The organism is Aeromonas eucrenophila (genome assembly GCF_000819865.1).
Classification (GTDB): Bacteria; Pseudomonadota; Gammaproteobacteria; order Enterobacterales; family Aeromonadaceae; genus Aeromonas; species Aeromonas eucrenophila.
In genome coordinates this window covers 1-42694 of record NZ_CDDF01000004.1, presented here as the reverse complement: position 1 = coordinate 42694, position 42694 = coordinate 1, and the positions used below count along the sequence as shown (strand labels likewise).

General features: G+C 60.3%; 40 protein-coding genes. 21 read left to right on the top strand and 19 right to left on the bottom strand.

The window, feature by feature from the left end:
• Positions 1-168: 168 nt before the first annotated feature.
• Positions 169-975 (top strand): tRNA cyclic N6-threonylcarbamoyladenosine(37) synthase TcdA, encoded by an 807-nt coding sequence (gene tcdA / locus BN1124_RS04065; RefSeq protein WP_042639442.1) that lies wholly within the window; start codon positions 169-171, stop codon positions 973-975.
• 82 nt (positions 976-1057) lie between these two features.
• Here tcdA and BN1124_RS04060 read toward each other — a convergent pair whose 3' ends face one another.
• Both BN1124_RS04060 and BN1124_RS04055 read right to left on the bottom strand, forming a co-directional pair.
• Positions 1058-1495, bottom strand: a complete 438-nt coding sequence (locus tag BN1124_RS04060; protein ID WP_042639436.1) for a SufE family protein — start codon at positions 1493-1495, stop codon at positions 1058-1060.
• Positions 1496-1509: 14 nt separating this feature from the next.
• Complete coding sequence (locus BN1124_RS04055; protein WP_042639434.1) at positions 1510-2730, bottom strand: aminotransferase class V-fold PLP-dependent enzyme; 1221 nt, start codon at positions 2728-2730, stop codon at positions 1510-1512.
• Between the two features lie 153 nt (positions 2731-2883).
• On the opposite strand from BN1124_RS04055, the gene rep reads away from it, so the two are divergent.
• Entirely contained in the window at positions 2884-4896 is a 2013-nt protein-coding gene (gene rep / locus BN1124_RS04050; protein WP_042639432.1) for a DNA helicase Rep, read from the top strand.
• Between the two features lie 27 nt (positions 4897-4923).
• Here the strand turns inward: rep and BN1124_RS04045 are convergent, their stop codons facing one another.
• The 5 genes from BN1124_RS04045 to BN1124_RS04025 form a co-directional block, all read right to left on the bottom strand.
• Positions 4924-7194 carry a putative bifunctional diguanylate cyclase/phosphodiesterase gene (locus tag BN1124_RS04045; protein ID WP_042639430.1) on the bottom strand — a complete coding sequence of 757 codons (2271 nt, stop codon included), beginning with the start codon at positions 7192-7194 and terminating at the stop codon, positions 4924-4926.
• An 84-nt stretch (positions 7195-7278) separates the two neighbouring features.
• A complete protein-coding gene (locus tag BN1124_RS04040) occupies positions 7279-7731 on the bottom strand; it encodes a c-type cytochrome (RefSeq protein ID WP_042639428.1) in 453 nt (150 codons plus the stop codon).
• Positions 7732-8027: 296 nt separating this feature from the next.
• Complete coding sequence (gene tdh / locus BN1124_RS04035; protein WP_042639426.1) at positions 8028-9053, bottom strand: L-threonine 3-dehydrogenase; 1026 nt, start codon at positions 9051-9053, stop codon at positions 8028-8030.
• An 85-nt stretch (positions 9054-9138) separates the two neighbouring features.
• Positions 9139-10329: a glycine C-acetyltransferase gene (locus tag BN1124_RS04030; RefSeq protein WP_042639424.1), complete on the bottom strand. Its 1191-nt coding sequence runs from the start codon at positions 10327-10329 to the stop codon at positions 9139-9141.
• A gap of 382 nt (positions 10330-10711) precedes the next feature.
• Positions 10712-11356, bottom strand: coding sequence for a TetR/AcrR family transcriptional regulator (locus BN1124_RS04025; protein ID WP_042639421.1), 645 nt, complete (start codon positions 11354-11356; stop codon positions 10712-10714).
• Between the two features lie 146 nt (positions 11357-11502).
• Between BN1124_RS04025 and rfaD the strand changes: the two genes are divergently transcribed.
• The 4 genes from rfaD (at position 11503) to BN1124_RS20660 (ending at position 16584) form a co-directional block, all read left to right on the top strand.
• Positions 11503-12462 carry an ADP-glyceromanno-heptose 6-epimerase gene (gene rfaD, locus BN1124_RS04020; protein ID WP_042639419.1) on the top strand — a complete coding sequence of 320 codons (960 nt, stop codon included), beginning with the start codon at positions 11503-11505 and terminating at the stop codon, positions 12460-12462.
• 49 nt (positions 12463-12511) lie between these two features.
• A complete protein-coding gene (locus BN1124_RS04015) occupies positions 12512-14272 on the top strand; it encodes a bifunctional glycosyltransferase family 4 protein/polysaccharide deacetylase (RefSeq protein WP_042639417.1) in 1761 nt (586 codons plus the stop codon).
• 4 nt (positions 14273-14276) lie between these two features.
• A complete protein-coding gene (locus BN1124_RS04010) occupies positions 14277-15569 on the top strand; it encodes an O-antigen ligase family protein (RefSeq protein WP_231553593.1) in 1293 nt (430 codons plus the stop codon).
• Positions 15570-15663: 94 nt separating this feature from the next.
• Positions 15664-16584: a glycosyltransferase family 2 protein gene (locus BN1124_RS20660; protein ID WP_082041416.1), complete on the top strand. Its 921-nt coding sequence runs from the start codon at positions 15664-15666 to the stop codon at positions 16582-16584.
• 335 nt (positions 16585-16919) lie between these two features.
• Here BN1124_RS20660 and BN1124_RS04005 read toward each other — a convergent pair whose 3' ends face one another.
• From BN1124_RS04005 to BN1124_RS03990, 4 genes are all read right to left on the bottom strand, one after another.
• Positions 16920-17936, bottom strand: a complete 1017-nt coding sequence (locus BN1124_RS04005) for a glycosyltransferase family 9 protein (protein ID WP_042639440.1) — start codon at positions 17934-17936, stop codon at positions 16920-16922.
• 222 nt (positions 17937-18158) lie between these two features.
• Complete coding sequence (locus tag BN1124_RS04000; protein ID WP_042639413.1) at positions 18159-19415, bottom strand: PTS ascorbate transporter subunit IIC; 1257 nt, start codon at positions 19413-19415, stop codon at positions 18159-18161.
• A 51-nt stretch (positions 19416-19466) separates the two neighbouring features.
• Positions 19467-19754 carry a PTS sugar transporter subunit IIB gene (locus BN1124_RS03995; protein WP_042639411.1) on the bottom strand — a complete coding sequence of 96 codons (288 nt, stop codon included), beginning with the start codon at positions 19752-19754 and terminating at the stop codon, positions 19467-19469.
• A gap of 34 nt (positions 19755-19788) precedes the next feature.
• On the bottom strand, positions 19789-20232 hold the full coding sequence (locus BN1124_RS03990; RefSeq protein ID WP_042639409.1) for a PTS sugar transporter subunit IIA: 444 nt from the start codon (positions 20230-20232) through the stop codon (positions 19789-19791).
• Positions 20233-20484: 252 nt separating this feature from the next.
• Between BN1124_RS03990 and BN1124_RS03985 the strand changes: the two genes are divergently transcribed.
• The 4 genes from BN1124_RS03985 (at position 20485) to BN1124_RS03975 (ending at position 23235) form a co-directional block, all read left to right on the top strand.
• Positions 20485-21507 carry a LacI family DNA-binding transcriptional regulator gene (locus BN1124_RS03985; protein WP_042639407.1) on the top strand — a complete coding sequence of 341 codons (1023 nt, stop codon included), beginning with the start codon at positions 20485-20487 and terminating at the stop codon, positions 21505-21507.
• Positions 21508-21537: 30 nt separating this feature from the next.
• Positions 21538-22518, top strand: a complete 981-nt coding sequence (acuI, locus tag BN1124_RS03980; RefSeq protein WP_042639405.1) for an acrylyl-CoA reductase (NADPH) — start codon at positions 21538-21540, stop codon at positions 22516-22518.
• A gap of 72 nt (positions 22519-22590) precedes the next feature.
• A complete protein-coding gene (locus BN1124_RS21740) occupies positions 22591-22713 on the top strand; it encodes a hypothetical protein (RefSeq protein WP_269429039.1) in 123 nt (40 codons plus the stop codon).
• Positions 22714-22896: 183 nt separating this feature from the next.
• Positions 22897-23235: a DUF2799 domain-containing protein gene (locus tag BN1124_RS03975; RefSeq protein WP_042639403.1), complete on the top strand. Its 339-nt coding sequence runs from the start codon at positions 22897-22899 to the stop codon at positions 23233-23235.
• 52 nt (positions 23236-23287) lie between these two features.
• Here the strand turns inward: BN1124_RS03975 and BN1124_RS21160 are convergent, their stop codons facing one another.
• Positions 23288-23458 carry a hypothetical protein gene (locus BN1124_RS21160; RefSeq protein WP_152599285.1) on the bottom strand — a complete coding sequence of 57 codons (171 nt, stop codon included), beginning with the start codon at positions 23456-23458 and terminating at the stop codon, positions 23288-23290.
• Between the two features lie 75 nt (positions 23459-23533).
• Entirely contained in the window at positions 23534-23965 is a 432-nt protein-coding gene (locus tag BN1124_RS03970) for a flagellar basal body-associated FliL family protein (RefSeq protein ID WP_042639401.1), read from the bottom strand.
• A 145-nt stretch (positions 23966-24110) separates the two neighbouring features.
• Between BN1124_RS03970 and BN1124_RS03965 the strand changes: the two genes are divergently transcribed.
• Complete coding sequence (locus BN1124_RS03965) at positions 24111-24662, top strand: chorismate--pyruvate lyase family protein (protein WP_042639399.1); 552 nt, start codon at positions 24111-24113, stop codon at positions 24660-24662.
• Positions 24659-25522: a 4-hydroxybenzoate octaprenyltransferase gene (gene ubiA / locus BN1124_RS03960; RefSeq protein WP_042639397.1), complete on the top strand. Its 864-nt coding sequence runs from the start codon at positions 24659-24661 to the stop codon at positions 25520-25522. The genes BN1124_RS03965 and ubiA overlap by 4 nt, the downstream gene beginning before the upstream one ends.
• A gap of 158 nt (positions 25523-25680) precedes the next feature.
• Here the strand turns inward: ubiA and plsB are convergent, their stop codons facing one another.
• Complete coding sequence (gene plsB, locus BN1124_RS03955) at positions 25681-28104, bottom strand: glycerol-3-phosphate 1-O-acyltransferase PlsB (RefSeq protein WP_042639395.1); 2424 nt, start codon at positions 28102-28104, stop codon at positions 25681-25683.
• 203 nt (positions 28105-28307) lie between these two features.
• Here plsB and lexA point away from each other — a divergent pair, with 203 nt between their 5' ends.
• The 4 genes from lexA to dinF all read left to right on the top strand — a co-directional run bounded on the left by lexA (position 28308) and on the right by dinF (position 31900).
• Entirely contained in the window at positions 28308-28934 is a 627-nt protein-coding gene (lexA, locus tag BN1124_RS03950) for a transcriptional repressor LexA (protein WP_042639393.1), read from the top strand.
• 437 nt (positions 28935-29371) lie between these two features.
• On the top strand, positions 29372-29662 hold the full coding sequence (locus BN1124_RS03945; protein WP_042639391.1) for a hypothetical protein: 291 nt from the start codon (positions 29372-29374) through the stop codon (positions 29660-29662).
• A gap of 218 nt (positions 29663-29880) precedes the next feature.
• Positions 29881-30507, top strand: a complete 627-nt coding sequence (locus BN1124_RS03940; protein WP_042639389.1) for an SCO family protein — start codon at positions 29881-29883, stop codon at positions 30505-30507.
• A 22-nt stretch (positions 30508-30529) separates the two neighbouring features.
• Positions 30530-31900 (top strand): MATE family efflux transporter DinF, encoded by a 1371-nt coding sequence (gene dinF, locus BN1124_RS03935; RefSeq protein ID WP_042639387.1) that lies wholly within the window; start codon positions 30530-30532, stop codon positions 31898-31900.
• A gap of 91 nt (positions 31901-31991) precedes the next feature.
• On the opposite strand, the gene trmL is transcribed toward dinF, so the two are convergent.
• From trmL to BN1124_RS03920, 3 genes are all read right to left on the bottom strand, one after another.
• The gene (trmL, locus tag BN1124_RS03930; protein WP_042639385.1) at positions 31992-32456 is read right to left on the bottom strand and encodes a tRNA (uridine(34)/cytosine(34)/5-carboxymethylaminomethyluridine(34)-2'-O)-methyltransferase TrmL; all 465 of its coding nucleotides are present in this window, start codon (positions 32454-32456) and stop codon (positions 31992-31994) included.
• A gap of 69 nt (positions 32457-32525) precedes the next feature.
• Complete coding sequence (locus tag BN1124_RS03925) at positions 32526-33875, bottom strand: ATP-binding protein (protein WP_042639383.1); 1350 nt, start codon at positions 33873-33875, stop codon at positions 32526-32528.
• 2 nt (positions 33876-33877) lie between these two features.
• Positions 33878-34573, bottom strand: coding sequence for a response regulator (locus tag BN1124_RS03920; RefSeq protein ID WP_042639381.1), 696 nt, complete (start codon positions 34571-34573; stop codon positions 33878-33880).
• 86 nt (positions 34574-34659) lie between these two features.
• On the opposite strand from BN1124_RS03920, the gene fieF reads away from it, so the two are divergent.
• The 4 genes from fieF to BN1124_RS21500 all read left to right on the top strand — a co-directional run bounded on the left by fieF (position 34660) and on the right by BN1124_RS21500 (position 38102).
• Positions 34660-35571 (top strand): cation efflux pump FieF, encoded by a 912-nt coding sequence (fieF, locus tag BN1124_RS03915; protein WP_042639379.1) that lies wholly within the window; start codon positions 34660-34662, stop codon positions 35569-35571.
• Between the two features lie 8 nt (positions 35572-35579).
• On the top strand, positions 35580-36359 hold the full coding sequence (cysE, locus tag BN1124_RS03910) for a serine O-acetyltransferase (RefSeq protein ID WP_042639377.1): 780 nt from the start codon (positions 35580-35582) through the stop codon (positions 36357-36359).
• 6 nt (positions 36360-36365) lie between these two features.
• The gene (locus tag BN1124_RS03905) at positions 36366-37646 is read left to right on the top strand and encodes a hypothetical protein (protein WP_042639375.1); all 1281 of its coding nucleotides are present in this window, start codon (positions 36366-36368) and stop codon (positions 37644-37646) included.
• A 246-nt stretch (positions 37647-37892) separates the two neighbouring features.
• Positions 37893-38102 carry a cell division protein ZapB gene (locus BN1124_RS21500; protein ID WP_033132377.1) on the top strand — a complete coding sequence of 70 codons (210 nt, stop codon included), beginning with the start codon at positions 37893-37895 and terminating at the stop codon, positions 38100-38102.
• Positions 38103-38171: 69 nt separating this feature from the next.
• Here the strand turns inward: BN1124_RS21500 and elbB are convergent, their stop codons facing one another.
• Positions 38172-38822 (bottom strand): isoprenoid biosynthesis glyoxalase ElbB, encoded by a 651-nt coding sequence (gene elbB, locus BN1124_RS03895; protein WP_042639373.1) that lies wholly within the window; start codon positions 38820-38822, stop codon positions 38172-38174.
• Between the two features lie 399 nt (positions 38823-39221).
• Here elbB and polA point away from each other — a divergent pair, with 399 nt between their 5' ends.
• Positions 39222-41984 carry a DNA polymerase I gene (gene polA / locus BN1124_RS03890; protein ID WP_042639371.1) on the top strand — a complete coding sequence of 921 codons (2763 nt, stop codon included), beginning with the start codon at positions 39222-39224 and terminating at the stop codon, positions 41982-41984.
• Positions 41985-42069: 85 nt separating this feature from the next.
• Here the strand turns inward: polA and BN1124_RS03885 are convergent, their stop codons facing one another.
• Entirely contained in the window at positions 42070-42609 is a 540-nt protein-coding gene (locus BN1124_RS03885; RefSeq protein WP_042639438.1) for a gamma carbonic anhydrase family protein, read from the bottom strand.
• Positions 42610-42694 lie beyond the last annotated feature (85 nt).

Sequence of the window (42694 nt, the reverse complement as noted above, 5' to 3'; positions counted from 1 at the left end):
CTAACAAGAAGCCCAGTCGAAAGACTGGGCTTTTTTTCGTTTTGGATATCCAAAAATTTAGCACTGGCTGCCAGTTCTTCCCCTCTTCCTGTATCCATACCACCTCATCCGATGATGTCGCGGGGCGTTGTTGCCGCTATAATGGCCGCCCTCAAGCAAGGTGGTGGTATGAAAGCAGAATATCTACAGCGATTCGGGGGCATTGCCCGTCTTTATGGCCAGAGCGCTCTCAACTCCTTTAGTCAGGCTAGGGTCTGTGTGGTCGGGATCGGCGGCGTCGGCTCCTGGGCTGCTGAGGCGCTGGCCCGTGCCGGCATCAACCAGATCACCCTGATCGACATGGACGACATCTGCATCACCAATACCAACCGCCAGATCCACGCCATGCAGGGTACAGTCGGTCGCCTCAAGACAGAGGTGATGGCCGAGCGCATCCGCGCCATCAACCCGGATTGCGAGGTGAACGAGGTGGATGACTTCGTCACCGTCGACAACCTGGCCGAGCACATCAAGAAAGAGTTCGACTATGTGGTGGATGCCATCGACTCGGTCAAGGCCAAGGTGGCGCTGATCGCCTTCTGCAAGCGCAACAAGATACCCGTGATAGTGGCGGGCGGTGCCGGCGGGCAGATGGATCCGACCCAGATCACGGTGGCCGATCTCGCCAAGACCATCCAGGATCCGCTGGCGGCCAAGGTGCGATCCGATCTGCGCCGTCTGCATCACTTCAGCAAAAACCCGGCCCGCAAGTTCGGCGTGGAGTGTGTCTTCTCAACCGAGCAGTTGAGCTACCCGGATGGCAAGGGCGGTACCTGCCAGGCCAAGGCGACCAGCGACGGCAACATGAAGATGGATTGCGCCTCCGGCTTCGGGGCTGTGACGCCGGTGACGGCAACCTTCGGACTGGTGGCTGCCTCCCGGGTATTGAAGAAGATTGCGGAGCGGGGCGCTCGGGCCGAGAAGTTCGTGGAGTAGTTTTTCTCTGGCAACACACAAACGAAAAGAGCGCCCTTGGGCGCTCTTTTCGTTTCTGGCGGTGCTCTTGTATCACGGTGCGTCAGGCAGTCGCCAGCGCCATTATGCCCTGCACTATGGATCTGAGGCCGTTGCCCCGCGATGGGCTCAGGTGTTTCTCCAGCCCCAGTTCGGCGAAATAGCCGTCAATGTCGAAGGCCTGAATGGTCTCCGCACTCTGGTGATTGAGGGCCGCCAGCACGATGACGATAAGGCCGCGCACGATGCGGGCATCGGAGTCGCAGGCGAAGTGCCAGCGGCCACCTTCGCTCTGCTCACCCTTCAACCAGGCCTGGCTCTCGCAGCCTTTCAGGCGGTGCTCTTCGGTCTGCCATTCGGCGGGCAGCGCGGGTAGCAACTTGCCGAGTTGGATGATGAGCCGATACTGGTTCTCCCAGCCCTTGGCCGCCGCAAACTGCTGTCGGATAGTATCGGCGTCAGGTTCTTGGCCGATTTGGGTGTAGGTTGCGAGCTCACTCATTTCAATCATCCGCCTTAGAAGAAGTCACTTAACTTGTGCAGGGCCGCCAGCAGGGCATCCACGTCATCCTGGTTGTTGTAGCAGGCCAGCGAGGCCCTCATGGTGCCGCCGATCCCCAAGCTCTCCATCAGCGGCATGGCGCAGTGGTGGCCTACTCGCAGCGCAATGCCCTGCATGTCGAGCAGGGTGGCCGCATCCTGGGCGTGGATCTCGTCCAGCAGGAAGGAGACGGCTCCGGCCCGTTGCTTTGGTTCACCGATAAGGCGCAGACCCGGCACCTGTCGCAGCCCCGCCACCAGATAGTCGGTTAGCGCCTGTTCATGGCGAACCAGTTCGGCTCTGTCCAGCGCAGTGATGAAGTCGATGGCGCTGGCGAGGCCGATGGCGCCGGCGATATGAGGGGTGCCCGCCTCGAACTTGAACGGCAGAGCATTGAAGCTGGTGCCCGCGAAGCTGACGCGGTCGATCATCTCGCCGCCTGCCTGCCAGGGGGGCATCCGCTCCAGCAGTTCTGTCTTGCCCCACAAGGCGCCGATCCCGGTCGGACCATAGAGCTTGTGACCGGAGAAGGCGTAGAAGTCGCAGCCGATGGCCTGCACATCCACTTCGAGGTGGGCGACGGCCTGGGCGCCGTCGATCAGGGTCAGGGCACCCACCGCCTTGGCGGCCGCCACTATCTCCTTCACCGGATTGACTGTGCCGAGGGCATTGGAGACATGGGCGACGCTGACCAATCGGGTGCGAGGTCCCAACAAGCCCTGGTAGGCGTTCATATCGAGATCGCCGTGCTTATCCAGCGGAATGACCCGGATCAGGGCACCGGTACGCTGGGCAACCAGCTGCCATGGCACTATATTGGCGTGGTGCTCCAGGGTGCTGAGCACGATCTCGTCCCCCGCCTGCAACTCGCTCTGGCCCCAGCTCTGGGCTACCAGGTTGATCGCCTCTGTGGTGCCGCGCGTCCAGATGATCTCATGGGAATGGGGTGCGTTGATAAAGCGGGCGACCGTCTCGCGGGCATCCTCGAAGGCGCGGGTGGCGCGGCCACTCAGGGCATGGGCGGCGCGGTGTACGTTGGCATTGTCGGCGCTGTAGTAGTGAGCGATCGCATCTAGCACCGCCTGGGGTTTCTGGGTGGTGGCGGCGTTGTCCAGATAGATCAGAGGGTGGCCGTTGACCTCCTGCGCCAAGGCCGGAAACTGGCTGCGCAGCTTGGCGTGCTGTTGCTGGTTCATGCTCCCCTCATCATCTTCTGGAAAAGTCGGTCATGATCCTGAAATTGGCGGCCAAACACAAGGCGAAGTGGTTGGGTCCCGCGTCCGGTTTCGGCTGCCTGCGGGATCTCTGTTACAATGCCGCCCCTCATCATAAGCCAAGAGATCCGGCCCATGAAGCTCAACCCCAATCAGAACGAAGCGGTCAAGCACGTCTCCGGCCCTTGCCTGGTGCTGGCGGGCGCCGGATCGGGCAAGACCCGCGTCATCACAAACAAGATCGCCTACCTGGTACAGCAGTGCGGTTATAACGCCCGCAATATCGCGGCTGTCACCTTCACCAACAAGGCGGCGCGGGAGATGAAGGAGCGGGTCGGCCAGACCCTGGGTCGTAAGGAGGCACGGGGGCTCATGGTCTCCACCTTCCACACTCTGGGCCTCGACATCATACGTCGTGAGCACAAGAGCCTGAATCTCAAGGCGAACTTCTCCCTGTTCGACGATACGGATCAGCTGGCCCTGCTCAAGGAGCTGACGGAAGCCGAGCTCGACAACGACAAGGACAAGCTGTCCGCCCTCATCAGCCAGATCTCCAACTGGAAGAACGACCTGATACTGCCGGCCCGCGCCATGCGCATCGCCCAGGGACCGGAAGAGGTGCTGATGGCCCAGCTCTATGAGCGTTATCACCGCCAGATGGTGGCCTATAACGCGCTGGATTTTGATGACCTCATAGTGATGCCGACCCTGTTGCTCAAGAGCAACGAGGAGGTGCGCACCCGTTGGCAGAACAAGATCCGCTACCTGCTGGTCGATGAGTATCAGGACACCAACACCAGCCAGTACGAGCTGGTGAAGCAGATTGTCGGCGAGCGGGCCCGCTTCACGGTGGTGGGGGACGATGACCAGTCTATCTACTCCTGGCGCGGCGCCAAGCCCCAGAACCTGGTGCTGCTGAACGAGGACTTCCCGAGCCTCAAGCTGATCAAGCTGGAGCAGAACTACCGCTCCAAGGGGCGCATCCTGAAGTGCGCCAACATCTTGATCGCCAACAACCCCCATGTGTTCGACAAGGCGTTGTTCTCCGAGCTCGACTACGGGGTGCCGGTCAAGGTGCTGTTCGCCAAGAACGAGGAGCACGAGGCGGAGCGGATCGCCGCCGAGCTGATGGGCCACAAGTTCATGAACCGCACCCGCTTCAAGGACTACGCCATCCTCTATCGGGGCAACCATCAGTCGCGCATCTTCGAGAAGGCGCTGATGACCAACCGCATTCCCTACCGCATCTCGGGGGGCACCTCGTTTTTCTCGCGTACCGAGATCAAGGACATCATGGCCTACCTCAAGCTGCTGGTGAACCCGGACGAGGACACCGCCTTCCTGCGGGTGGTCAACCTGCCGCGCCGGGAGATAGGCCCCACCACGCTGGAGAAGCTCGGCCAGTACGCGAACCAGCGCGGCAAGAGCCTGTTTGCCGCCAGCTTCGAGCTGGGGCTGGAGCAGTCACTGACTGGCCGTGGTCTGCACGCCCTGCAGGCCTTCACCAACTGGCTGGTGCGGCTCGGGGATCAGGCCCAGCGCGGCAACCCGGTGGAGGCGGTGCGGGACATGATCAAGGAGATCCACTACGAGGAGTGGCTCCATGAGACCTCACCCAGCCCCAAGGCCGCGGAGATGCGGATGCAGAACGTCTCCACCCTCTATCGCTGGATCACCGAGATGCTGGAGGGCAACGAGCTGGACGAGCCCATGACCCTGCCCCAGGTGGTGACCCGGCTCACCCTGCGGGACATGATGGAACGCAACGAGGGGGAGGATGACGCGGATCAGGTGCAGTTGATGACACTGCATGCCTCCAAGGGATTGGAGTTTCCTTATGTCTACATGGTGGGTATGGAGGAGGGTATGCTGCCACACCAGACCAGCATAGATGAAGATAACGTGGAGGAGGAGCGTCGCCTCGCCTACGTGGGCATCACCCGTGCCCAGACCGAGCTCACCTTCACCCTCTGCAAGGAGCGGCGCCAGTACGGGGAATCGGTGCGGCCCGAACCGAGCCGCTTCCTGTTGGAGCTGCCCCAGGATGACCTGGAGTGGGAAAACCAGAAGAAGGTGACCGCCGAGGAGCGCCAGCAGAAGGGGCAGGTCGGGGTCGCCAACCTGCGGGCCCTGTTCAAGAAGGATTGACGGAGTCCAGGAGGGCTTGAGCCGGCGTCAGTTCGCCTGGCTCAGCAATGGGGTAATGTCGGCGCCGGGCAGGGGCGGAGAGATGTGGCGCCCCTGCCCCATGGTGCAGCCGAGATCGATCAGCTTCTGCAACTGCTGCTGGTTTTCGATCCCCTCGACCACCAGGGTGAAGTCGAGATCCTGACAGATGTCCCGCATGGCGCGGATCAGCGCCAGATCCTTGGGAGAATTCAGCATCCGGTGGGTGAAGCTGTCATCCACCTTGATGTAGTCCACCGGGAAGTGGAACAGGGCATTGAGGGAAGAGAAGCCGGTGCCGAAGTCATCCAGGCTGATCTGGATGCCCTTGGCCCTGAGTTCATGCAACGAGGTGAGGGAGTCGACATTCTGCCGCGACAGCTCCCGCTCGTTGAATTCGAAGATGAAGTAACTCGGCAGTACCCCCTCTTCTTCCATGATGTTGACCAGCTGCATGACCTGCTCACGGCTGGCCAGGTGCTTGCCGGAGAGGTTGATGGCGATCTTGAAGCGGCTGCGACCCGAGACGGGCAGCCAGCTCTTCAACTGCCGGCAGGTCAGGCTGAGGATATGTCGGTCCAGCTCCTGGATGAGGCCGCACTGCTCCGCCAGCGGGATGAAGTCGAAGGCGTCCTTGAGCTCTCCCTCCTCCGTTATCCAGCGCGCCATCACCTCGAGCCCGGTCAGACGGCTGTCTTCTAGCCGGATCACCGGCTGGAAGTAGGGCACTATCCTGCCTTCCCGCAAGGCGCGGGTCAGCTTCTCCTCCGGTGAGCCGGTGTGATCCTGACAGGCCTCGGAATAGGTGACGATGCGGCTGCGACCATTGCGTTTGGCCTGGTACATGGCCAGATCGGCCTGGTGCAGCAGCTCGCTGATGTCCGCTGTCTGCTCAGAGACGCTGGCGACCCCCAGACTCACCGTGATGCTCAACTCATTGCCCTGCAACCGGAACGGGTGGGAGACCCGGCCGACCAGGCGATTGAGCACAGGGCTGACGTCCTCCTCCTGCTGACTGTTGTCCAGATAGATGACGAACTCATCCCCTCCGAGCCTCGCCACCATGTCGTTCTGCCGGATGCAGCTCTGCAGCCGCCGGCTCAACTCCTGCAGCAACTGATCGCCGGCGCCATGACCCAGGGCATCGTTGACCTGCTTGAAGTGATCCACATCGATGAAAATCAGGGTGAAACCAGCCGTCTGGTAACGGCGATAGCGGGTCATGGCGTGATGAAGGTGATTCATCAGCAGGGCCCGGTTCGGCAACTGGGTCAGGGGGTCGTGCAGCGCGTTGAATTGCAGCCGACGCTCCAGCTCCTGGTGCTGCTTGAGCTGCTTTTGCAGCCGCAGATTGGTCTGACGCAGTTGTTGCAGCCGCTGGTTGATGGACTCTTCCGAATGGATGTCGTCCAGCTGCTGCCGCACCCGCTTGAGCTCCAGCAGCAGGGTCAGTTGGTGGCGCAGGAAGTCGAGGAACAGCCGATCATCGGTCTCCAGCGGTTGGGCGGTATTGATGAGGAGGTGGGCGAAATACTGTTGTTGCTGGCGCAGGGGCAGGCTGTACCAATACTGCCCCGCCTCGTATCGCTCGACCCCGTTGGTGCTGTGGCAGAGCGCCCTGATGAAGTCGTCGCCATAGGAGAGTTGCGCCGGGTAGAGCTTCTCCAGGCGCTGGCTGTCGAGCCGGATCAGCAGCATGTCGCTGACTGCCAGCATCTGGCGCAACACGGCCTCCAGCTGGGAGAGCAGAGCATGCTGGGGCAGGCTGTGAGCCAATCGCATGATGCGGCTGATCTTTTCTATCTTCTGCTGCCAGTGGGGATCCCGCTGCATGAGGGGGGAGGCCTGTCCCGCCAGCTGGGCGCCGGTCTGGGTCTCATGCAGCCGCTTGGCCAGACACTCCAGCAGCAGCCGCAGGGTGGGCAGGTGCTCGGGTGCCGCGCAGGCCAGCAACCACTGCACCTCGCCATGCTCCACCGCCTGCACACACCAGCCCTGATGTTCATCGAGCCGGGTGAGCTGCTCGTTGAGGCGGGGCTCTTCACGCCCCAGCTGCTGCTTGAAGTCCTCGTCGATCTGATGTTCATACACCCAGTGCAAGCCGGCATTCGCCAGCCCCAGCATGGCAAAGTGCCGCAAGGGACAGAGCCTGCCCAGCTGCTCGAGCAGCCTGCCGTAGTCCTCCCGGGAGGCAGCACCGGGCGCAGGAAAATCCATGATGGAGGAGACGATCGCCAGCAAGGGCGCGGAGTCGTGCGGTGTGGTGGGCTGGGCTGACATGCAAAACTCCCGATTGAACAGACCTTCAAGGGTTGCCGGAAGCAAACGGATTGAAAGGACTTCAATAGAAGTCCTTTCAATTACTTATAGCTTGTCGATCATGTAGTGGACGGCATTCAGGATCTCTTCGTCGCTACAGGTGGCGCAGGTACCCCGTGGCGGCATCATGCCGGACTGGCCGGTGAAGCCTTCGATCGCGTGTTTTTTCAGGGTGTCTATGCCCTGGGCGATGCGGGGCTCCCAGGCGGCCTTGTCACCGCGCTTGGGGGCACCGGCCGCGCCGGTGTCATGGCAGGCGAAGCAGGCACCCTTGAACACGGTCTCGCCGTCGCGGGGACCGGACGATGCGGCAGCCGGCGCCGCGGCGGCCGTTGCAATCCCTTCCAGATCCTTGGCGGTGTAGACCTGGCCGACCGGGGCGATACGCTCGGCGATGGCTTCCGCTGACATCTCGTCGGCAGCAAACACGGTGCCGGACAGACTGGCAACCGCCATCCCGGCAACCAGCAAATAGCTCAGTTTTCTCAACACGCTCATATACTCCCAGCAGGCTCTTATTATCCCTAGAAAACGACGGGATTATAACCGAATAGTTACAGGCATTTAAACGCTTGTGTGTGAAGTGTTAAGCAATCTGCGAATAAAAATTCGACGGCGGCAGGGGCTTGGGGGCCGGTGCTGGTAAAAAGAAACCCGGCTTTCGCCGGGTTTTCTGGGGCAGGCATGGGAAAAGACTTATTTATCCCGATTGAGCATCACCTTGCCGGGCTTGTCGAACTGCATCGCACCCAGAGTGCTCTGCTGGCAAGTGCACCGGCACGGCGAAGACGTCATCAATCCCAATTCAGGATCACCTTGCCGGACTGACCGGAGCGCATGGCATCGAAGCCCTGCTGGAAGTCATCGATGTGGAAGTTGTGGGTGATGATGGGGGAGAGATCCAGCCCAGACTGGATGAGGCTGGCCATCTTGTACCAGGTCTCGAACATCTCACGGCCGTAGATCCCTTTGATAAACAGCCCCTTGAAGATCACCTTGCCCCAATCGATGGCCATGGTGGCGGGGGGGATGCCGAGCATGGCGATTTTGCCGCCGTGGTTCATCTTGTCGATCATGTCCTGGAAGGCGCTGGGCACGCCGGACATCTCCAGCCCCACGTCGAAGCCTTCGGTCATGCCGAGCTCGGTCATGACGTCGGAGAGTTTCTCCGTGCTCACGTTGACGGCGCGGGTAGCGCCCATCTTGCGAGCCAGTTCGAGCCGGTATTCGTTGACGTCGGTGATCACCACGTGGCGCGCGCCGACGTGGCGGCAGACGGCGGCGGCCATGATGCCGATGGGGCCGGCACCGGTGATGAGCACGTCTTCACCCACCAGATCGAAGGAGAGCGCGGTGTGCACGGCGTTGCCGAAGGGATCGAAGATGGCGGCCAGCTCATCGGGTACGTTGTCCGGCAACTTGAAGGCGTTGAAGGCCGGGATCACCAAATACTCGGCGAAGGAGCCAGGGCGGTTGACGCCGACGCCTATGGTGTTGCGGCATAGGTGGGTGCGACCGGCACGGCAGTTGCGGCAGTGGCCGCAGGTGATATGGCCTTCACCCGAGACGCGATCGCCTACGGCGAAGCCACGCACCTCCTGACCGACGGCGACCACTTCCCCCACGTATTCGTGACCCACCACCATGGGTGTCGGGATGGTCTTCTGGGACCACTCGTCCCAGTTGTAGATGTGGATGTCGGTACCGCAGATGGCGGTCTTGCGGATCTTGATCAGCAGATCATTGTGGCCGAGCTCGGGGGCCGGGACATCCGTCATCCAGATGCCGACTTCTTTCTTCAGTTTGGAGAGTGCTTTCATGACAGACTTCCTCAAGGCGCTGCGCAGGGTTCTGTGGGCACAGCAGAGAGTGCAAAAAATGGGGCCGATATCGGCCCCGTTTCAATCAGATCACGCCGAGTTCACGGCCGATGCGGATGAAGGCGTCGATCGCCTTGTCCAGCTGCTCGCGGGTGTGGGCGGCGGACATCTGGGTGCGGATGCGGGCCTGCCCCTTGGGCACCACGGGGAAGGAGAAGCCCACCACGTAGATGCCGGCGGCCAGCATGCGGCTCGCCATCTCGGAGGCCAGCTTGGCATCCCCCAGCATCACCGGAATGATGGCGTGATCGGCGCCGGCCAGGGTGAAACCGGCGGCGCTCATGCGCGTGCGGAAGTAGTTGCTGTTCTCTTTCAGGCTGGCACGCAGGGCGTGGCCCTCGGCCAGCATGTCGATCACCCTGATGGTGGCGGAGACGATGGACGGTGCCAGGGAGTTGGAGAACAGGTAGGGACGGGAGCGCTGACGCAGCCAGTCGATCACCTCTTTCTTGCCGGAGGTGTAGCCACCGGAGGCGCCACCGAGGGCCTTGCCCAGGGTGCCGGTGATGATGTCGACCCTGTCCAGCACGCCGCAGTATTCGTGGGTGCCGCGGCCGTTCTCGCCGATGAAGCCGACCGCGTGGGAGTCATCCACCATGACCAGGGCATCGTACTTGTCGGCCAGATCGCAGATGGATTTCAGGTCGGCGATGACGCCGTCCATGGAGAAGACGCCGTCGGTGGCGATCAGCTTGAAACGGGCGCCATCGGCATTGGCCTGCTTGAGCTGGGCCTCCAGCTCGGCCATGTCGTTGTTGGCATAGCGGTAGCGTTTCGCCTTGCACAGTCGCACGCCATCGATGATGGAGGCGTGGTTGAGCGCATCTGAGATGATGGCGTCTTCGGCGCCAAACAGGGTCTCGAACAGGCCGCCGTTGGCATCGAAGCAGGAGGAGTAGAGGATGCTGTCTTCGGTGCCGAGGAAGGTCGACAACTTCTGCTCCAGCACCTTGTGCTGATCCTGGGTGCCGCAGATGAAGCGCACCGAGGCCATGCCGAAGCCGTGGCTATCGAGCCCCTCATGGGCCGCCTTGATCAGCTCAGGATGATTGGCGAGCCCCAGATAGTTGTTGGCACAGAAGTTCAGTACCTGCTCGCCGCCCACCGCGATCCTGGCCTGCTGAGCCGAGGTGATGATGCGTTCCTGCTTGTACAAGCCTTCCGCTTTGACCTGCTCGAGCTGCTCGCTCAGGTGACGATAGAATCCGTTAGACATCCTCGGTCCTCATTAGCTATTTCGGCTGGGAAATTAGGGTCTGTTGACGTTTCGTCGCAAGCCGCGTTGCTACGACAAATGACGCCAGGCTAGGCGCAGGGCGCCGGCAATGGCCATCCCCTTGGCAAGTCCTGCAACAACGCATGGCCTGATTTGCCGTGCAACCCGTAGGGACGGGTCAATTTCTTGCGCATAACGTCGTTTCTCGACAACTCATTTGAACGACCAAACTTCGTGTCTCGCGCCTCGCGATGCGCAAAAACTGACACCGTCGCGGTCGTGACGAAATGTCGACAGGCCCTAGGGTAGGCAACATTTTACTGTAATAGGTTCGCTGAAATTCAAATTATTGTGCTGATATTCAACAATTGTGAAACAGATCTCACCCAGCTGGTTGGGCCAGCTGATGGTAATGTTGCTCCAGCTGGTGGATCTGTTCGGCAACCTGAGGCTGCACATAGGGACGCAGCAGGAACAGCACCCGCAGGACCCCCTGATAGAGCAGTGGCTTGGTGATGCGGGTGGCGGGCGCCTGGGCTATCTGGAACGGGATCCAGCAGGTCACCACCATCTTGATGGTCTGGCCGAGATCCGGCAGGTCGTCATCGCTGACGTCTATGATGCCGCCCTCGCGCAGGCTCCTGAGCAGGGCAACCACGGAGGCGCGCAGCTGCTCCTGGGCCTTGAGGTACTTCTGTTGCAGCGGTTCGTCGCGACTGAGGATGTCTGGCAGATTCGCGTAGAAGAAGCGGAACTGCCACATCAGATAGAAGATGGCGTCCAGGTAGCCCATCAGATCTTCCAGCTTGATCTCGTTGCTGCGGGCCGGAGTGAAGCTGTCGCTCAGGTGGCGGGCATATTGATCGAAGATGGAGTGGATGATGTCTTCTTTATTGCGGAAGTGGTAATAAAGGTTGCCTGGGCTGATGCCGAGATGGGCGGCAATGTGGTTGGTGGTGATGTTGCGTTCACCCTGATCGTTGAACAGCTCGGTGGCGCTGTGAATGATCCTGTCTCTGGTTTTCATCGCTGATCCCTCTGCCGGGCCCTGTGCATCAAGGTCGAATCCCCTTGCGGCCCGTGATAAACTTTTCGGCAATTTCAAATTGGCCCACTATACACAGCTTTAACAAGCAGTCACACGGGGCCATCAACGTACGCGAGGCAAACTCCATGATCGTAGTAACTGGCGGTGCTGGCTTTATCGGCAGCAATCTGGTCAAGCAGCTGAACGCTCAAGGACGGACCGATGTGGTGGTCATCGATGACCTGACTGACGGCACCAAGTTCGTCAATCTGGTCGATCTCACCATCGCCGATTACATGGATAAGGACGAGTTCCAGGCGCGCATCGTCTCCGGCGACGAATTCGAGGAGTGGGATGGCGGCATCGAGGTGATCTTCCATGAAGGCGCCTGCTCCGCGACCACCGAGTGGAATGGCAAGTTCATCATGGAGGTCAACTACGAGTACTCCAAGGATCTGTTCCATTACTGCATCGAGCGGGAAATTCCGTTCATCTATGCCTCCTCCGCCGCCACCTATGGCGGACGCAACGACAACTTCATCGAAGATCCGCGATTCGAGCAGCCGCTCAACGTCTACGGCTACTCCAAGCAGCTGTTCGATCAGTACGTGCGCCGCTGGCTGCCGGAGATCGACTCCCAGGTCGTCGGCCTGAAGTACTTCAACGTCTACGGCCCGCGTGAGCAGCACAAGGGCTCCATGGCCTCCGTCGCCTTCCACCTCAACACCCAGGTGAAGCAGGGCGGCAACCCCAAGCTGTTCGAAGGCTGTGACGGCTTCCCGGATGGCGGCCAGATGCGCGACTTCATCTATGTGGACGACGTCTGCAAGGTGAACCTCTGGTTCTGGCAGAATCCGCAGCACTCCGGCATCTTCAACTGCGGCACCGGCCGGGCCGAGCCGTTCCAGAACGTGGCCGAGGCCGTGATCAAGCATCACCAGCAGGGCGCCATCGAATACATTCCCTTCCCGGATCACCTGAAGGGTCGTTACCAGAGCTTCACCCAGGCCGATCTCACCAAGTTGCGTGGCATCGGTTATGACGGCGAGTTCAAGACGGTGGCCGAAGGCGTGGCCGATTACATGGCCTGGTTGAACCGGGCTTGATCCCCTCCTGACGGGCGGCCCTGGCCGCCCGTCGATCGGATACGCTTGCATGAATATATTGATGGCACTCTCCCAGCTCGAAGTGACGGGAGCTGAGGTCTATGCCACCACGGTCGGTAACGAGCTGACCCGGCGTGGTCACAACGTTTTCTATGTTTCTGACACCCTGACCAAGCCCACCCAGGGGCCCGTGTTCAAGTTGCGTTTCAACAAGCGCAGCATCTTGCGCCGCTTCTGGCACGTGTTTTACCTCATCTATCTCATCAAGAAACACCATATCCAACTGGTGCACGCTCATTCGCGCGCCTCCGGCTGGAGCAGTTACGTGGCCTGCAAGCTCACCGGCACGCCCATGATCACTACTGTGCACGGCCGTCAGCCGGTGCACGCGTCGCGCAAGGCCTTCCATGCACTCGGTTACCGGGCGGTGGCGGTGTGCGAGGACATTGCCCACCAGATCATCGACAACCTGGGGGTGGATCCGGCCAAGGTGCAGGTGCTGCGCAACGGCATCGAGACCGATCAGTTCCAGCCCGTGCCGGCACCGGCCAACCCCAAGCCGGTGATCGCCATCATAGGTCGGCTGAGCGGTCCCAAGGGGGAGCTCTGCTACCGTCTGCTGGACGAGGTGCTGGATCTGGACGCCTATCGGGTGCGGATCGTCAGCGGTACCCAGGTGCCGGAACGCTTCGCCCGATTCAAGGAAAAAGCCGAGTTCGTGGGTTACGTGGACGATGTGCCCGCCCTGCTGGCCAACTGCGATCTGGTGATAGGTGCCGGTCGGGTGGCAATGGAGGCGCTGCTGTGTGGCCGCCCTGCCTTCGCCATCGGCGAGGCCAAGGCCATAGGCCTGGTCACCGAGTCCAACCTGGCCGAGGCGCTGGCCAGCAACTTCGGCGACATAGGCCCCAAGGATCTGGCGATCGACTTTGCCGTCCTGAAGCAGCTGATCGCCGAGGCGCTAGCCAGCAAGGAGGTGCCGGAGGCGATTCGCCTGCGCATTCAGGATGAGTACGGCTTGCAAGGGGTTGTCTCCGAGCTGGAGTGCGTCTATCAGGATGCCGTGGTGGAGACCCTGCGCCGGGAGATGCCGGTCATCATGTATCACCGCTTCATCGAGCAGGACAGCGAGAAGGGGGTGCATGGTACCTGGATGCCGATTGCCATGTTCGAGAAACACCTGAAGCTGATGAAGTGGCTCGGCTACGAGACCCTGACCTTCCGGGATCTGGCGGACAAGGGCTTCATTCACCGGCTGCAGTACGGCAAGAAGTACCTGATGATCACCGTCGACGACGGCTATCGGGACAACCTGACCCGCATGCTGCCGCTGTTGGAAAAATATGGTTACAAAGCCGTGGTGTACATAGTGACCGGCGAGGATCACAATCGCTGGGATGTGGAGCATCCGACCCACCCCGATACCCCGGTGGCGCTGATGAATGGCGACGAGATCAAGGCGCTGGTGGCTTCGGGGCATGTGGAGATAGGGGGGCATACCTTGACCCATCCGCGTCTCAGCACGCTCGCCCCCGAAGCTCAGGCCCACGAGATCCGCGCCAACAAGGAGAGGCTGGAACAGTTGCTTGGCCATTCACTCCTGTCATTCGCTTACCCCTATGGGGATCTGAACGACGACGCCAAAAAACAAGCCAGTGCCGCCGGTTATCGCTACGCGGTAGCTACCAACAGCGGCCCCAGGGCCATGCACCAGGATCCGTTCCAGATCCGCCGGATCGCCATCTTCCCCCGCACCGATGCATTCGGGCTGTGGCGCAAGATCCGGGGTAATTACGTATTCAGGAAATAATGTAGTGGTAGAGAAAAACATGCCGTTGAAAATAGATCCGTCAGTTAATCAGAGTTCTTTTTGGCCACGTAATGATCGGGTGTTATCGCTGTTGGTTCAGTTGTCAGCTTTTCTGTTTGGTGCTTTGGCGCTGGCTGTGCCAAGTGGCTACTCGTATGGTCCTGGTCTGCTATTGCTGGCAAGCCTTTTCTTTATCGGTATGAAACGTTCTACATGGGGATTAGGCCGTGAATTCAAACTCATTGGACTGGGTTTGCTACTCTATTTTATCGTCATGGCGCTCTCTGTTTGGTTGGACGGAGGCAAGATAAGCGAAATTGACAGGGCTAGTCGAGCTGTGATGGCAGTCGTCATGATTCCCCTATTGGCGAGCACACCGGTACGTCTTCCTTCTCTATTATCAGGTTGTGGTGTCGGAGCACTTCTAGCATTTGGCATCGCCATTTATGATAAATTTGTATTGGGCTATGCACGGGCATTTGATGATGTGATGCCAATTCAAAGTGGTAACATAGCCATGTCGCTTGGCCTCTTCTGCCTCTGTGGTTTACTTTGGGCTCAAAAGAAGAGAAATTTTCTCTTCTCATTCTTTATGGTGCTGGGTACCTGTGCTGGAATGGGGGCTAGTTTCCTCTCTGGCACCCGTGGTGGTTGGGTACTGTTACCCATCATTTTGTTTACCATCGTGATGTTGTTCAAAGAATCTCTCTATCGTAAGAGTACTCTTGCGATGGTCGTGAGTGTCCTGCTGTGTGGCGCTTTCTTTGTGGTTCAACCACAGAGTGGTGTCGAGGCACGGATAGAGCTGGCTCAGAATGATATAAGCCAATATATCGACAAGACTAACCTAAATACCTCCCTTGGTGTCAGGCTTCAGCTTTGGCAGAGTGCTTGGCAGAGCTTTACTGAAAAGCCGTTATTTGGCTGGGGAAATCATGGGGTTAGGGAGTCTCAGAAGGCGCAGTTGGTTCGTGGTGAGATCAGCCAGTTTATCTATGACTTCAATTCCCATGCCCATAACCAATTCCTTGATGAAATGGCAAAACGAGGTATCGTTGGTCTTGGTATGCTGCTGTTGATGATGCTTATTCCCCTATTTTTGGTAAAAAAGCGTTTGTATCAACCCCATAATGATGATGTGCATTGTGGGGCTGCGTTGGTTATAGTGACCATTTTTTCATCGATAGACTACTGTCTCAGTCAGGCGTTTTTTGGTCACAATTCTGGCATTACTTTCTTTGTTTCATCCTTAGTCATAGCTGTATCCATCGTTTTCAATAAAAATCAAAGCGAGTGAAATAATTAAATTAATGACGTTAAACAAGGAAGCTATAAAATTTTTGAGTGTAGTTAACTTAATTATGTAGTCATAGAAATTAGAGGGGTGTCGCGTGGGGGTTTCTATTTCAATTGTAATTTTAAATTACAACTCATCTAAATATACAATAGACTGTATTAACAGTATATTGAGTGGTTCATATCAAAATTATGAAATAATACTGGTCGATAACAATTCAAACGCAGATGAACGTGGTGTTATTATTGACTACTTGAATGTTAAAAATAATGGTAAAATACATTATAGAGAAAATGGTTTTAATTTCGGATTTGCTCTCGGAAATATATTTGGAATATCTGAAGCAAAAGGGGAATACATATTTGTTCTTAATAATGATACTCTAGTTGATGAGCATGCGCTTGGCATACTTCATTCATTCATGGAGGATAATCCAGATGTGTCGCTGTGTATACCATCTCAGTATGATAAAGATGGTAGATATCATCCATCCTTTGCCTATTTACCATCAGTAGCTAATCAGTGGTTGGGTGACGGGTTGTGTCGAATGTTAAAACCATCAGAATATATGGATAGGAAAAAGGAATATAAAACTCCATTTAGTGTCCAAATGGGCAGTGGAGCATCAATGTTCTTCCGAGCGTCTGATTATTTTAAAGTTGGAGGTTTGGATCCTAATTTTTTCCTTTACTGTGAGGAAGAGGATATCTGCATTAGAATGAAAAAAGAAAAAATGAATATCTTTTTTGTTCCAGATGCAAAAATAATCCACTATGGTGGTGGAAGTACGAATAGAAATATAGAAATAGAAATAGAATTTTATAGGTCTTTATTTTACTTCTTTGATAAAAACTATAAATATATATCAGCAAGAGCCCTTAAATTTAGATTTATTACCAAAGAACTAATCAAATCATGTAAAAACCCAGCCCGGTTTAAGTTACTCTTGGCTATCATCAGGAAGTCATCACTATCTCATTCCTTAAGACATAAGCAACGAGGTTTGAAAAATTAATATTATTTAATAATAGGTAAAATAGATAGAGTGTGATTTAAAATGGATATATTATATTTTGTGAAGGAATTCATTAGGCGCGATACCACAATAAAAATAAATATAGTATATTTAATTAAACGAATCTAATCTACTTCGCTTTAATAGATTGAGACAGAATAAGCTATTATGGTTAAATAGCTTTAATCTATGGATGGTGCCGAGTACAAAAATCATCCAGCCATAGCATATAGTGGTGAAACCTATTTTCATGTGGAGTGACCACACCAGTAATTAACTAAAGGTCTAGCCCGTTAACTTCGTTACTGGCGAGACATATTTTCATAGCCGCTCATTTATACCTTGTCGTGAGCTATGTCAATTTCAGCCCAGAATGTGGCCAGCCTTTCCTGCACGTTCAGGATTTCCTGCTCGGGATCCTGATGGTCGGTATCGATGAACTGATAGCGGGGGTGGGAGAGCGGGTTGGCGATGGCCGAGTGGCCCAGGGGGGAAACTATGGTCAGCAGCGGTATGTCCAGCGCCTGCGCCATGTGCCGCGGGCCCGTGTCGTTACCGACGAACAGCTGGCTATGGGCGAAGAGTCCGACCAGCTCCCGCACCGAGCGAGTCTGAATCCGATCGAACACGCTGGCCTGCAGGGCTTCGGGTAGCAGCGGTTTCAGGCCCCGGTTGTACTCCTCTTCCCCCGGCCCGCAGTAGATCAGGATCTGGGCGTTGTGCTCTTCGATCAGCCATTGCGCCACCTTGGCAAAGCAGCCGATGGGCCAGCGCTTGTAGTGGCCAAGGGAGTTGACCCCCATGGCGATCAGCGGTCTGTCAGAGTCGATGCCGGCGGCCAGCAGGGCCTCGCGTCCCCGTTGTTTTTCTTCTTCACTCAGCCAGAGATAGTAGTTGCGATCCTCCCGGGCGAGTTTGAGGGGGGCAAGCAGGGCGAAGCGATCGTCGACCAGGGTGCTATTGCCCTGATGTTCAGTGTCTTTTCGAAACCGCACTATGCGGTTGTGGCCGAGTCGCCAGGGGAAGGAGTCGAAGCCTATGCGCAATTTGGCCCCCGACAGCAGGCAGGTCAGCAGACCTATCATCTGACCCTGGCTGTTGATTACCACGTCATAACGCTCGCGGCGGATCCCCAGCAGCAGCGCCTTCATGTAGCCCCACTCGTTGCGACGCGCCTTCTCGATGACGATCAGCTTGTCGATGTTAGGGTTACCCTCCGCCATGCCCGCGCAGTAATCCATGACCAGATAGTGAACTTCCCCGGCGGAGTCGTTCTGCTTGAGATTGTTGCAAAGGGCCGTGGAGATCAGCACGTCCCCTATCTGTTTGGTTTGTACTACTAGGTATTTCATGGAGAAGGCCTCGAGTGAGGTCATGGTTGAGCGACAGCACAACAGCATATCGTACTCGACCGTCAGATGCTGCCGCGACGGCGTGAAAATCCGATCAGGCGCACTGCAGAAGCCCCTTTTTCCCAGCCGGTGTTTAATTGTTGGCCATGCAGGTAAGGCTGGCGCGCGGATCGAAAAAGGCACGACCCTGGGGCCGTGCCTTATCAAGGATGCGAGATAGGATCAGCGCACAATCAGGCCGAGCAGTATGCCCACCACGCCGAAGTCGGCATCGCTGAAGGTGGTGTTGGCAAAGCCGAGATCCCCCAGCACCGGCAGTAGGAACACCGGCAGGAAGGTGATCAGCAGGCCGTTGGCGAAGGCCCCGAGCAGGGCACCGCGACGACCGCCGGTGGCGTTGCCGAATACCCCGGCGGCGGCGCCGACGAAGAAGTGTGGCACCACGCCCGGGATGATGACGGTCAGCCCCAGCAGATAGAGCAGCACCATGCCCACCAGGCCGGCGGCGAAGCTCGACAGGAAGCCGATCAGCACGGCGTTGGGGGCGTAGGGGAAGACGATGGGGCAGTCCAGCGCCGGTTTGGCGTTCGGCACCAGCTTGTCGGAGATCCCCTTGAAGGCCGGCACGATTTCGGCGATGACCATGCGCACCCCTTGCAGGATGACGTAGACCCCGGCCGCGAAGGTGATGGACTGCATCAGGGAGAACATGAACCAGTGTTTACCCTTGGCGACGTTGCTGACGAACTCGGGGCCGGCGAAGGCGGAGGTGATGAGGAAGATGATGCCCATGGTGAAGGAGATGGCCACCGGGGTGTCGCGCAGGAACAACAGGCTCTTGGGCACCTGCACCTCTTCACTGCTGTGAGCCTTGTTGCCGAACTTGGCACCGATCCAGCCGGCCAGCACGTAGGAGATGGTGGAGAAGTGGCCGAGTGCCACGTCGTCCGAGCCGGTGATCTGCTTCATATAGGGGTGAGCGAGGGCCGGGAACAGCACCATGGTCACACCGACCACCAGGCTGCCGACCGCGATCAGCGGAATGCCGCTCATGCCGCCGGCGGAGAGGATGGCCGCCACCATCATCGACATGAACAGGGTGTGGTGACCGGTCAGGAAGATGAATTTCCAGGGGGTGAGGCGGGCGATCAGGATGTTCACCAGCATGGCGAAGAACATGATCATCGCCATCTCCTTGCCGAACGACTGCTGGGCGATGGAGACGATGGCCTCGTTGTTGGGGACCACGCCCTTGATGCCGAAGGCGTGCTGGAAGATGGTGGCGAAGTCGCCGAGGGAGTTCACCACCAGGGTGGCGCCGGCCCCCAGGATGACGAAGCCCATGATGGTCTTGACCGTGCCCTTGATGCACTCGGTCACGGGTTTTTTCTGGGCAATCAAGCCGATAAGGGCGATCAGACCGACCAGCACGGCCGGCTCCGACAGCACGTCAAACATCAGAAAATTGAAAAATTCCATGGTCAGCTCCAATCAATGGAAGAGGCGGCCCGCAGGCCGCATGGTAAGTCCTTAGAGTGCGCCCAGTTCCCGCAAGGCGGCAGAGAGTCGCTCCTTCATGGCGGCCTTGTCGACCATGTTGTCCAGCGACACCAGTCGGCCGTTGACCCCCATGCTGCTGAGCTGTTCGGCGATGTCGCGGGTGGCGACGAACATCTCGGCGCTTTCGCTGCCGGCGGAGGCGAGATCGCGATGGTCCACCTCAGCGGTCACATTGAGCTCCTTGAGGATGCTCTTGATGCTCATCTCCATCATCAGGCTGGTGCCCAGGCCATGTCCGCATACAACCAGAATTTTCATTGTCTCTTCCTCTGTCAGGGCGCCGCGGCGCAACTCAGTAGCGCGCCAGGATGCGCAATATGTCGTCTTTGGTGTCGGCCGCGATGATGGCCGCCACGTCTTCTTCATTCATGAACAGCTCGGCCAGCTGGGCGATGGTCTCCACGTGGGAGCTGCTGTCGCTGGCGGCCAGGGTGATCAACAACTGGACAGGGTCGTTGCCCTCGGAGTCGAAGTTGACCCCTTGCTTGAGCACGGTCAGGCCGAGGCCCAGCCGGTTGACACCGTCTTCCGGGCGTGCGTGGGGCATGGCTAGGCCGGGACCCAGCACATAGTAGGGGCCGAGCTCCTCATGGGAGCGAAACAGCGCCGCCACATAGGAGGGCTCTATGGTGCCGTTGGCCAGCAGGGGAGCGGTGGCAAGCTCGATGGCATGGCGCCAGTCGCGGGCCCCCGCTTCAATGGAAATGACCTCTTCGGTCAACAGTTGAGTCAGCATGGCGGTGTTCCGGCTTGATGCGATGGCGCCAATCTAGCGATCCTTCGCCTCGATAACTGTGAGCTGGATCTCGAAAGTTAGCGCTACCAGATAGCGCTAACATTGATCTGTGATAGCGCTATCATTTTCATCATCAGCAGGATTCATCTTGAGCTCAATCCCGTACTGGAGAGGTAAAATAGAACCTGAGCAAATAGTCAGTGCCGCACTTTTGCCTTAAAGTGAGTACCCGCATGCCGAGGAAGGGAAAGGATGTCAGAAGTCAAAAAACGCCGTAGCACGGGTCGGGTGACCCTCAACGAGGTTGCCCGGCTGGCCGGGGTGGGGGCCATGACGGTATCGCGCGCCCTGCGTACCCCCGAGCTGGTGTCGGACAAGATGCGCGAGCGCATCGAGGCAGCGGTGGATGAACTCGGCTATATCCCCAATCGGGCGGCGGGCGCGCTGGCCTCCGCCACCTCCCAGACCATAGTGGTCATAGTCCCCAGCCTGGCCGAGCATGGCTGTGGCGACATGATTGCCGGTCTGCAACAGACTCTGCTCGCCGAGGGCTACCAGATCATGCTGGGGGATGCCCAGCACCTGAAGCACCAGGAAGAGAGCCTGCTCAACAATTTCCTGCAGCACAATCCGGCCGCCGTGGTGCTGTTTGGTGGCGATCCTGGTGAGACCATGCGCAGCCGGCTGGTGGCGGCCCGCCTGCCGGTGGTGGAGGTGGGGGCCATGGCGCGCCAACCCGTCGACATGAACGTGGGAGTCTCCAACTTCGACGCGGGTTATCAGCTGACCCGCCACCTCATCGAGCGTGGTTATCGCAACATAGGTTTTCTGTGCGCCCGCCAGGAGCAGTGGATGCTGCAGCAGCGCATGCAGGGTTGGCAGAAGGCGCTGCTGGACAACTACCTCTCCCCCGATGCCATCATCAACACCTCGGAGCGGCCGAGCTTCAGCACCGGCGCCGCCATGCTGGGGGAGATGCTGCTGCGCTGGCCCGAGCTGGACGCGCTGATCTGTGTCAACGACGAACTGGCGGCGGGCGTGCTATTTGAATGCCAGCGCCGCCACCTGAGCGTGCCGGGCAAGCTGGCCATCGCCGGTTTCGACGATCTGGACGTGGCGCGCGCCTGTTACCCGGCGCTCACCTCGGTCAGGATCCCCTATCACCAGATGGGCCAGGAGGCGGCAGCCTTGATCCTGCGCCAGCTGGCGGGTGACGAGGTGGCGGGCATGACCCTGGCGTTGGATTTCCAACTGCAAAAGCGTCAAAGCACCTGATTAATGACTACAAAACAGCGAGAGGCAAGCATGTTCAAGGCTCTGTTACTGGAAAACCAGGATGGCAAGACGGTCCCGACCCTGACTCAACTGGTCGAGAGCCAGTTGCCGGAAGGGGAAGTGCGGGTGGCGGTGAGCTTCAGCTCCATCAACTACAAGGATGGGCTGGCCATCACCGGCAAGGGCCGGATAGTGCGTCAGTGGCCGCTGGTGCCGGGCATCGACTTCGCCGGTACAGTGCTGGAATCCGCCGATGCGCGCTATCAGCCGGGCGATCGGGTGGTGCTGACCGGTTGGGGTGTGGGCGAGGGCCACTGGGGTGGCATGGCCGAGCAGGCGCGGGTCAAGGCGGACTGGCTGGTGCCGCTGCCGGCCGGGCTGGATGAGCGTCAGGCCATGTGCATCGGCACCGCCGGCCTCACCGCCATGCTGTGCGTGCTGGCGCTGGAGGAGGCGGGCATCACTCCCGCGAGCGGCGAGGTGCTGGTGACCGGCGCCGCCGGTGGGGTAGGCTCGACCGCCGTCGCCCTGCTGGCGGCGCTGGGCTATCAAGTCGCGGCCCTGACCGGCCGCCCCGAGGAGCAGGGCGAGATGCTGACCGCCTTGGGTGCGAGTCGCATAGTGCCGCGCAGCGAGCTGCTGGAGCCCGCCAAGCCGCTGGAGAAGCAGCTGTGGGCCGGTGCCATCGATACCGTCGGCAGCCAGGTGCTGGCCAAGCTACTGGCCCAGATGAACTACGGCGGCGCCGTGGCGGCGTGCGGGCTGGCGGGCGGCTTCGATCTGCCGACCAGCGTCATGCCTTTCATCCTGCGCAACGTGCGCCTGCAGGGGGTTGACTCGGTGATGTGCCCGCTGGCACGGCGCCAGCAGGCCTGGGCAAGGTTGGCGCGGGATCTGCCCGCCAGCTTCTTCGAGCAGGCGGTGACCGAGATAGGGCTGGAGCAGGTGGTGACCACCGCCGAGGCCATTACCCTGGGTCAGGTGGCGGGGCGCACCCTGGTCAAACTCTGAGCAAGCACACTGGCGAGCCCCATTTTTCTGGATAGACTTTGAAGGCCGGTGCACTATCCAAGGAGAATGAGCATGGGTGAACAGACGCCGGATTACGAGCTCGACGATGATTGGGAGCCGGAATCCTGGGAAGACGAGCTGGAGGAGCTGGATGACGAGGGTTGGCAAGACTTTGACTCCCTCGACGATCAGTAAGCTCCGGTGAAACGTACGGGCGGGCCCAGGGGCCCGCCCGATTTTTTGTGTATTCAGCGGGATGTGACTTGGTGGGGGTTGTCGGGCTGGTTAGAATGAACTGCTCAAATGGCGCTGTGAGAGGGCGATCCCTCGTCGCGCCACAGGACGGATAACCAGCGTCATGGACGCTCAAGGATGAATATGCGCTTACTCGTCATCATGATGTGTGCCGGCTTGCTCGGGGGTTGTGTCTCCAACTCGGACGATCCCTGCGAGAAGGTATGGGCCGATGTGGGGGAGGGAGACGGCAAGCTGGGTTTTGCCGCCGATCGGGTGGAATTCCATCAGACCCAGTGCGGGACCAAGGTGGATGTCGCCATGTGGGAGCAGGGTCGCCAGAAGGGACTGGCCTGGTATTGCCGCCCCGAACACCTCTATCTGGCCGGGCGATCCGGGGAGGAGTACCGCGGCGTCTGCCCCAATGACGTGCAGGCCCGTCGCCTGTTCGAGCAGGGCCGCCAGGGCTGGACCGATCAATAAGAGGGTCGGCCCCCTCAGGAATGCAGAGGCGGGGAGAGAGGGGCCAGATGGCCTACTCCTCCTTCCCCTTCAGCCGCAGCGGCTGGCACAGATACTGTTTGTCATTGGCGCTGCGGGCACACTTGCCACATACGAATTTGGGCTTCTTTACTATCTTGCGCAGCGCCTTGAGCTCGAAGGGGATCTCATTACGGCGCCATTCACACAGCGTCTTGTGGCCCATGACGATGACTCCCTCGACAACGAATGGGGGACATGAGGCGCGCCGGGTGCACTGTCGGCACGGCGCTCATCCTCGTTACTGGTAGAGATACTTGGTGAAGATGAGCTCGCGTACCGCCTTCTTGCCCGTCTCCTTCACCAGCAGCTCATTGACCCGGTTCTCGCACTCCTTGCGCAGCTCTTCCCGGCTCACCAGCGACTTGATCTGATCACCGGTCTTGCTGCCAATCAGGCGGATGATGGCGTCGCGGATCAAGGGGTCATGCTGCTCCAGCAATTTCAGATCGGCGGCGTTCTCGGCCATCAGCTCCACCGTCACTCGCACGTAACCCAGGGTTTTGCCATCCCCAAGGTAATTGGTGATGATGTCCGGATCCAGCGCATGATAGGCAAATCCCGGCTTGGCGGCGGCGGCCGGATCGGCCGCGGGCTCTTCGGCGGCGGAGGCTTGTGCATTCAACGCGGTACAACTCAGCAATAACATCAGCAGAACATTGGCGATCTTCATCTAGATGGCTCGGCGACGACGGGTGCCCCATTTTTGATGCTGTCATCGGGGCCGTCAAGCACGGATGTTCTTACAATTCTCCATTGATTTACGGATAATAAACCGGATTTTAACCTGACAACGGAAATCTCCGGATGGTGAAGCTGTGAAGTCCGAGTTGACTGTTCCCCTCATCCAGCTCGCACCCTGGCGGGCACCCGAGCAGTGCGAGCCTCCAGAGGCGCTGCGTCCCTGGTTGCTGGAAGCAGATTCCATGACCCGGCGGCTGCGTCGCTACAATCGCCAGCTATCGGTGCAACTGCTGGGCAATAGCAGCGTGCCGCTGGCGGCCGATGAGCAGGCGCTGGTGGCGGCCGACTGCCCAGAGGGGCTGTGCCGCGAGGTGATACTGCACGGCGATGGCGGGCCGGCCATCCTGGGCTGGACCCTGTTTGCCGAGGCGGCATTGCAGGGGGGCGGTTTACATGATTTGGGTGAGCAGCCTCTGGGTGAACGTATCTTCGGTCATGAGCCTGCAAAACGAGATCATCTGTTGCTGGCATGTTTCGAAATCCTGGCCAACCCCTGGTGTCCGGCCGCCATCGTCTGGGGACGTCGTTCCCGTCTGTATCTGGGGCAGTGGCCCTTGCTGGTCCACGAACTCTTCCTGCCCTCGCTATCGTCCAACCCGCTGCCATCGAATAAGGAGCCGGAGTGAAATTGTTAACCAAGGAGCGGGGACTGGCCTATGTGCAGTTGGCCCGCATCGACAAGCCCATCGGCACCCTGCTGTTGCTGTGGCCGACCCTGTGGGCACTCTGGCTGGCGGCCGGTGGCCTGCCGGATCCCTGGATCCTGATCGTGTTCGTGGTGGGGGTCTTCCTGATGCGCTCCGCCGGTTGCGTCATCAATGACTATGCGGATCGCAACTTCGATGGTCACGTGAAACGCACCGCCGGACGGCCGCTGCCCATGGGCAAGGTTGCGCCGCGCGAGGTGCTGGTGCTGTTCGCCGTGCTGGCCCTCATCTCGTTCGGACTGGTGCTGACCCTGAACCCGCTCACCATAGGCCTGTCGTTTGCCGGCCTGTTGCTGGCGGTCTGCTACCCCTTCATGAAGCGCTTCATTCCCATACCGCAGCTGGTGCTGGGGATGGCCTTCTCCTGGTCCATCCCCATGGCCTACGCGGCCCAGGCGGATGCGCTGCCACCGGTGGCCTGGCTGCTGTTTCTCGCCAATGTGCTGTGGACCATCGCCTACGACACCCAGTACGCCATGGTGGACAGGGACGATGACCTCAAGCTCGGCCTGAAGTCGAGCGCCATTCTGTTCGGTCGCCAGGACAAGCGGATCATCGGCGTGCTGCAGCTGGCGACCCTGCTGATCCTGCTGCTGGTGGGCCAGCTGATGGCGCTCGGCTCGGGTTACTACTGGGGCTTGCTGGGGGCGGGGGCGCTGTTCGTCTATCAGCAGCGACTGATCCGGGAGCGGCAGCGAGAAGCCTGCTTCAAGGCGTTCCTCAACAACAACTACGTGGGGGCGCTGGTGCTGCTCGGGGTGGCGAGTCACTACCTCTGAGCGCCGAGTACCCATGAAAAAAGGCCGCATCTTGATGCGGCCTTTTTATTTCCGATTATTGGCTGTCAGCCCGCGGCTACGAACGGTTGCCCGCTTCTATGGTGCGGCGGGCCTTGTGAGGCTGAGCAGCGGCACTCGCTTGTTACCTCGCTACGGCATCAGTTCCGGTTGCCTGCTTCTATGGTGCGGCGGATCTTGGTGCTGAGCAGCGGCACTATGTTGTCGGCAAGGGCCTGGAAGCGGCCCAGATCCGGCTTGCAGCCCGTATCCAGATAGCCTTCGCTGCGCAAGGAGTGGATCAGGGTGCTAAACAGCTTCTGGTCGAAGAACTCGGGGGCGTTGATGCCGTGCAGGGTGCCGAGGCGCTCCGCCATCATCAGGCCGTCCGCCTCCAGCTGCTCCGCCTCTATATAGGGCTGGGCCAGCACCCGGGTCAGCACGATGGCGTAGCGTTGCAGGGTCTCCTGAATGCTCTCCGCCAGCAGCAGCAGGCGCATCTGGTTGACCGGGTTGACCCAATGGCCGCCCTCGCGCTCCTCGATGAGCTGCTGGCGCTGCAGCTCGGCCAGCAGAGCATCGACCAGCGCAGGCAGCTCTTCTTCCTGATAGCGCAGGAACAGCTCTGTCTTGAGCAGCGGGTAGATGTCGACGCAGCGGGCGACGATTTCGCCGCGGCTGATCCCCTCGCAACGTTCGATCAGCGCCGCCACCAGGGAGGGGATGGCGAACAGGTGCAGTATGTTGTTGCGATAGTAGGTCAGCAGGATCGCCTGATAGCGATCCAGGCTGACTATCTGACCGAGTTTATCCTCGCTCACCTCGAACTTGTTGAGTTCCATCGCCTGATCCAGCAGGGTCTTGGCATCCTCGTCCGGCAGGGTGCTCTCTGGGCTGTAGGGCACCTGCTTGAGCAAGTCCAGATAGGTGTTGAGCTGCGCCTGCAGCTCGTCCCGGGTCAGGGCGTGGCGATCGGCGGCCAGCAGCGCCAGGGCGCTCAGGGTCAGGCCATTGACGGCGGCCGCATCGTTGATGCGGGTCATCAGCAGCTCGGCCAGCTGGTTGACGGTGGGGGCCATCCACTCGGGGCGCTCTTCTTTGCCGATGCTCTCCTTCCAGCTCGGCACATGCTCGCCGAGGTAGGTATTGAGCGTCAGCGGCTCACCGAAGTTGACGAAGCCGCGGCCGTAGTTGCGCAGCTTGCGCAAGATGCCGAGCACCTGCAGGAAGCTCTCTTTCTCTTTACGGCTGCCCTTGAGCTCGTTGTGATAGGTGTTCACCTCCATCACGTGCTCGTAGCCGAGATAGACGGGAACCAGGGTCACCGGCCTGTCCAGCCCGCGCATCATGGCCTGCAAGGTCATGGCCAGCATGCCGGTCTTGGGGGGCAGCAGACGGCCGGTGCGGGAACGTCCGCCCTCGGTGAAGAACTCCACCGAGTAGCCCTTGGCGAACAGCAGGTTCAGATACTCGCGAAATACCGTGCTGTAGAGCGGGTTGCCCTTGAAGGTACGGCGGATGAAGAAGGCGCCGCCGTGACGGAAGATGGGGCCCGCCGGCCAGAAGTTCAGGTTGATGCCCGCCGCGATGTGGGGCGGCACCATGCCCTGGTGGTAGATGACATAGGAGAGCAGCAGGTAGTCCATGTGGCTGCGATGGCAGGGCACGTAGACGATCTCGTGGCCTTCTTGCGCCAACTGGCGTACCCGCTCGGCGCCGTTGACCGACAGGCCGCGGTAGAGCTTGTTCCACAGCCAGCCGAGGAAGGTCTCGCCGAGCCGGATCAGGCGGAAGGAGAAGTTGGAGGCGATCTCGTCCATGTAGCCGTGGGCGCGCTTCTGCGCCTTCTCCAGGCTGATGCCCTCGCGCTGGGCCTCTTCCTCGATCGCCTGCTGGATCACGCTCGAATCCAGCAACTGCTTGAACAGCAGGTTGCGGTTCGGCAGCTTGGGGCCGGTGGCAGCGAGCTGCTGACGGCTGAAGTGGATGCGCGCCACCCGCGCCAGCTTGTGGGCGATGGCCTCGTCGGTGCCGTGCTTGTCCGCCATATGACGCAGAGAGAGCGGCGGGGAGAAGCGTACCAGGTTCTCGCGTCCCTTGAGGATCACGATCAGGGCCTTCTTGAGCCGGTTCGGCGCCAAGCTGCTGATGATGTTCCAGCCGGAAGCCTCTTCCCCTTCACGGCCAGGGGCGCGGCCCCAGAACAGGGTGACGGGCACGACCTGGATATCCAGCGCAGGATCCTGTTTGTGCAGGTCCAGCAGCTGATGAAATTCTTGCAAGAAGGGGAGCGGCTTGGTGCGTGTGCCAAACAGGGGAGGCGGACGATCCAGGCAGACGTAGCGCGGCAGCAGCTGGCCGTTCAGCTCGAGCGGAGTGAAAGGGCCGGGCAGACCGAGATCCTCGCAGCACTGCTGCAGGGTCATCAGATCGGTGATCGAGCTGGTTTTCAGGGCGTAGACAATGGGTCTGGCCGGGTCCAGATCCAGTTCCGTAATGGGGTTTTCCGGCAGGCTCTTGTGATTGACCAAGCCGCTGACCGGCCATTGCAGAATGGCTCTGGAAATCTTCTGTCCGATGGACATGGGTGTCTGCTCTCCAAAAAAATGCGGCGTGAGCATAACAAATCACCGCTGGCTTGTCGCCGAGAGGTAGGATGAGTGCCGATACAGGATCAAGGATGCGTCATTTTGCGAGAAGCAGACGACAAATATCAGCAACGCCTTGCCTTGGCCCCAGCACTGTATATACTGCCAGTGTGCTGTATAAAAAGACAGGTGCCCATGCTATGAAACCTCTTACCCCCCGCCAGGCTGAAGTGCTGGAGCTTATCAAGGCGAACATGAGTGAGACCGGCATGCCGCCGACTCGTGCCGAGATCGCCCAGAAGCTTGGTTTCAAGTCGGCCAATGCGGCCGAGGAACATCTGAAGGCCCTGGCCAAGAAAGGGGTCATCGAGATCATGCCCGGTACCTCCCGCGGTATCCGTCTGCTGATCGAAGAAGAGGAAGCCGCAACGGAAGAGAGCGGTTTGCCGCTGATCGGCAAGGTGGCGGCCGGCGAGCCTATCCTGGCCCAGGAGCACATCGAGAGCCACTATCAGGTGGATCCCGCCCTGTTCCATCCGCGGGCAGACTTCCTGCTGCGGGTGCAGGGGATGAGCATGAAGAACATCGGCATCATGGACGGAGATCTGCTGGCGGTGCACAAGACCCAGGACGTGCGCAACGGCCAGGTCGTGGTCGCCCGTCTCGATGAAGATGTCACCGTCAAACGTTTCCAGCGCAAGGGCAGCCAAGTATGGCTGCTGCCGGAGAACGAAGATCTCGAGCCCATCTCGGTGGATCTCTCCAGCCAGCACCTTACCATCGAAGGCCTGGCAGTTGGCGTTATTCGCAATGCTGACTGGATGTAAGCCTCTGATGCCATGACACGGCCTCCCGCGGGAGGCCGTTTCGTTTCCGCCGTTTTCCCCGCGCTCTTGCTCCCTTCCCGATACCCGCCATTTTCGTCGACCTCGTCTACCGCATCAGAAAGCGACTAAAGAGATCGCAACTAGAGAGAGTGCAGCCACACGGCCGGCATTTCGGATATATCCTTTGATGAGGCACGGTACCCCGTTACCGGGCCACGGGATCTGCCATGATCCGGGTTGTTGCCTGAACCGGCCAGCATAAGGTCGCAGGGATGCATCACTGGCACCGCCAAGGCGGTACCAAGTAGAAGGGAGAGTCGTCAGGGTGCTCGCAGTCCATGACCCGGAACGACTCAGTCAGTACGCGACTGTGTTTTGCCTGTCATCCCGATGGCGGGACACTGATCGACGTGGCCTGTTGAGCAAGGAGGACAGGTATGGCTTCAAGCTCGCCATGGGATCCGGGTCTGGCCGCAGCGCCCGCATCCTCCATCACCCGGTTCATCAAGGGCAGTCGGATGACGTGGTTTTATGCGCTCTGGGTCTATCACAAGGGGGATGGCTGGACCATCTGGCTGGGGTGTCCCAAGGACAAGATTGTCCACCTGGTGCGCCTGTTTCGCCGCCACCACGACATAGGGCTGCCCGATGCCCCCTGGGTGGCCCCCGTGGTTCCGCTGCGCGCCGTGGCCCGGCGCCCTCAGGCGCAGCACCGGCGGCGACCCTGATCCATTTCGTCAGTATTGTGTGTGAGCCCCACCTGGTGTGGGGCTTCTGTTTTTTCCCATCTGTGATGAATAATGAGGGCCGGTGTCACCCCGTATTGGGCCTCTTTGTGCCCGATATCCGGACTCCGGGGTAGCCAGCGATGGGAGTGTCCGGGTTACAATGCTCCTCCACCGGGCCCAGCCCAACGGCTGATTAGACTAGCAAGGCTCTGTTTTATATGATTAAACCTCGTTATCCCCTGCTGTTTCTGTTGCTGGTCGGCAGCATGATGGTTGCATACAGCTGGAGCCAGCCTTCCCCACCCGAGCAGGCCGACTATTATCCGGTGGGACGGGACATCAACCCCTTCACCCTCACCGACGGCGATGGCAAACCCTTCACCGCAGCCAACCTGGTCGGGCATTGGACCTTCCTGTTTCTCGGCTACACCTATTGCCCGGACATCTGCCCGACCACGCTGGCGGATCTGCGCTCCGTCTATCCGGAGCTGCAGAAGATAGCGCCCGGCAGTGAGGTCGCCTTCATCTCGGCGGATCCCCAGCGCGATGACAGTGCCCGCCTCAAGCAATACACCAGTTTCTTTCAGCCAGAGTTCAAGGCAGCCACCGGCCCTCACAACCAGCTGTTTCCCTTCGTGCGCAACCTCGGCCTCGTCTACTCCATCGTCGATCACGGGAACCAGGATTACCTGATAGACCACTCGGCCTCGATCGTGCTGATCAGCCCGGAGGGCAAGCTGACGGCCGTGTTCCGCCCCCAGATGGAGCCTAGCCAGGTGCCCCACGTGGTCATGAAGACCCTGGTCTCGGACTTCGCGCGGATAGTGCGGCTGGCCGACCAGTGATGGGAATAAGCGAATCCTGCCCATGCTGATCCCGCACTGGTTGCGCGATCCACGGCGCCACAGGGCCGTGTTTGTGCTTGCCCTGCCGATGGTGTTCTCGAACGTCACCACCCCGCTGCTCGGGCTGGTGGATACCTGGGTGATCGGTCATCTCGGTCAGGCCTGGTTTCTCGGCGGCGTCTCGGTCGGGGCGACCCTCATCAACCTCTTGTTCTGGCTGCTTGGCTTCCTGCGGATGTCCACCACGGGGCTGACCGCCCAGGCCCATGGGGCTGGCAGTGCCGAGGGACAGTTGGACACCCTGGCGCGGGCCCTGGGGCTGGCGATCGGCTTGGGTGTGGCGCTGTTGCTGCTGGTGTTGCCCTTGCTGCCGGCCCTTATTGCATTGAGCGGTGGCTCCCCCGAGGTGCAGGGCTATGCCGCGGAATATGTGTCGGTGCGGATCTGGAGTGCCCCGGCGGCCCTGTGCAACCTGGTCATCATGGGCTGGTTGCTGGGCATGCAAGACGCCCGCAGCCCCATGTTGCTGCTGATCCTGAGTAATCTGATCAACATGGTGCTGGATACCTGGTTCGTGCTGGGCCTGGGCTGGCAGGTGAAAGGGGTGGCCGCCGCCTCGCTGCTGGCGGACTACAGTGCGCTGGGGGTCGGGCTCTGGCTGGTGAGCCGCCGGCTGCGCCACCTGTCGGTGTGGCAGGGGGCCTGGCAGCGCTGGTGGCAATGGTCAGCGCTGCGGCGCCTGCTCGGTCTGAACCGGGACATCTTCATTCGCTCCCTCTGCCTGCAGCTCTGCTTTGCCTTCATGACGTTGCAGGGGGCCAGGTTGGGGGATGTGGCGGTGGCCGCCAATGCGGTGCTGCTCAACTTCCTGATGCTCATCTCCTACGGGCTGGATGGTTTCGCCTATGCGGTGGAGGCCATGGTGGGGCGCGCCATCGGGCGGCGGGATCGGCAGGGCTTGCGGGAGGCGATCGTGCTCAACCTGGGCTGGGCTCTGCTGATCGCCCTCGGTTTCACGTTGTCGTTTGCCTTGGGGGGAGAGCTGCTCATCACCCATATCACCGACATCCCGGCGGTGATCGCTGAGGCGAGCCGCCAGTTGCCCTGGCTGGTGGCCATGCCCCTGCTGGCGGTCTGGTGCTTCCTGCTGGATGGGGTCTTCATCGGCGCGACCCGCGCCCGGGAGATGCGCAACAGCATGCTGGTGGCGGTGTTCGCTGGCTTCTTCCCGGTCTGGTGGCTGTGCCAGTCGTGGGGCGTCTCCGCCCTGTGGGCCGCGATGGCGGCTCTGATGGCGGGGCGCGGCCTGACCCTGGGCTGGCTGTGCTGGCAAATGGAACGGGATGGTCGCTTTCTCGGCGTGCACGGAGCCATCTCAGCCGATCGCGCCTGAGTGCCGGGTTTCTTCGTACAGGGCGTTGGGGAGGGGGAGCTGAACCCGCGCCGACTGGATGGCATCCACCCGGCGCGGCTATGACGAAGGCTTAGAGGGAGCCCTCATAGCCGAACTGGCGCCAGCTCTCATACACGAAGACCGAGACCGCATTGGCCAGGTTCATGCTGCGGCTCTGGGGCAACATGGGGATGCGCAGCCGTTGCTCGAACGGCAGGCTCTCGATGATCTCGGCCGGCAGGCCGCGGCTCTCCGGGCCAAACAGCAGGGCGTCCCCCAGGGCGAACTGGACCGCCGAGTGGGCGGTACGCCCCTTGGTGGTGCAGGCAAACACCCGCGTCGGTGCCACCGCCGCCAGGAACGCCCCATAGCTCGGCCAGCGCTTCACCTCGGCAAACTCGTGATAGTCGAGTCCGGCCCGCTTCACCCGCTTGTCATCCCACTCAAATCCCAACGGCTCGATCAGGTGCAACCGGTAGCCGGTGTTGGCACAGAGGCGGATGATGTTGCCGGTATTGGGCGGGATTTCCGGTTGATAGAGCACTATGTCGAGCATGGCGGGGTCCTGAGGGCGCAATAAGGGCGCCAGCATACCCAGCGCCCACGGGGATGAAAAGGGGGAGTCTCACGAGATGGGCAGGCGGATGGTGATGATGAGCCCGGTCGGCTGATTGCTGCTGGCCTTGATGGTGCCGCCGTGCTGCTGGATCGCCTCGGCGGCGATGGCGAGGCCAAGGCCGGTGCCCCCCGTCTTGGCGTTGCGGGCATCGTCGACCCGAAAGAACGGCAAGAACAGCTGAGCCTGCTGCTCCACCGGCACACCCGGGCCATCATCCCGGATGGTCATCACCCACATCCGCCCTTCTCTATACCAGTCCGCCTGGATGAACTCGCGGGCATATTTGAGGGCGTTGCGCAGCGGGTTTTCCAGTGCCCGCGCCAGCAACTCCGGCCGCATCATGAGGGATTCCGTCGGCAGGGCAGGCAGGCGCAACTGTTTGCCGTTCTGGTTTGCCTCGAACATGGCGTCGTCCAGGATGGGCTCCAGCAGCTCAGCCAGTGGCAGCAGCACGGGGGCCTCCACATGTTGCTGCACCCGGGACAGGTCCAGCAGATCCCCGATCAGCTTGTCGAGCCGCCCGATCTCGGTCTCGATCCGCGCCAGCTCACTGCTGTCCCCCTGCTTGCGGCGGATCAAGGCCTGCGCCAGCTGGATGCGGGTGAGGGGGCTGCGCAGCTCGTGGGAGATGTCGGACAGCAGCTGCTTCTGCTTCTGGATCATGTTCTTGAGGGTATCCACCATGTAGCTGACGTGATCCGCCAGCTGACCGATCTCATCCTGCCTGCCGAGGTTGGGGATCCGGGTCTCCAGCTTGCCCTGGGCCAACTGCGAGACTGCCTGCTGCAGCTGCAGTATGGGGCGAGTCAGCCGCCAGGCCAGCAGCAGACAGAGCGGGGTACTGACCAGCATGGCGATGCCCAGGATCTGGATGGGGTGATCCAGGATCTGGATGAACAGGAAGAGGTAGGAGTTTTCGACGTTGAGGCCGAAGTAGACGTGGTAGGGCTGACCGTTGTGCTGCATCAGGAAGGGGCCGGCGATGGCCCGCTTGTGCTCGCTGCCCAGCATGGGCTTGGCCGGGTTGTCCGAGTCCAGCATGAAGCGGATGACAAACTTGTTGGGCTTGGCGGTGAACTGCAGCTGGCCCTTGGCATCGCGCAGATAGACGTTGTCCACCGGCAGCAGGCCCGTGGCCTCCATCGCCTGGGACAGGTTGAAGTCCTGGTTCGGATCCGCCCCCCGCTGCAGCGCCTGCAGGTTGTTGTTCATCCGGCTGACCTCGTGTTCGGGGAGCGGGATGGTATTGCGGGGGTCCAGAGTGGGCAATATGACCACTGCAACCATCATCAACAGCAGTATCAACCAGAACCAAAGAAATATCTGGGTTGAAAGTCCACCGAGTGAACGATTCATAGTTATGCCTGTTCCAGCCAGAGGTAGCCTCGGCCACGCACCGTCTTGAAGCGGGGCTGGCCATCGCTGCGCTCCGGCAGCTTCTTGCGCAGGTTGCTCAGGTGCATGTCGATGGCCCGATCGAAGGGCTCAAGCTTCTTGCCAAGCACTTGTTCAGACAGCAGATTCTTGCTGACGATCTGGCCAGGGCTGCGCAACAGGCACTCCAGCAGGCCGAATTCGGTGGCGGTGAGATCCAGTAGCTGGCCATCGCTGCGGGCCTGTTGCAGGCCGGGTTGCAGCACCAGATCCATGAACCTCAGCTCGTCGCTGCCGCCGCGCTGGGGTTGCTGCAGGCTCTGGGTGCGGCGCAGGATGGCGCGCACCCTGGCCAGCAGCTCCCTGTCGTCGAACGGTTTGGCGAGGTAGTCATCGGCACCGGCCTCAAGGCCGTCCACCCTGTCCTGGCTGTCGCCGCGGGCGGTCAGCATCAGCACCGGGGTCTCGTGGCGCTTGCGCAGCTTGGCCAGCATGGCGAAGCCGTTGAGCCTGGGCATCATCACATCCAGCAGCACCAGATCGAACGTCTGCTCGGCCAACCGTTGCAATCCCTCCTCGCCGTCCTCGGCGACCGTGACCTCGAAGCCTTCCAGGGTCAGGATCTCGGTCAGCAACTGGGTCAGCTCGAGATCGTCGTCGACCAGGAGTATTTTGTTCATCTGGAGTCACTCCGTTGATTTTGCACGCCAAACTGACGCTCGGGTCAGGGTATAATAGATTTTTACGCGCCAGAGGAAAGCCGGTTTTGAGCCATCAACAATATTCTCGCTGGGTCACCCTGGCCAGCATGGCGGCGGTCACCGTCGCGACCCTGCTGATCATCGGCAAGCTGATCGCCTGGTTGATGACGGATTCGTCCAGCCTGCTCGCCTCCCTGACCGACTCCTTGATGGATGTCAGCGCCTCCCTCATCAATCTGTTCGCCATTCGCTATGCCTTGGTGCCGGCGGATGAGGAGCATCGCTTCGGCCACGGCAAGGCGGAGTCCCTGGCGGGCCTCATCCAGTCGGCCTTCATCTCGGGCTCGGCTCTGCTGCTGGTGATGCACGGCATCTCCTCCCTGCTCAATCAGGTGCCGGTACAGCGGCTGGAGGCCGGGCTCTGGGTCAGTGGCGGCTCCATCCTGCTGACCCTGCTGCTGGTCAGCTTCCAGCGCTGGGTGGTGCAACGCACCAAGAGCGTGGCCATCAAGGCCGACATGCTGCACTACCGTTCCGATCTGCTGCTCAACGCCGGCGTGCTGCTGGCGCTGGTGCTGGCGGGGCAGGGCTGGTACTGGGCAGACGGCCTGTTTGCCATCCTGATCGGCCTGTTCCTGGTGTGGGGCGCCGCTCAGATTGGCTACGAATCGGTACAGGCCCTGCTCGATCGTCAGTTGCCAGCGGAAGAACAAGCGAGAATAATGGCGCTCTGCTGTGCCGTAGAGGGGGTACATGGTGTACATGATCTGCGTACCCGCCAATCCGGGCCCACCCGTTTCGTGCAACTGCATCTGGAGCTTGACGATCAACTTCCCTTGGTCAAGGCCCACCAGATAGCCGACGAGGCTGAACTGGCCGTGCGCCAGTCATTCGAGCGGATGGATGTGATCATTCACATGGACCCCATCTCGGTGCTGACAAAAGAACAAAAAAGCCCTCACCCCGAACAACAGTAGGCTGCAACATGGACGATCTGGTTGCCCAAACGTGGCAAAAAATTCAGCAAGAAGCGCAGAGCATGGCGGCCCAGGAGCCCATGCTGGCCAGCTTCTTCCACTCCACCATCCTCAACCACGGGGATCTGCGCTCGGCGCTCAGCTTCCAGCTGGCCAACAAGCTCGACAGCACCACCATGCCGGCCATCGCCCTGCGTGAGGTGATCGAGCTGGCCCTGCGCAGCGAGCCCGAGCTGCTGGAGATGGTGGCCGCCGACATCTGCGCCGTGCAGGACCGCGACCCCGCCGTCGATCTCTTCTCCACGCCGCTGCTCTACCTCAAGGGCTTCCACGCCCTGCAGGGGTATCGGGTCGCCAACTGGCTATGGCGCCAGGGACGCCGCTCGCTGGCGCTCTATCTGCAAAACCAGATCTCGGTGGTGTTCGGGGTCGACGTGCATCCGGCCGCACGGATAGGCAAGGGCATCATGTTTGACCATGCCACCGGCATCGTCGTCGGCGAGACGGCGGTGATAGAGGATGACGTCTCCATTCTGCAGAGCGTGACCCTGGGGGGAACCGGCAAGGAGAGTGGCGATCGTCACCCCAAGATCCGGGAAGGGGTCATGATAGGGGCGGGGGCCAAGGTGCTCGGCAACATCGAAGTGGGCGTAGGCGCCAAGATAGGGGCCGGCAGCGTGGTGATCAATCCCGTGCCGCCCCACACCACGGTCGCCGGGGTGCCGGCCAAGATCGTGGGCCGACCGGAGTGCGACAAGCCCTCTTTCGACATGAACCAGAACATCTAGGGGCTCATGGTCAAGCGCTGGTCAGGCTTTCTGATCCTGGGGATGTGGCTGCTCAACCTGCTGCATCTCTATCTGGGATTCTCCCCCTGGCCGGCGGCCATCGCCGCCTGGGCCGCCTCTCTGCTCACCTGGCCCTGGCTGGTGGGCGCCGCACGGCGTCAGGCGCTGGCCCTCTACGGCGCGGCAGCGCTGCTGCTCGTCTTCTCCTGGTGGCGCGGTGCCAGCCTCAGCCCCGGCGACTGGCTGCTGCCCAACATCAACATGCTCACCATGTTTGCCGCCGTCAGTACCCTCAACCTCGCCACTTCCGGTCTGCTGACCGGCACAAGCTCCTGGTCTGGCCGCAAGGGGCTGTGGAGCACCATGGCCAGCCTCAACCTGCTGGGCGCCGTCATCAACCTCTCGGTGCTGTTTATCATCGGCGATCGGCTGGAGAAAAACGGGACCCTTGAGCGGCGCCAGATCATGGTGCTGAGCCGGATCTTCTGCGTGGCCGCCTTCTGGTCTCCCTTCTTCGTCGCCATGGCGGTGGCACTGACCTATGCGCCGGGCCTGCAACTTTCCAGCATCTTGCCGTTTGGCCTCGTCGGCGCCCTGCTGGCCATGGGGCTGACGGCCTGGCAGGTGGAGCGGCTCGGGGTCGCCGATTTCGAGGGCTATCCGCTGCGCCTGCAGACCCTGGGGCTGCCGGTGACCCTGGCGCTGCTGGTCTTGTTGATCAACAAGCTCTGGCCCGGTCTCAGCATAATGGCGGTGATCGCGCTGGTGGCGCCCTTGCTGGCGCTGCTGTTCATGCCAAGGGTCGGGCGAGGGGCTGCCCTCAAGCGGCAAGTGGTGGAGCGCTTCCCCGCCATCGGGGGTCAGCTGGTGTTGTTCCTTGGGGCCGGCCTGCTGGCGGCGGGCATCAACAGCGCCCTGTCGGTGCTGGACATGGGGGGCGGTCACGGTCTGCCGCTGTTCAATCACTTCGGCTGGCTGGAGGCCTGCCTGACCCTGCTGCTGATCTTCCTGGTGGCCATCATAGGCGTGCATCCCCTCATCAGCATCTCGGGCGTGGCCCCTTTGTTGTGGCCGCTCTCGCCGGATCCCAGCCTGCTCGGCATGTGCTTCCTGCTGGGCTGGGGGCTGGCCACCGGCACCAGCCCGCTGTCCGGTTCCAACCTGGCGCTGGCGTCACGCTACAACCTGAGCGCTGGCTTGCTGCTGCGCTGGAATCTGCTCTACGGCCTGCTGATGTACGGGGTCGCCTGCCTGTTGATGGGGGCCTTCATCGCCCTGCATGGATGAGGGCGACGGCGGCTTGAGCCACCGGTTGGCAGCGTGCTATATATCGCAATTGTGCTGCTACAGGCATCCCGAATCGGTGTTCCTGCTGCCTGCGAGAAAAATAGACGCATATTTAAGCAATACCGGCAGGGAAGGCGCATTTTACGGCGCACCGTCTTGTTTGTGCCGAGCGCATCAGGGTATGCTGGCTTCACGCGCTTGAATCGCCCTCTGTGGGGCATCGCAATTGAACAAACAGGTATGCATATGTCACTAGAAGTCCTTGAGCAACTCGAATCCAAAGTACAATCCGCCGTCGACAACATCTCCCTGCTGAAGATGGAGCTGGACGAGCTGAAAGAGCAGAACAGCAAGCTGCAAGACGAGAACCATCTGCTGCGCAACGAACACGTTGCCTGGCAAGAACGTCTGCGTGCCCTGCTGGGCAAGATGGATCAGATGGGCGAAGCCATCTAATTCCGTCTCTGCTGGCAAGAATGAAAACGGGCCACTCCATGAGTGGCCCGTTTGTTTTCCGGCCGTGCCTTACATGGCGAGCAGTTGTGTGACCGTCTTCTCGATGCCGTCGGCCGCTTCCACTATGTTGTTTGCCAGCATATAAGCGGGGGTCGAGATGACTTTACGCTCCTGATCCACCACGAACTCGCTGACCGGGCAGTTGAGATGACTGCCACCCATGGCCTCGATGGCATTGGCGGTGCCCTCGTCAGTGCCTATGGTGGCCAGGGTGCCGGCGCCATAGACGAGGGGGATCATGGCGGGCGCGATGCAGATATAGGCCGCCGGCTTGCGGGCCTTGGCGAAACTCTGGCACGCCTTGAGCACATCCGGCTGGATCCGGCAGTTGGCGCCCTGGACGGCGAAATCACACAGATTCTTGGCGGCGCCGAAGCCACCGGGTAGCAGCAGGGCGTCGAAGTCGGCCGCATCCAGCTCGGCCACGTCCCGGATCTGGCCGCGTACGATCCGGGCCGCCTCGACCAGCACGTTGCGATTCTCTCCTTCGCTCACCTCACCGGTCAGATGGTTGACGACGTGCAGCTGTTGCACGTTCGGTGCAAAGCATTGGACCTGGGCGCCCTGGCGGGCCAGCGCCAGCAGGCTGATGACGGTCTCATGGATCTCGGCGCCGTCAAAGACGCCGCAGCCACTCAAGATCACGGCCACTTTTTTCATGGCGAACTCCTCGTTGTTGAAAATGTGAGCCAGGGTAGATTGTTGTACTTTTGTATGGTTATCGTTCGCCCTCCACTGGTCAAGTCATCCCGCTGTGCTAGGATTGTTTCGTTTTGGATCCTGCCGTATCGCCCCCTTAAAATTTTTTCCACATTGATCGAGATCATGATGGTCGCATCGCGATCGGTTTTGACGATCTCAATTGTTTGTTTTATATGTGATTTTTTAATTCAATCCACAGCTTTGTCACCACGCCTCGCCCATGCCTCCATTTTTGGGCACAGACTTATCCACAGTCTGTGACCCGGCTGATGGCCCGAGCGGCAAGGTGCCAGCCCCTTGGTGTGCTGCGGGCCCTGTGGCATCCTAGCGACTGTTTATTCTTGGCAGGACGATTTCATGGCCTCTAGCAATCCCCTTATTCTGGTCGACGGCTCTTCATATCTTTACCGCGCCTTCTTCGCCTCCCAGCAGGCTGACCTGCGCACATCGACCGGGCTGCCGAGCGGCGCCGTCCGCGTGATGGCCAACATGATGCGCAGCCTGCGCAAGCAATACCCTGACTGCCACGTGGCCGTGGTGTTCGATGCCAAGGGCAAGACCTTCCGCGACGACATCTATCCCGAATACAAGGCGACTCGCGCCAGCATGCCGGACGATCTGCGCAGCCAGGTCGCGCCTATCCATCAGATGATCAAGGCCATGGGCTTCCCGTTTTTGATGGTGGAAGGGGTCGAGGCGGACGACGTGATCGGCACCCTCGCGCGCCAGGCCACCGAGAAGAAGCTGCCAGTGCTCATCAGCACGGGCGACAAGGACATGGCGCAGCTGGTCTCCGACCACGTCACCCTGATCGACACCATGAAGGACGTGACTACGGATCGGGAAGGGGTGATCGAGAAGTTCGGCGTGCCGCCCGAGCTCATCATCGACTACCTGGCCCTGATGGGGGACAAGGTGGACAACATCCCCGGCATGACGGGGGTGGGCGAGAAGACGGCCCTGGCTCTGTTGCAGGGGATCGGCAGTATCGATGAGATCGCCGCCAATCTGGACAAGGTCGCCGCCCTGGGTTTTCGTGGCTCCAAGGCGTTTGCCGACAAGTTCCGTGAGCAGGAGGATCAGGTGCGCCTCTCCTATCTGTTGGCGACCATCAAGACCGACGTCGAGCTGGAGCAGGGGCTGGAACAGTTGCAACTGGGCCCGATCGACAAGGAATCCCTGCTGGAAGTCTACCGCGAGTACGAACTGCGCAACCTGATCAAGGAGCTGGAGTCTGGCGATGAGGGGGCCAGCGCGAGTGCCGGCCAGGATTCTTCCGATGAGGAAACGAGTCCAGCCGCCGCCATCGAGACCGACTATCGCTGCATCCTGGACGAGGCCGAGTTCGACGACTGGCTGGCACAACTGAAAGCCGCGCCGCTGTTTGCGTTCGACACCGAGACCACCAGTCTGGATTACATGGAGGCGCGGGTCGTCGGTGTCTCCTTTGCCATCGAAGCGGGCAAGGCGGCCTATGTGCCGTTCGGCCACGACTACCTGGGTGCACCGACCCAGCTGAGCGAGGAACTGGTGCTCGGCAAGCTCAAGCCCCTGTTGGAAGATGCCAGCCACCTCAAGGTCGGCCAGAACCTCAAGTACGATCGCAACGTGCTGCTCAACCACGGCATCGATCTGCAGGGCATCGCCTTCGATACCATGCTCGAATCCTATGTGCTCAACTCCACTGCTAGCCGTCACGACATGGACTCCCTGGCCAGGAGATACCTGAATGTCGAGACCATTTCCTTCGAGGAGATCGCCGGCAAGGGGGCCAAGCAGCTCACCTTCAACCAGATAGAACTGGAGCAGGCGGCGCCCTATGCGGCGGAAGATGCGGACATTACCCTGCGTCTGCATCAGACCCTGTGGGGTAATCTGAGCAAGCTGCCTGAGCTTGCCAAGGTATTCACCGAGATAGAGCTGCCCCTGTTGCCGGTGCTGGCCAGGATGGAGCTGATGGGTACCACCATAGAGCCCAAGCTGCTGCACCAGCAGAGCCAGGAGATAGAGGTGCGACTGGGGGAACTGGAGCGCCAGGCCCACGAGCTGGCCGGGCAGGAGTTCAACCTCTCCTCTCCCAAGCAGCTCGGCGAGATCCTGTTCGTCAAGCTGGGGTTACCCATCCTCAAGAAGACCCCCAAGGGGGCCGCGTCCACCGCCGAAGAGGTGTTGGCCGAGCTGGCGGAAACCTACGAGTTGCCGCGTCTGTTGATGGAACACCGTGGCCTCGCCAAGCTCAAGTCCACCTATACCGACAAGCTGCCGTTGATGATCAAGCCCCAGACCGGGCGAGTGCACACCTCCTATCATCAGGCGGTGGCGGCGACCGGCCGGCTCTCGTCCACCGATCCGAACCTGCAGAACATCCCGGTACGCAACGAACAGGGGCGCCGCATTCGGCAGGCCTTCATCCCGAGCGCCGGTTACAAGTTGGTGGCGGCGGACTATTCCCAGATCGAGCTGCGCATCATGGCGCACCTCTCCGGTGACAAGGGGTTGCTGACCGCCTTCGCCGAGGGCAAGGACATCCACAAGGCGACCGCCGCCGAGGTATTTGGCGTCGCGCTGGATGCGGTGACCACCGACATGCGCCGCAGTGCCAAGGCGATCAACTTCGGCCTCATCTATGGCATGAGCGCCTTCGGCCTCGCCAAGCAGCTGGGGATCGGCCGTGCCGAGGCGCAGAAGTACATGGATCTCTACTTCGAGCGTTACCCGGGCGTGCTGGACTACATGGAGCGCACCCGCCAGCAGGCCGAAGCCCAAGGCTATGTCGAGACCCTGTTCGGCCGCCGCCTCTACCTGCCGGACATCAAGTCCCGTAACGCCGGTCTGCGCAAGGGCGCGGAGCGGGCGGCGATCAACGCCCCCATGCAGGGGACGGCCGCCGATATCATCAAGCGCGCCATGATCGGCGTCGATGGCTGGATCCAGGGGATTACCGATGACTCCATCCACATGCTGATGCAGGTGCACGATGAACTGGTGTTCGAGATCCGGGAGGAGAAGCTGGAAGAGTACGTCGGCATCATCAAGGAGAAGATGTCGGCGGCGGCCGAGCTGCACGTGCCGTTGGAGGTGGAAGCCGGCGTTGGTGACAACTGGGATCAGGCCCACTGATCCTTCTATCTGTATCCGTTAGCTATATAAGAAGAGAAGCCCGGCATCATGCCGGGCTTCTTGTATCTGGTCGCGATGCAGCGCCTCAGGCTTCTTGCAGGTACTCGTCCTTGAGCAGCACATAGTTGTCGGCGGACGTTTTCAGGAAGGCGATCTCGGCCGGCTTGAGCGCTCTGGCCTGCTTGGCTGGATTGCCCATATATAAGAAGCCGGATTCGAGCCGCTTGCCCGGCGGTACCAGGCTGCCGGCACCTATCATGACATCGTCCTCTACTATTACCCCGTCCAGCAGGATGGCCCCCATGCCAACCAGCACTCTATTGCCTATGGTGCAGCCGTGCAGCATGGCCTTGTGGCCCACGGTGACATCCTCGCCGATCAGCAGCGGATGGCCATCGGGATTGCTGGCGCTCCTGCGGCTGAGGTGCAGCACTGTACCGTCCTGCACATTGCTGCGGGCGCCGATGCGAATGTGGTTCACGTCGCCCCGCGCCGCCACCATGGGCCAGATGCTGGCATCGTCGCCGAGTTCTATATCTCCCACCAGGGTGGCGCAGGGATCCACATAGACGCGTGCGCCCAGTTGTGGGTGTTTTCCTTTGTAGGGTCTCAGTCTCAGGTCCATCTTGGCCTCCTTGTTTTCGGCCATTCTAGCAATTTGGGCTCCTATCTGTGGATAAGTTTGTATAGAAGCTGTGGTTGGTTATGAA

Bases quoted from the DNA above. Each gene is read 5' to 3' on its own strand.
- tcdA (WP_042639442.1), top strand. From the start codon at position 169: ATGAAAGCAGAATATCTACAGCGATTCGGGGGCATTGCCCGTCTTTAT.
- BN1124_RS04060 (WP_042639436.1), bottom strand. From the start codon at position 1,495: ATGAGTGAGCTCGCAACCTACACCCAAATCGGCCAAGAACCTGACGCC.
- BN1124_RS04055 (WP_042639434.1), bottom strand. From the start codon at position 2,730: ATGAACCAGCAACAGCACGCCAAGCTGCGCAGCCAGTTTCCGGCCTTG.
- rep (WP_042639432.1), top strand. From the start codon at position 2,884: ATGAAGCTCAACCCCAATCAGAACGAAGCGGTCAAGCACGTCTCCGGC.
- BN1124_RS04045 (WP_042639430.1), bottom strand. From the start codon at position 7,194: ATGTCAGCCCAGCCCACCACACCGCACGACTCCGCGCCCTTGCTGGCG.
- BN1124_RS04040 (WP_042639428.1), bottom strand. From the start codon at position 7,731: ATGAGCGTGTTGAGAAAACTGAGCTATTTGCTGGTTGCCGGGATGGCG.
- tdh (WP_042639426.1), bottom strand. From the start codon at position 9,053: ATGAAAGCACTCTCCAAACTGAAGAAAGAAGTCGGCATCTGGATGACG.
- BN1124_RS04030 (WP_042639424.1), bottom strand. From the start codon at position 10,329: ATGTCTAACGGATTCTATCGTCACCTGAGCGAGCAGCTCGAGCAGGTC.
- BN1124_RS04025 (WP_042639421.1), bottom strand. From the start codon at position 11,356: ATGAAAACCAGAGACAGGATCATTCACAGCGCCACCGAGCTGTTCAAC.
- rfaD (WP_042639419.1), top strand. From the start codon at position 11,503: ATGATCGTAGTAACTGGCGGTGCTGGCTTTATCGGCAGCAATCTGGTC.
- BN1124_RS04015 (WP_042639417.1), top strand. From the start codon at position 12,512: ATGAATATATTGATGGCACTCTCCCAGCTCGAAGTGACGGGAGCTGAG.
- BN1124_RS04005 (WP_042639440.1), bottom strand. From the start codon at position 17,936: ATGAAATACCTAGTAGTACAAACCAAACAGATAGGGGACGTGCTGATC.
- BN1124_RS04000 (WP_042639413.1), bottom strand. From the start codon at position 19,415: ATGGAATTTTTCAATTTTCTGATGTTTGACGTGCTGTCGGAGCCGGCC.
- BN1124_RS03995 (WP_042639411.1), bottom strand. From the start codon at position 19,754: ATGAAAATTCTGGTTGTATGCGGACATGGCCTGGGCACCAGCCTGATG.
- BN1124_RS03990 (WP_042639409.1), bottom strand. From the start codon at position 20,232: ATGCTGACTCAACTGTTGACCGAAGAGGTCATTTCCATTGAAGCGGGG.
- BN1124_RS03985 (WP_042639407.1), top strand. From the start codon at position 20,485: ATGTCAGAAGTCAAAAAACGCCGTAGCACGGGTCGGGTGACCCTCAAC.
- acuI (WP_042639405.1), top strand. From the start codon at position 21,538: ATGTTCAAGGCTCTGTTACTGGAAAACCAGGATGGCAAGACGGTCCCG.
- BN1124_RS21740 (WP_269429039.1), top strand. From the start codon at position 22,591: ATGGGTGAACAGACGCCGGATTACGAGCTCGACGATGATTGGGAGCCG.
- BN1124_RS03975 (WP_042639403.1), top strand. From the start codon at position 22,897: ATGCGCTTACTCGTCATCATGATGTGTGCCGGCTTGCTCGGGGGTTGT.
- BN1124_RS21160 (WP_152599285.1), bottom strand. From the start codon at position 23,458: ATGGGCCACAAGACGCTGTGTGAATGGCGCCGTAATGAGATCCCCTTC.
- BN1124_RS03970 (WP_042639401.1), bottom strand. From the start codon at position 23,965: ATGAAGATCGCCAATGTTCTGCTGATGTTATTGCTGAGTTGTACCGCG.
- plsB (WP_042639395.1), bottom strand. From the start codon at position 28,104: ATGTCCATCGGACAGAAGATTTCCAGAGCCATTCTGCAATGGCCGGTC.
- lexA (WP_042639393.1), top strand. From the start codon at position 28,308: ATGAAACCTCTTACCCCCCGCCAGGCTGAAGTGCTGGAGCTTATCAAG.
- BN1124_RS03945 (WP_042639391.1), top strand. From the start codon at position 29,372: ATGGCTTCAAGCTCGCCATGGGATCCGGGTCTGGCCGCAGCGCCCGCA.
- BN1124_RS03940 (WP_042639389.1), top strand. From the start codon at position 29,881: ATGATTAAACCTCGTTATCCCCTGCTGTTTCTGTTGCTGGTCGGCAGC.
- dinF (WP_042639387.1), top strand. From the start codon at position 30,530: ATGCTGATCCCGCACTGGTTGCGCGATCCACGGCGCCACAGGGCCGTG.
- trmL (WP_042639385.1), bottom strand. From the start codon at position 32,456: ATGCTCGACATAGTGCTCTATCAACCGGAAATCCCGCCCAATACCGGC.
- BN1124_RS03925 (WP_042639383.1), bottom strand. From the start codon at position 33,875: ATGAATCGTTCACTCGGTGGACTTTCAACCCAGATATTTCTTTGGTTC.
- BN1124_RS03920 (WP_042639381.1), bottom strand. From the start codon at position 34,573: ATGAACAAAATACTCCTGGTCGACGACGATCTCGAGCTGACCCAGTTG.
- cysE (WP_042639377.1), top strand. From the start codon at position 35,580: ATGGACGATCTGGTTGCCCAAACGTGGCAAAAAATTCAGCAAGAAGCG.
- BN1124_RS03905 (WP_042639375.1), top strand. From the start codon at position 36,366: ATGGTCAAGCGCTGGTCAGGCTTTCTGATCCTGGGGATGTGGCTGCTC.
- BN1124_RS21500 (WP_033132377.1), top strand. From the start codon at position 37,893: ATGTCACTAGAAGTCCTTGAGCAACTCGAATCCAAAGTACAATCCGCC.
- elbB (WP_042639373.1), bottom strand. From the start codon at position 38,822: ATGAAAAAAGTGGCCGTGATCTTGAGTGGCTGCGGCGTCTTTGACGGC.
- polA (WP_042639371.1), top strand. From the start codon at position 39,222: ATGGCCTCTAGCAATCCCCTTATTCTGGTCGACGGCTCTTCATATCTT.
- BN1124_RS03885 (WP_042639438.1), bottom strand. From the start codon at position 42,609: ATGGACCTGAGACTGAGACCCTACAAAGGAAAACACCCACAACTGGGC.